Source organism: Psychrobacillus sp. NPDC096426 (assembly GCF_044762745.1).
Taxonomy (GTDB): domain Bacteria; phylum Bacillota; class Bacilli; order Bacillales_A; family Planococcaceae; genus Psychrobacillus.
On record NZ_JBIWEX010000002.1, the window covers coordinates 171,751 to 229,421 of the forward strand.

Annotated in this window: 59 protein-coding genes, 1 pseudogene, 1 riboswitch and 1 other annotated feature (2 of these 62 only partly in view); of the genes and pseudogenes, 22 read left to right on the top strand and 38 right to left on the bottom strand. The window is 36.5% G+C overall.

Features of this window, described 5'->3' with window-relative positions; genetic code table 11:
- Positions 1-286: the final stretch of a ribokinase gene (gene rbsK / locus ACIQYS_RS02900; protein WP_402974616.1), read on the top strand. 605 nt of this gene lie to the left of the window's left edge; only the last 286 of its 891 coding nucleotides appear in the window; its start codon lies beyond the left edge, outside the window; it ends in the stop codon at positions 284-286.
- 103 nt (positions 287-389) lie between these two features.
- Here the strand turns inward: rbsK and tatA are convergent, their stop codons facing one another.
- A complete protein-coding gene (tatA, locus tag ACIQYS_RS02905; protein WP_402974619.1) occupies positions 390-593 on the bottom strand; it encodes a twin-arginine translocase TatA/TatE family subunit in 204 nt (67 codons plus the stop codon).
- 312 nt (positions 594-905) lie between these two features.
- Between tatA and ACIQYS_RS02910 the strand changes: the two genes are divergently transcribed.
- The 5 genes and pseudogenes from ACIQYS_RS02910 (at position 906) to ACIQYS_RS02930 (ending at position 5,500) form a co-directional block, all read left to right on the top strand.
- Positions 906-1,163 carry a hypothetical protein gene (locus ACIQYS_RS02910; RefSeq protein ID WP_402974622.1) on the top strand — a complete coding sequence of 86 codons (258 nt, stop codon included), beginning with the start codon at positions 906-908 and terminating at the stop codon, positions 1,161-1,163.
- 67 nt (positions 1,164-1,230) lie between these two features.
- Entirely contained in the window at positions 1,231-2,001 is a 771-nt protein-coding gene (locus ACIQYS_RS02915; protein ID WP_402974625.1) for a gluconate 2-dehydrogenase subunit 3 family protein, read from the top strand.
- 74 nt (positions 2,002-2,075) lie between these two features.
- A complete protein-coding gene (locus ACIQYS_RS02920; RefSeq protein WP_402974628.1) occupies positions 2,076-3,788 on the top strand; it encodes a GMC family oxidoreductase in 1,713 nt (570 codons plus the stop codon).
- Positions 3,789-3,843: 55 nt separating this feature from the next.
- Positions 3,844-4,089: pseudogene (locus tag ACIQYS_RS02925) on the top strand (GMC oxidoreductase); the annotation flags it as partial.
- 229 nt (positions 4,090-4,318) lie between these two features.
- A complete protein-coding gene (locus tag ACIQYS_RS02930) occupies positions 4,319-5,500 on the top strand; it encodes an aminotransferase class I/II-fold pyridoxal phosphate-dependent enzyme (protein ID WP_402974633.1) in 1,182 nt (393 codons plus the stop codon).
- Between the two features lie 33 nt (positions 5,501-5,533).
- Here ACIQYS_RS02930 and ACIQYS_RS02935 read toward each other — a convergent pair whose 3' ends face one another.
- The 19 genes from ACIQYS_RS02935 to ACIQYS_RS03025 all read right to left on the bottom strand — a co-directional run bounded on the left by ACIQYS_RS02935 (position 5,534) and on the right by ACIQYS_RS03025 (position 23,084).
- On the bottom strand, positions 5,534-6,919 hold the full coding sequence (locus ACIQYS_RS02935; protein WP_402974636.1) for an MATE family efflux transporter: 1,386 nt from the start codon (positions 6,917-6,919) through the stop codon (positions 5,534-5,536).
- 164 nt (positions 6,920-7,083) lie between these two features.
- Positions 7,084-7,734, bottom strand: coding sequence for an amino acid ABC transporter permease (locus ACIQYS_RS02940; RefSeq protein WP_402974639.1), 651 nt, complete (start codon positions 7,732-7,734; stop codon positions 7,084-7,086).
- Positions 7,735-7,746: 12 nt separating this feature from the next.
- Positions 7,747-8,400 carry an amino acid ABC transporter permease gene (locus ACIQYS_RS02945; RefSeq protein ID WP_402974877.1) on the bottom strand — a complete coding sequence of 218 codons (654 nt, stop codon included), beginning with the start codon at positions 8,398-8,400 and terminating at the stop codon, positions 7,747-7,749.
- 88 nt (positions 8,401-8,488) lie between these two features.
- Positions 8,489-9,298, bottom strand: coding sequence for a transporter substrate-binding domain-containing protein (locus ACIQYS_RS02950; RefSeq protein ID WP_402974641.1), 810 nt, complete (start codon positions 9,296-9,298; stop codon positions 8,489-8,491).
- 21 nt (positions 9,299-9,319) lie between these two features.
- Entirely contained in the window at positions 9,320-10,048 is a 729-nt protein-coding gene (locus tag ACIQYS_RS02955) for an amino acid ABC transporter ATP-binding protein (protein WP_402974644.1), read from the bottom strand.
- A gap of 716 nt (positions 10,049-10,764) precedes the next feature.
- Positions 10,765-11,139, bottom strand: a complete 375-nt coding sequence (locus ACIQYS_RS02960) for a hypothetical protein (protein ID WP_402974647.1) — start codon at positions 11,137-11,139, stop codon at positions 10,765-10,767.
- A gap of 56 nt (positions 11,140-11,195) precedes the next feature.
- Positions 11,196-12,074, bottom strand: coding sequence for a DMT family transporter (locus ACIQYS_RS02965; protein WP_402974650.1), 879 nt, complete (start codon positions 12,072-12,074; stop codon positions 11,196-11,198).
- Between the two features lie 40 nt (positions 12,075-12,114).
- Positions 12,115-12,765, bottom strand: a complete 651-nt coding sequence (locus ACIQYS_RS02970; protein WP_402974653.1) for a response regulator transcription factor — start codon at positions 12,763-12,765, stop codon at positions 12,115-12,117.
- Position 12,766: 1 nt separating this feature from the next.
- Positions 12,767-15,079 (bottom strand): sensor histidine kinase, encoded by a 2,313-nt coding sequence (locus tag ACIQYS_RS02975; protein WP_402974656.1) that lies wholly within the window; start codon positions 15,077-15,079, stop codon positions 12,767-12,769.
- 29 nt (positions 15,080-15,108) lie between these two features.
- Positions 15,109-15,630 (bottom strand): tubby C-terminal domain-like protein, encoded by a 522-nt coding sequence (locus ACIQYS_RS02980; protein ID WP_402974659.1) that lies wholly within the window; start codon positions 15,628-15,630, stop codon positions 15,109-15,111.
- A gap of 60 nt (positions 15,631-15,690) precedes the next feature.
- On the bottom strand, positions 15,691-15,864 hold the full coding sequence (locus ACIQYS_RS02985; RefSeq protein ID WP_402974662.1) for a hypothetical protein: 174 nt from the start codon (positions 15,862-15,864) through the stop codon (positions 15,691-15,693).
- Between the two features lie 251 nt (positions 15,865-16,115).
- Positions 16,116-17,012, bottom strand: coding sequence for a DMT family transporter (locus ACIQYS_RS02990; RefSeq protein ID WP_402974665.1), 897 nt, complete (start codon positions 17,010-17,012; stop codon positions 16,116-16,118).
- A gap of 89 nt (positions 17,013-17,101) precedes the next feature.
- Entirely contained in the window at positions 17,102-18,544 is a 1,443-nt protein-coding gene (locus ACIQYS_RS02995; RefSeq protein ID WP_402974879.1) for a magnesium transporter CorA family protein, read from the bottom strand.
- 120 nt (positions 18,545-18,664) lie between these two features.
- Positions 18,665-18,853: a hypothetical protein gene (locus tag ACIQYS_RS03000; protein ID WP_402974668.1), complete on the bottom strand. Its 189-nt coding sequence runs from the start codon at positions 18,851-18,853 to the stop codon at positions 18,665-18,667.
- A gap of 47 nt (positions 18,854-18,900) precedes the next feature.
- Complete coding sequence (locus tag ACIQYS_RS03005; RefSeq protein ID WP_402974671.1) at positions 18,901-19,377, bottom strand: YndM family protein; 477 nt, start codon at positions 19,375-19,377, stop codon at positions 18,901-18,903.
- 19 nt (positions 19,378-19,396) lie between these two features.
- On the bottom strand, positions 19,397-19,573 hold the full coding sequence (locus tag ACIQYS_RS03010; protein ID WP_402974898.1) for a hypothetical protein: 177 nt from the start codon (positions 19,571-19,573) through the stop codon (positions 19,397-19,399).
- Between the two features lie 260 nt (positions 19,574-19,833).
- The gene (locus ACIQYS_RS03015; RefSeq protein ID WP_402974674.1) at positions 19,834-20,874 is read right to left on the bottom strand and encodes an ATP synthase beta subunit C-terminal domain-containing protein; all 1,041 of its coding nucleotides are present in this window, start codon (positions 20,872-20,874) and stop codon (positions 19,834-19,836) included.
- Positions 20,875-21,558: 684 nt separating this feature from the next.
- The gene (locus ACIQYS_RS03020; protein WP_402974677.1) at positions 21,559-21,738 is read right to left on the bottom strand and encodes an adenylyl-sulfate kinase; all 180 of its coding nucleotides are present in this window, start codon (positions 21,736-21,738) and stop codon (positions 21,559-21,561) included.
- 152 nt (positions 21,739-21,890) lie between these two features.
- A complete protein-coding gene (locus ACIQYS_RS03025) occupies positions 21,891-23,084 on the bottom strand; it encodes a nucleoside transporter C-terminal domain-containing protein (protein ID WP_402974683.1) in 1,194 nt (397 codons plus the stop codon).
- Between the two features lie 131 nt (positions 23,085-23,215).
- A riboswitch (purine riboswitch) is annotated at positions 23,216-23,317 on the bottom strand.
- A gap of 475 nt (positions 23,318-23,792) precedes the next feature.
- Here ACIQYS_RS03025 and ACIQYS_RS03030 point away from each other — a divergent pair.
- The 6 genes from ACIQYS_RS03030 to ACIQYS_RS03055 all read left to right on the top strand — a co-directional run bounded on the left by ACIQYS_RS03030 (position 23,793) and on the right by ACIQYS_RS03055 (position 29,619).
- The gene (locus ACIQYS_RS03030; protein ID WP_402974689.1) at positions 23,793-24,821 is read left to right on the top strand and encodes a PTS sugar transporter subunit IIC; all 1,029 of its coding nucleotides are present in this window, start codon (positions 23,793-23,795) and stop codon (positions 24,819-24,821) included.
- A gap of 109 nt (positions 24,822-24,930) precedes the next feature.
- Positions 24,931-25,206 (top strand) — a binding site (T-box leader).
- Between the two features lie 146 nt (positions 25,207-25,352).
- On the top strand, positions 25,353-26,213 hold the full coding sequence (locus tag ACIQYS_RS03035) for an SAM hydrolase/SAM-dependent halogenase family protein (protein ID WP_402974692.1): 861 nt from the start codon (positions 25,353-25,355) through the stop codon (positions 26,211-26,213).
- A gap of 48 nt (positions 26,214-26,261) precedes the next feature.
- Positions 26,262-26,819, top strand: a complete 558-nt coding sequence (locus ACIQYS_RS03040; RefSeq protein ID WP_402974695.1) for an ECF-type riboflavin transporter substrate-binding protein — start codon at positions 26,262-26,264, stop codon at positions 26,817-26,819.
- A gap of 18 nt (positions 26,820-26,837) precedes the next feature.
- Entirely contained in the window at positions 26,838-28,553 is a 1,716-nt protein-coding gene (locus ACIQYS_RS03045) for an ABC transporter ATP-binding protein (protein WP_402974698.1), read from the top strand.
- Positions 28,543-29,373, top strand: a complete 831-nt coding sequence (locus ACIQYS_RS03050; RefSeq protein ID WP_402974701.1) for an energy-coupling factor transporter transmembrane component T family protein — start codon at positions 28,543-28,545, stop codon at positions 29,371-29,373. Before ACIQYS_RS03045 ends, ACIQYS_RS03050 begins: the two co-directional genes overlap by 11 nt.
- Positions 29,374-29,469: 96 nt before the next feature.
- On the top strand, positions 29,470-29,619 hold the full coding sequence (locus ACIQYS_RS03055; protein WP_177184459.1) for a hypothetical protein: 150 nt from the start codon (positions 29,470-29,472) through the stop codon (positions 29,617-29,619).
- 68 nt (positions 29,620-29,687) lie between these two features.
- Here the strand turns inward: ACIQYS_RS03055 and ACIQYS_RS03060 are convergent, their stop codons facing one another.
- The 3 genes from ACIQYS_RS03060 to ACIQYS_RS03070 all read right to left on the bottom strand — a co-directional run bounded on the left by ACIQYS_RS03060 (position 29,688) and on the right by ACIQYS_RS03070 (position 32,475).
- A complete protein-coding gene (locus ACIQYS_RS03060; RefSeq protein WP_402974705.1) occupies positions 29,688-30,332 on the bottom strand; it encodes an FMN-dependent NADH-azoreductase in 645 nt (214 codons plus the stop codon).
- A gap of 142 nt (positions 30,333-30,474) precedes the next feature.
- On the bottom strand, positions 30,475-31,272 hold the full coding sequence (locus ACIQYS_RS03065) for an alpha/beta hydrolase family protein (RefSeq protein WP_402974708.1): 798 nt from the start codon (positions 31,270-31,272) through the stop codon (positions 30,475-30,477).
- Positions 31,273-31,572: 300 nt separating this feature from the next.
- The gene (locus tag ACIQYS_RS03070) at positions 31,573-32,475 is read right to left on the bottom strand and encodes a TetR/AcrR family transcriptional regulator (protein WP_402974711.1); all 903 of its coding nucleotides are present in this window, start codon (positions 32,473-32,475) and stop codon (positions 31,573-31,575) included.
- Positions 32,476-32,669: 194 nt separating this feature from the next.
- Here ACIQYS_RS03070 and ACIQYS_RS03075 point away from each other — a divergent pair, with 194 nt between their 5' ends.
- Positions 32,670-34,172 (top strand): DHA2 family efflux MFS transporter permease subunit, encoded by a 1,503-nt coding sequence (locus ACIQYS_RS03075; protein ID WP_402974714.1) that lies wholly within the window; start codon positions 32,670-32,672, stop codon positions 34,170-34,172.
- A gap of 193 nt (positions 34,173-34,365) precedes the next feature.
- A complete protein-coding gene (locus tag ACIQYS_RS03080; RefSeq protein WP_402974717.1) occupies positions 34,366-35,145 on the top strand; it encodes an ABC transporter substrate-binding protein in 780 nt (259 codons plus the stop codon).
- A 275-nt stretch (positions 35,146-35,420) separates the two neighbouring features.
- Here the strand turns inward: ACIQYS_RS03080 and ACIQYS_RS03085 are convergent, their stop codons facing one another.
- Entirely contained in the window at positions 35,421-35,687 is a 267-nt protein-coding gene (locus tag ACIQYS_RS03085; RefSeq protein ID WP_402974884.1) for a YqhV family protein, read from the bottom strand.
- Between the two features lie 139 nt (positions 35,688-35,826).
- Between ACIQYS_RS03085 and ACIQYS_RS03090 the strand changes: the two genes are divergently transcribed.
- Positions 35,827-36,123 (top strand): YiaA/YiaB family inner membrane protein, encoded by a 297-nt coding sequence (locus ACIQYS_RS03090; RefSeq protein WP_402974889.1) that lies wholly within the window; start codon positions 35,827-35,829, stop codon positions 36,121-36,123.
- Between the two features lie 56 nt (positions 36,124-36,179).
- On the opposite strand, the gene ACIQYS_RS03095 is transcribed toward ACIQYS_RS03090, so the two are convergent.
- Together ACIQYS_RS03095 and ACIQYS_RS03100 are read right to left on the bottom strand one after the other, a co-directional pair.
- Positions 36,180-37,358, bottom strand: a complete 1,179-nt coding sequence (locus tag ACIQYS_RS03095) for an MFS transporter (protein ID WP_402974720.1) — start codon at positions 37,356-37,358, stop codon at positions 36,180-36,182.
- A gap of 17 nt (positions 37,359-37,375) precedes the next feature.
- Positions 37,376-37,798 (bottom strand): MarR family winged helix-turn-helix transcriptional regulator, encoded by a 423-nt coding sequence (locus tag ACIQYS_RS03100; RefSeq protein ID WP_402974724.1) that lies wholly within the window; start codon positions 37,796-37,798, stop codon positions 37,376-37,378.
- A 175-nt stretch (positions 37,799-37,973) separates the two neighbouring features.
- Here ACIQYS_RS03100 and ACIQYS_RS03105 point away from each other — a divergent pair, with 175 nt between their 5' ends.
- The gene (locus ACIQYS_RS03105) at positions 37,974-39,182 is read left to right on the top strand and encodes a YhgE/Pip domain-containing protein (protein ID WP_402974727.1); all 1,209 of its coding nucleotides are present in this window, start codon (positions 37,974-37,976) and stop codon (positions 39,180-39,182) included.
- Between the two features lie 46 nt (positions 39,183-39,228).
- On the opposite strand, the gene ACIQYS_RS03110 is transcribed toward ACIQYS_RS03105, so the two are convergent.
- Entirely contained in the window at positions 39,229-40,488 is a 1,260-nt protein-coding gene (locus ACIQYS_RS03110; RefSeq protein ID WP_402974730.1) for an MFS transporter, read from the bottom strand.
- A 151-nt stretch (positions 40,489-40,639) separates the two neighbouring features.
- Complete coding sequence (locus ACIQYS_RS03115) at positions 40,640-40,987, bottom strand: winged helix-turn-helix transcriptional regulator (protein WP_402974733.1); 348 nt, start codon at positions 40,985-40,987, stop codon at positions 40,640-40,642.
- A gap of 121 nt (positions 40,988-41,108) precedes the next feature.
- On the opposite strand from ACIQYS_RS03115, the gene ACIQYS_RS03120 reads away from it, so the two are divergent.
- Positions 41,109-42,167, top strand: a complete 1,059-nt coding sequence (locus tag ACIQYS_RS03120; protein WP_402974736.1) for an LLM class flavin-dependent oxidoreductase — start codon at positions 41,109-41,111, stop codon at positions 42,165-42,167.
- 599 nt (positions 42,168-42,766) lie between these two features.
- Here ACIQYS_RS03120 and ACIQYS_RS03125 read toward each other — a convergent pair.
- A complete protein-coding gene (locus tag ACIQYS_RS03125; RefSeq protein WP_402974740.1) occupies positions 42,767-45,853 on the bottom strand; it encodes an efflux RND transporter permease subunit in 3,087 nt (1,028 codons plus the stop codon).
- Between the two features lie 100 nt (positions 45,854-45,953).
- Between ACIQYS_RS03125 and ACIQYS_RS03130 the strand changes: the two genes are divergently transcribed.
- Entirely contained in the window at positions 45,954-46,787 is an 834-nt protein-coding gene (locus ACIQYS_RS03130) for a TetR/AcrR family transcriptional regulator (RefSeq protein ID WP_402974744.1), read from the top strand.
- Between the two features lie 54 nt (positions 46,788-46,841).
- Here ACIQYS_RS03130 and ACIQYS_RS03135 read toward each other — a convergent pair whose 3' ends face one another.
- The 6 genes from ACIQYS_RS03135 to ACIQYS_RS03160 all read right to left on the bottom strand — a co-directional run bounded on the left by ACIQYS_RS03135 (position 46,842) and on the right by ACIQYS_RS03160 (position 52,599).
- On the bottom strand, positions 46,842-48,449 hold the full coding sequence (locus ACIQYS_RS03135; RefSeq protein ID WP_402974749.1) for a thiamine pyrophosphate-binding protein: 1,608 nt from the start codon (positions 48,447-48,449) through the stop codon (positions 46,842-46,844).
- A 263-nt stretch (positions 48,450-48,712) separates the two neighbouring features.
- Positions 48,713-49,345, bottom strand: a complete 633-nt coding sequence (locus tag ACIQYS_RS03140; RefSeq protein WP_402974752.1) for a class I SAM-dependent methyltransferase — start codon at positions 49,343-49,345, stop codon at positions 48,713-48,715.
- 326 nt (positions 49,346-49,671) lie between these two features.
- A complete protein-coding gene (locus tag ACIQYS_RS03145; protein WP_402974755.1) occupies positions 49,672-50,610 on the bottom strand; it encodes a hypothetical protein in 939 nt (312 codons plus the stop codon).
- Positions 50,611-50,837: 227 nt separating this feature from the next.
- Entirely contained in the window at positions 50,838-51,215 is a 378-nt protein-coding gene (locus ACIQYS_RS03150) for a PH domain-containing protein (protein WP_402974758.1), read from the bottom strand.
- A 204-nt stretch (positions 51,216-51,419) separates the two neighbouring features.
- Positions 51,420-51,890, bottom strand: coding sequence for a DinB family protein (locus ACIQYS_RS03155; RefSeq protein ID WP_402974761.1), 471 nt, complete (start codon positions 51,888-51,890; stop codon positions 51,420-51,422).
- Between the two features lie 142 nt (positions 51,891-52,032).
- The gene (locus ACIQYS_RS03160; protein ID WP_402974764.1) at positions 52,033-52,599 is read right to left on the bottom strand and encodes a DNA-3-methyladenine glycosylase I; all 567 of its coding nucleotides are present in this window, start codon (positions 52,597-52,599) and stop codon (positions 52,033-52,035) included.
- Between the two features lie 273 nt (positions 52,600-52,872).
- On the opposite strand from ACIQYS_RS03160, the gene ACIQYS_RS03165 reads away from it, so the two are divergent.
- The 3 genes from ACIQYS_RS03165 to ACIQYS_RS03175 all read left to right on the top strand — a co-directional run bounded on the left by ACIQYS_RS03165 (position 52,873) and on the right by ACIQYS_RS03175 (position 55,345).
- Positions 52,873-53,433, top strand: a complete 561-nt coding sequence (locus ACIQYS_RS03165; protein ID WP_402974767.1) for a TetR/AcrR family transcriptional regulator — start codon at positions 52,873-52,875, stop codon at positions 53,431-53,433.
- 61 nt (positions 53,434-53,494) lie between these two features.
- Positions 53,495-54,856 carry a DHA2 family efflux MFS transporter permease subunit gene (locus tag ACIQYS_RS03170; RefSeq protein WP_402974892.1) on the top strand — a complete coding sequence of 454 codons (1,362 nt, stop codon included), beginning with the start codon at positions 53,495-53,497 and terminating at the stop codon, positions 54,854-54,856.
- A 51-nt stretch (positions 54,857-54,907) separates the two neighbouring features.
- Complete coding sequence (locus ACIQYS_RS03175) at positions 54,908-55,345, top strand: universal stress protein (RefSeq protein ID WP_402974770.1); 438 nt, start codon at positions 54,908-54,910, stop codon at positions 55,343-55,345.
- Positions 55,346-55,421: 76 nt separating this feature from the next.
- Here the strand turns inward: ACIQYS_RS03175 and ACIQYS_RS03180 are convergent, their stop codons facing one another.
- On the bottom strand, positions 55,422-55,850 hold the full coding sequence (locus ACIQYS_RS03180; protein ID WP_402974773.1) for a MarR family winged helix-turn-helix transcriptional regulator: 429 nt from the start codon (positions 55,848-55,850) through the stop codon (positions 55,422-55,424).
- Between the two features lie 141 nt (positions 55,851-55,991).
- Here ACIQYS_RS03180 and ACIQYS_RS03185 point away from each other — a divergent pair, with 141 nt between their 5' ends.
- Positions 55,992-56,486 (top strand): CarD family transcriptional regulator, encoded by a 495-nt coding sequence (locus tag ACIQYS_RS03185; RefSeq protein ID WP_402974776.1) that lies wholly within the window; start codon positions 55,992-55,994, stop codon positions 56,484-56,486.
- A gap of 275 nt (positions 56,487-56,761) precedes the next feature.
- On the opposite strand, the gene rraA is transcribed toward ACIQYS_RS03185, so the two are convergent.
- Both rraA and metG read right to left on the bottom strand, forming a co-directional pair.
- On the bottom strand, positions 56,762-57,244 hold the full coding sequence (gene rraA, locus ACIQYS_RS03190) for a ribonuclease E activity regulator RraA (protein WP_402974780.1): 483 nt from the start codon (positions 57,242-57,244) through the stop codon (positions 56,762-56,764).
- A gap of 175 nt (positions 57,245-57,419) precedes the next feature.
- Positions 57,420-57,671: the 3' portion of a methionine--tRNA ligase gene (gene metG / locus ACIQYS_RS03195; protein ID WP_402974783.1), read on the bottom strand. It continues 1,398 nt past the right edge of the window; the window shows 252 of its 1,650 coding nt (coding positions 1,399-1,650); the start codon falls outside the window, past its right edge; it ends in the stop codon at positions 57,420-57,422.

Consider the following 57,671-nt stretch of genomic DNA (forward strand, 5'->3'; position numbering starts at 1 on the left):
GTGCTCTTCACTACTTCAAAAAGGTGTAGGAGCAGTAGTAGTTACTTTGGGTGCAAAGGGGTCCTACTACATGAATAGTCAGGAACATGGGAAAGTCAAAGCAAGACCTGTGGACGTAAAAGATACAACCGGAGCCGGCGATGCATTTAATGGCGCGTTAGCTGTAGCTTTATGTCATGAAAACTCTTTACGAGAGAGCATTCTATATGCGTCAAAAGTTGCTGGATACGCTGTTACCCAATTGGGAGCACAGCCGACTATTCCTTCATCATTTCAAGTAAAATGATATGATAATTTAGGTTTTGTGGGAATGAAATAATTGAAAAAAACCATCCGATTATTGAACTCAAAAAAGCCAACTATTTTCCAAAAATAGTTGGCTTTTCGTATTAAATTTTCTTTTTAGCTTCAGTTTCTTTGTCCTCTAATTTAAACTCTTCTGCTACATCGTCCACGATATCTTTAGTTGAGTTTTTGAATTCTTTTAACGTTTGTCCAACCGCTCTACCTAATTGAGGTAGTTTTTTCGGCCCGAAAACGATTAAAGCAATGACTAAAATAATGATTAAACCTGGTATACCGATATTTGGCATGGTGTTACCTCCCAATAACTATATATAGATCAAGTGGCTTGTCACAATAGATGTTTTTCAAAAAAAATTTTGGTGATCTTGTATCAATTAAACATTATACTCCTTCGTCACTATTTGTAAATACATACATCATAGATAAATTACTAGGGTGAAAATTTTCGGAATTATAACACTTTATAAATTCAACGAAAATGTGACCAAAGTCGGAAGATTTGTAGTAGAATAAATATGGTTGTTTTGAATCACTGTTTTTAAATAATACATTCTAGTTAATAGTTTTTTTAATTAGAGTACTAGGAAAGGAGATTCCGTGTGTCTCAATATAATTTAGAAGAACTAAAAATGTTAAACCAAGTTTTTTTTGCGTTATTTATAGTCGCAGATTTTGCTCTATTTCTTTTTTTCCAAAATAACACATTTCCATGGTTTGCATTATTAGGAGCAGGTATTGGTCTAGCTATTATCGTTCTTTGTTGGACAGAAAAAAAATACACTTATTTTATTTCTACTTTGTTAGTTTGTACTGCTGTATTTTCAGTAATTTATAATTGGCAAACTCTTTTCCATTAAAAACGAATATTTACCTAGTAAAATTCTCGGAATCGATATTTTATTTATTTTAATTGGAGGTTTTATTATGACAGAGCAGGAAAAAAATAATCCGCTTTTAGATAAACGTTCTTCTAGACGTACGTTTATTAAAAATTCAGGATTAACAGTTGGTGGGGTTGTTCTAGGCGGTGCACTTGGATCACTTTTAGGAAAAGATTCTTCTGAAGTTGTAACCCAAGGACAAGTAGAAGGACAGCAGTATGAAGCACAGCAATATGATCACGCTTTAGAGTATTTCCAGAAACGAGCGGACTTCATATTGCTTGGACAGATAACAGAGCGAATTTTTCCAGAAGATGAAAATGGGCCAGGTGCGATTGGTTTAGGAGTTCCTTATTATATTGATCACCAATTAGCAGGTAAGTGGGGAATCAATGCGAAAGATTATAGAATGGGACCATTTTTCGAGGGTGAGAAAGTTCAAGGTTATCAAACACAATTAAAGTATCATCAAATTTTTGACTTAGGACTAGTGGCAATTGAGAGTTATAGTCAAGAGACATTTAATGAGAGTTTTGTAAAATTAGAAGGTGAACAGCAGGATGAGGTCATAACAGCTCTTGAAAATGATCAAGTAAACATACCTGGTATTAAATCAAGTTTCTTCTTTGAAATTTTACTCAAGGCGACAATGGAAGGTGCGTATTCAGATCCACTTTATGGTGGAAACAAAGATATGCAAGGTTGGAAGATGAAAGAGTATCCTGGGGTTCAAATGAGTTATTCAGCTGACCAAGTAGCATCTCAAAAATTCATTGAAATTCCACCAGTAAGTCTTCATGACAGACAAAGCTAAAAAATATATACAAAAATAAAGCTGTATGAAAAAATCACATAAAACATGAACAGCGGGGAAAGAGGTTATTCATTATGGTAACGAAACTACCTAAAACAGATGTTGTAACGGTAGGTGTTGGCTGGACAGGCGGAATTATAGCTGCTGAGGCCAGTAAAGCAGGTTTAAAAGTTGTTGGATTAGAACGTGGTGGAAATCGTGGAACGGAAAACTTTGGTGCGAAACATGATGAACTGCGCTATGCAATACGCGGGGAATTGATGCAAGATCTAACGAGAGAAACGTTAACATTTAGAAATAATAGTGGTCAGCGTGCATTACCAATGCGTCAATATGGTTCTTTCATGTTAGGAAATGGCGTTGGAGGAGCAGGTACACATTGGAACGGAATGACTGACCGTTACAACCCATATGACTTTGAAATTAGATCAAAAACGATTGAAAGATATGGCGAAGGTAAAATCGCGGAAGGACTTCTCGTTCAAGACTGGGGAATTACTTACGACGAAATGGAACCATATTATACAATGTTTGATAAAATGGCTGGTATTTCTGCTGACGAGACACCTCTTCGTGGACATCGTTCAGAACCATTCCCAAATCCGGCATTGAAACATGGTCCTGAGCTTGATTTATTTAAAGAAACAACGAAAAAAATGGGACTGGATCCTTTCACTATGCCAGCTGCTAACAACTCACGACCTTATGAAAATCCGGATGGTCAGCATTTAGCTCAATGTCAAATGAACGGATTCTGTGAGCGTTTCGGTTGTGAATACGGTGCAAAAGCAAGTCCAAACGTTACGGTTATCCCAACAGCATTGAAAACTGGTAATTTTGAACTTCGCCCATATTCTGAGGTTATCGAAGTTTTACATAAAGATGGAAAAGCAACAGGGGTTATTTATGTCGATACACGTACAGGTGAGAGATTTGAACAACCTGCAGATATTGTTGCAATAACAAGTTATACATTTAATAATAATCGTTTGTTACTCAATTCAAAACTTGGTACTCCATATGATCCTAAAACACAAAAAGGTACAATTGGTAAGAACTACTGTTACCAAATCATCGTAGGAACAGACGGGTTCTTTGATGATCGTAAGTTCAACACTGCAATTGGTTCTGGTGGACTCGGTGCAACATTAGATAACTTTAATGCCGATAACTTTGACCATTCAGATTTTGATTTTATACATGGTGGATCGATCATCATGAGCCAAAATGCGAAAAGACCAATTGATAACAACCAAGTTCCACCAGGTACACCAAGATGGGGTAAAGAATTTAAACAACAATCGTTAAAATACTATAACCGCCACGTAAACGTTCACACGTATGGCGCAATTATGCCTAATGTCAATAACTATTTGGATTTAGACCCAACATATAAAGATATACACGGTAATCCACTTGTTCGCATGACGTTTGACTTCTCGGAATCGGACCGTAAACGTGGTAAATTCCTGAACGATAAAACGAAGGAAATCATGTTAGAAATGGGAGCAACACATGTCTCTGATCATACTCCAACTGATCATTATGATATAACAAGATATCAAGCAACACATAATACAGGTGGTGTTATCATGGGAGCAGATCCTGAAACATCTGCTGTCAATTCTTACCTACAAATGTGGGAAGCGGAAAATGTTTTCGTTGTTGGTGGATCAGCGTATGCTCACCAAAGTGGTTACAATGCGACTCATACTTTAGGAGCACTTGCTTACCGTGCATCTGAAGGAATCATCAAATATAGTAAAGGTGGAGGCACGCTTGTATAAGCATGTGTGGAAATACAACATTTAATAGACTCGGACTCGAATCCGAAGAACAAGACGTCAATTAACGAAGTTCTTAGCTAATAAATGTGAAGCTATCCTAAAAGAAATGGGTGCAGATCCTGAAACATCAGCAGTAAACAACTACTCCCAAATGTGGGATGTAGAAAATCTGTTTGTTGTAAGGGCATCTTCTTTCCCACAAAACGCTGGATACAACCCAACAGGTACAGTAGGCGCATTATCTTACCGTGCGGCTGAAGGTATTCTTAAGTACATGGAAAAAGGCGGATCACTTATTTAACATTACTAAGTAAGACGCGTAATTAATATAACAATGAACATCTTTTCATAGAATTAGCCAACAACAAAAGCTACTAGTTCTCTCACTTGAGAGTGCTAGTAGTTTTTTATTTATTAGTCACAAATTGGTCTACATATCCAGTGCACGATATTCATTTTTTCACAACCCGAACATAACTTGTGATAGAATGAAAGATAAAATTATTTACATATGCGAGGAGTGCTTTTAATTGAATATAGAACCATCTAGAAAAATGTCCATATTTGAACCTGCCATTTTCGGTGATTTAAAAGCAGCCGCAGCAGCAAAACAAGCAGCTGGTTATAAAGTGTATGATTTAAGTTTAGGTAGTCCGGACTTACCTCCTGATGAAAAAGTTAGAAAAGTTCTATCTGAACAAAGTTTCTCTGAACATTCATATGGCTACATGCTTAGTGGAACAAAACGTTTTAACGAAGCGGTGGCGAATTATTATAAACGACGTGTTAACGTTAATTTAGATCCACAAACGGAAATTTTACAGACAATGGGTTCCCAAGAAGGACTTGTTCATCTTCCGATAGCATTTTGCAACGAAGGGGACATTGTGCTCACAACCAACCCTGGATATGTTGCGTATGACGCTGGTATTAAGCTTGCAGGTGCTGTTCCTTATTATATGAACCTAACTGAAGAGAATGGCTATTTACCAGATTTAGATGCAATCCCAGAGGATATCGCATACAATGCGAAACTATTGATATTGAATCTTCCAGGGAACCCTGTTCCAGCAATGCCTAATGAAGCTTTCTTTGAAAAAGTAGTAGCTTTTGCAAAGAAATACAATGTGATTATTTTGCATGATGCTGCATATTCTGAATTCTATTTTTCTGGTAATGCACCAAGTAGTTTCTTAACTACACCTGGAGCAATGGAAGTTGGTATGGAGATTAATTCATTATCTAAAAGCTTCAGCTTAGCTGGTACACGTATTGCATATCTCGTCGGAAATGCGGAAATGATTAGTATTATGAAGCAATTAAAATCTAATCTAGACTTTGGTATTTTCGGTCCCATCCAAGAAGCAGGAATTACGGCATTGAATAATGCAGAGGAAATTACGGATCGTCTACGCAAACTATTTGCAGAGCGACATAAAGTGTTAATGCAAGGCATAATAGATTTAGGTTGGACCGTAGCACCTTCTAATGGTGGCATGTTCGTATGGGCTAAATATCCGTACGATATGGATGATAAAGAATTTGCCTTTGAAGTCATTCGTCAAACTGGTGTCGTTACAGTGCCTGGTACGGTATTCGGATCAGAAGGCGCTGGCTTCGTACGAATGGCACTTGTACAAGATGTTGAAACGCTGAAAAATGCGGTTGAACAATTAAAAAATTTAAACCTAGAGACTTGCGCAACTATGTAACTTTAAAAAACGAAAAGACCAAGGAAAGCATGCTTAGCTTTCACTTGGTCTTTCTTTGTTTTCAACAGGGCGTACGAGGGCAAACTTCTCCCATTTTCTGCTTTTCCATCTAAAATACATAATGATCGCTCTTGTCCATTCATCTGCAGTTATCGCTAACCAAATACCTGGAAGACCTAAATCTAAGACAAAAACTAAAAAGTAACCTAATGGTAAACTCATCATGACCATGGACAATGCGCCCATCGCAACTGGAAATTTTGCGTCCCCAGCCGCTCGCAATGAATTAATAATAACAATATTCATCGTACGACCAGTCTCTAGTAAAATACTCAAGATCAATACAGATGCACCGATTTGAATAACATGTTCGTTATTCGTAAACAAACTCATCAGTGGAACTCGGAATATCATAACAATTGCAACCATTACTAGCGTGAACAATAATGCCCATTTCACACTTGTCCATACGGACTTATATGCCTCGTCTTTTTCATTCGCTCCCACAAGTCTTCCGACAATAATCGCGGTCCCCATTCCAATTGCTATCGCAAACAAATAAGTAAACATCGATATATTCACCGCATATTGCCTCGCTGCTAAGGACTCTGCTCCTAAATATGTTACATAATAAAGGAATACAATTTGGCATCCTTGATACAAAATCTGTTCAAAAGCAGATGGTAGTCCTATTTGTAAAATCTTACTAATGTACTCTTTGGATATTGTGAAGTAATACTGTACTTTCACACGGTATTCCATTACTTGATACAACAACCAGAAAAAAACAAGTAATGCAATCAATCTACTTAGGACAGAAGAAATAGCGGCCCCTTGCACACCTAATTCAGGAAAACCGAATTTCCCAAAGATCAACAAATAGTTTCCAACTACATGAATAATATTCATCCCTAGTGATACTAGCATCGTCTGCTTCGTATAACCATGTACTCGAATAACTGCTGCTAATGCATTAATCACTGCCTGAAGGAAAATGGCTCCTCCGACAATGGATAAGTATTGATGTGCATGAACAAGTACGTCTCCTTGTAAGTTCATGGCCGTCATCATACTTTTAGAAAATAGTATAAACCCTACACTTAAAACAATCCCAACACCTAAATTTAACGTTACCGCCAAGCCAGAAATTTTCGAGGCTTCGATAAATCGCTTGGAACCTAAATACTGAGAAACAACGATTGCTGCCCCATTACCTACTACTTCTAATATTAATATCGCAATATGAATGTACTGATTGGCTGCCCCAACCCCAGACACCGCATCATCGGATAGGCTACTTAGCATGAATGTATCGGCAATCCCCATTAACATAAATAAAAATACTTCTAAAAAAATGGGCCAAGTTAAATGAAATAGACTTAACTTGGCCCCCAGATCTTTCTTCTTACTCACTGCCATTTTCTAATTCCTTCTTTACCTGTTCATTTTTTCATAAGAAGAATCTTACCATATACTATGAGTCCAGCGCTAGTTAAGAATTTGTAATGGCTTCACACAAAGAAAAAAGCAGAGTGTGGGAACTGTTGAAGTTCCCCTCTACTTTTCTAGCTTTAGAAGATATTTTATACATTTTTTAACTCTAATCTTTTCGCTATTAAAGATAGTGCGTAGTTAACAACGAAGTACATAAGTGCGATTAAAATGAAAATCGGAATCACATAGCTCTGTTGTTGGGCTTGAATGATTTTGGCATTATGCAGTAGCTCTGGGAGTGCAATAACAACTGCAAGCGATGTATCTTTGAGTAGCGATATAAATTGACTAACAAGATTCGGTACCATTCTTCGAAGAGCTTGCGGCAAAATAATCAGTCTTAACGCTTGCACGTAAGATAAACCAGACGAACGAGCCGCTTCCATTTGTCCTTTTGGAATTGAGTTTAGTCCACCGCGAACAATTTCCGCAAGCATAGCTGATTCAAACACAGTTAATGCCATAATGGCAGAAGCAGTAATACTCATATTAATACCTATCTCTGGTAGTGCGAAATAAACGAACAGTATGATTAATAAAAGTGGTAAGTTTCGAATTCCTTCGACCAATACTACTAATACTTTTGACAGGACAGGAATCTTAGCAAATCGTAATGTACCAACTAATCCCCCTATGATAAAGCTAAGAACAATGGAAATTAACGCTACTTTTAGCGTTACATAAAATCCTTCTAATAGAAATAGTAAATTATCGGTAGAAAATGCACCTAAAAAATCCATTATGACACCTCCTTATTGGCTTCTTGCAAGACGTTTTTCAAGGTATCCTACACCAGTACTTAATGGAATTGTAAGCAATAGATAAAATAGAGCTACAAATATGTATACATCAAATACTACATATGTCTTAGCTGAGATAAGATCTGCAAAATACATAAGATCCTTACCAGCTATAAGCGCTAATATAGATGAGTTTTTTACTAAGTTGATAAACTGGTTACCAATTGGAGGAATGACAATTTTAACAGCTTGAGGTAATATGATTATTCTCATCGTTTGAATATAGTTTAAACCTGACGATCTTCCAGCCTCCATTTGCCCTTTAGGAACTGATAAAATACCAGAGCGGATTGCCTCTGCAATAAACGCAGAAGTATAAATAGAGAGTGCTATAGTCCCTGCTATTAGTCCCGAAAGTTTAAGCCCGAGAACAGGAGTACCAATATAAAAGAAAAAAGCAATAACAACTAGCGGAATATTACGGAAGAACTCTACATATGCGGTACCAAACCATCGTAGCGGTGCTATTGGTGTAATTCTCATAACAGCAATAATTGCACCTACGATGAAACTTGCAACTAGAGCAATTAAACTGGCAATAATCGTAATTTTTAATCCTTCGAAAAACATATCGAAATAATTGACTAATATAGAGAAATCCAACATCTCTCTCACCTCACTTAACATAATCAGGATGAACAATAGTGCTCATCCTGAATAAAAACATTTAGAAACCAATAAAGTCAATCGTAATTTAGAATCCTTCGAACCATTTATCGTATACTTTATCAAACTCGCCATTTGAATGGATTGTTTTAAGCGCCTTGTTAAGCTTATCTAATAACTCTGTATTTCCTTTTTTAACAGCAATTCCGTATGGCTCATCTGTAAATGTTCCTCCAACTAATTCGAAAGAATCGTCTTCAGAAGCCATTCCCATAAGAATAGAGTTGTCTGTTGTTAAAGCCTCACCTTTTCCAGCTTTTAGTGCAGTAAATGCCTCTGCATAGTTTTCAAATTCTAAAACTGGAGCATTTGGAGCAGCTGCACGGATATTATCCGTAGATGTAGATCCTTTTACTGCAAGTACCGTTGTATCTTTTGTTAAATCATCAATACTTTGTACTGGACTTCCTTTTTTTACAAGAAGAGATTGACCTGCTTCAAAATAAACTTCAGTAAAGTCTACTTCTTTTTTACGATCTTCTGTTATTGTCATCGTTGCGATAATTGCATCAATGTCGCCTTTGTTCAATAATGGAATTCTTGTTTTGGATGTTACTTCTACAAATTCAGCCTTATTTTCATCGCCAAGAATTTCTTTTGCCAATAGCTTTGCAATATCGATATCGAACCCTTCTACTTCACCTGAAGTTGGGTTTTTTAAACCAAATAATTTTGTATCAAATTTTACACCGAAAACAATTTTGTCACTATCTCCACCGGTTGAATCTCCACTAGTTGCACCCTTGCTACCCTCATCATCAGTACCACAAGCTGCTAAAAAAAATACTGACATAAGTGCTAATACTGCAAATTTAAAAAACTTTTTTGTCTTAAACATTCATACATCCCCTTTATTTGTTTAGTGATTTAAAATACGGCTGAGAAATACTTTCGCCCGCTCTTCCTTCGGGTTTTCGAAAAACTCTACCGGCATTTCCTCTTCTAAAATTTTCCCTTGATCCATAAATACAATTCGGTCGCCTACTTCTTTTGCGAATCCCATTTCATGCGTCACGACGACCATTGTCATCCCCTCTTTTGCGAGCGCTTTCATTACATCTAATACTTCTCCCACCATTTCTGGGTCAAGCGCAGATGTCGGCTCATCAAAAAGCATAATTTCAGGTTTCATCGCAAGTCCCCTTGCTATCGCAACACGTTGCTGTTGACCTCCCGATAATTGAGAAGGGAACGAAGAAGCTTTATCAGGAATCCCTACTTTTTCTAAATAATACATTGCGGTTTTTTTGGCTTCTTCTGCTGATTGTTTTAGCACATTTATTGGGGCAAGCGTAATATTTTCTAGGACCGTTTTGTGAGGATATAAATTGAAATGTTGAAATACCATTCCAATATTTCGTCGAAGTTTATTAATATCCGTTTTCTTTTCATTTACTTGAATATTATTCACTTTTAGGATTCCATCTGTAGTTGTTTCAAGTCCGTTGATACATCTTAATAACGTACTCTTTCCAGAACCAGATGGCCCAATTACCACGACAACCTCTCCATTTTGAATAGTAAGATTAATATCTTTTAGAACATGAAAATCTCCATAAAACTTGTTTACTTTCTCAAAAGAAATCATGTAATTCTCCTTTCTAACCAGTCACACCTTTTAAAAAATTGATTATTTTCTGAATAATATAATTATATATGTATCATATTGGAAAGTCTACCTATTTTAATATTAACCTATTAAAAATGTGCAATAACGATTTTGGTCTGCGCGTTATTAATCATAAAATACTAACATTATTAATGGATAGTTTCCGTAATATAGTAAGAATGCGCATTAAAAAGCTCTATTAGGTGACCGCAATGATTTCCGCTAATTAATAGTTACATTGAATAGAGCATCTCCGCTAGACCTGTTTGTCGCTTTCGAGATGTGTTTTGTCGTGTTCGGAAGGTAGTTTGTCGCGTTCACAGCATGTTATATCTCGTTCAACCACTTATTGGATTTTTTTAAGATACTACATAAGATTGAAGTTAAAACTGTGACTCTGACTAGCCAGCAATTTAAGTGGATTGGAGCGGAAGGGCGGCGACTCCAGCGGGATGAAGTGAGACAGATGAAACTTCACAGCGCACGCGCAAGCGTCGGTGAAGGTTCATCGCTCACCCCGCGGAAAGCGTCCGCCCTGTAGCGAAAATCATTGTGGACACTTTATTCAACTTGCTAAGACGCATTATCTCTATACTATGCTTAATATAAAATCTATACGCAGTAGATCGAATAATTTTCTAAAAAAGTAAAAAACGTTTGACTAAACCTCATAGTCAAACGTTTCCCGTTACTCCTTAGTTATGCTCATCCGTAATGCCTAAATGCTTATAGATATATTCTTTCAACTTTTCTACTGTAAATGATATTTCATAGATCAGAAGGCTATCTTTCACATGCGCTAATTTATTACCATCCGTTGATTCCGACTGAATGTGTAGGATATTATCTATATACAGCACCCCTTCATTCGTTATGCGTTCTTTATCATCCTCTTTTTCACTATTAACTAACCCTTCATGTTCAAGCTCTTCCACAGCTTTTGCATAATTTTCTTGTAGGCTATCCTGCAAGACATGCTCTAATTCCATAATTGCTTGTTCATTGTCTTCTAAAAAATTATAAATATAATAGGCAAGTAATACTTGTTCTTTTAGCGTTAGTTTTTCCACTCGTTTTCCTCCTCTATTTCTCGTTGTATAACCATTATTCCTTTTCACCCTTGTTTTCAAACTTCCATTTTTGGATTTGTCTGTTGTTTGATCAAGGTATAAATAATGCCCCCAAAAATAAATAGAATACCAATCGATTGTAAAGTCGAAGGACGGAAATCTAAAATAAGCGTATCGAGTAGAATAGCAACGACTGGATCAACAAAAACTAATGCAGATATGACAACTGTCGATAATTTGCGAAGACTATCAAAAAATAAGTAATAAACAAACCCCGTGTGTATCAAGCCTGTTCCTAATATGTACAGCCAATTCGAACCATTTAACCCGTAAAACTCAGCAAAGTTCATAAATGGAAATAGGAGGGCAATTCCAATCATCGTTTGCAAAAATGTCATAGCATAAGCACTTAGTTCATTAATTCCTTTTCCAAGTAACATCGTCATCGCATAGCACAACGCTGACAACAAAGCCCATACAAAACCTGAGCCCATAAAATCCGTTAATGAATTGAAATTTTCAATACCGATAATAAATATACTTCCAAGAAAACAAATGATAATTGCTAGTAAGGATATAATTGTCATCTTCTCTTTTAAGAATAAACTGCCTAATATTAAAACGAATATAGGTGCTAAATTATATATAGAAATGGCGACTGTAATCGACATCTCCTCAAATGCTTTAAATAAAAACACCCAGTTTAACACGAGAAAAATACCGCAGATGAGCGTTTGAATGACTTCACGTTTCTTCCAAGTTTCCGCTTTATGTTGGCCAGAGATGAACCAACAAAGTCCCAAGAAAAGCGTTGCGCAAATACATCGTACGAAAACTAATTCTACCGCTGGTATACCAGTCTTCCCTGTAAAAAAACCGATTGAACCGAAAATCGCCATCGATAGGGTCATTTTGAACATTGCTGCTCCGTTCATCACGTGCACCTCCTTACTATTTGGTTATGATTTATTGCTTTTAATCCATCGGTAATAGTTGGTGCTCATGTGCTTTCAAAACAGCTTCCATTCTTGATTCTACACCTAGTTTGGTGAAGATTTTTGTTAAATTATGCTCCACGGTACGCTGACTCATAATTAAGTTTCTAGCTATGATCTTATTCGTATAACCTTTTTCTATTTCCCTTAAAATAGCTTGTTCTTTTTCTGTTAAACGAATATTCACTAAAGGGGCTTCTTTATCGATTGCAGCGTTTGGGACTTCGATTCTTTTCAGTTGACGGAGTAAGCATAGTGGGAGAACGACCTCTTCTCTTAACGCACATCGAATAGCTGTAATAATTTGATCCCCTGTTGCCGTTTTACTTAAAAAACCGGAAACATTAGCTTCTATTAACAAATTGTAATGTGTATCTATGTCAAAACCGGTATAAATTAAAATGATTGACTCTGGCTCTTTTTCTCTAATCATTTTCATCAGTTCTAAACCATTGAGTTCCGGCATATATAAATCGATTAAATATACATCGTAAGTCGTTCGCTCCAAGTGTTCCATAACCTCTAGACTATTTGTCAGTACAGTAACATTCATATCCTTTTGTTGGTTAATAATAACCTTGGTCCCTTCACTAACTGACGGATGATCGTCCACAATTAGCACTTCAAACATTTCACAACATCTCCGTTCCCACTTCAATTCTGACTTTCGTTCCTTGGCCTTTAGATGAAGTTATTTCTATACGACCATCGATACTTCTAATTCGTTCTTTTATCCCTACTAGTCCCATAGAGCTAAATGAATAACCTTCATTTGTGAGGTCAAACCCTACCCCATCGTCTTTATACTTTAATATGATTGTCTGATCGATTTGATAAAAGTCGATACTTACTTCTTTTGCGTTTGAGTGTTTCATTGCATTAGTAAGTAACTCTTGAAAAATGCGATAGAAGATAAGCTCTTCATCCTTGCTCTGATGAATATTCTCACCTATTGATACATAAAGAAGAAAGTTACAACGCAATTTTGTTTGCCGGATCAACCTATGTAAAGATTCCCTTAGCCCTTGTTCACTTAGTAATGGAGGTCGAAGTTCCATACATGTTTCCCTAATGAGATGCACATTATCTAGCATCTGTTCTTTCATCTCGTTCAATTTATCTTTTATCACTTGATCGTTAACCATTTTATCAATACTATCCATTTCTCTTAACAGCTGCAATTGCTCTTGTAATATAGAATCATGCAAATCATTGGATAAATTTGCCCGCTCTTTTTCTGAAAGTGCAAATAATAATTTGGACATCCATTTCGGATACTCATCGGTTTCTTGCAATTTTAGTTTGTCAATTTGTTCGACTAATCCTTCTATTAGTTTCATATTTTCCACGACAACATTTGCATAGTAAGCCATCATCTCAATCCAAATTTTCTCATCACTTTTCAACTTTGTTCCTGACTTTTTCTCATCACATATAATAAGTTTTTTAATCCCAATGTCACTACCCACGACTACAGCAAAACCTCTTGAAAAAGTGAAAATTTCTCCTACCGATTCATACTCCCATTCCACTTCTTCCAATTCCGTTAGATTTATAAAAGTGTCTGATGATAAATAGTGAACTTTCCAAGCCTTCGTCGACTCTTGTTGCTGTATTTCTACAAAAGTTGCGCTTTGTACGTTCAACGTGTTTTCCATCTCTTTTAAGATCCGATCAACAACCATTTGTGCTTTGTTTTCGTCTTTTGTTTTTTGGAAAAAAGTATACATATTCGTTTGTAAATTGCCTTTAGTTGAAAACATATACTTTCTATTTTTATAATCTATCCGTTCTTTCACGTACAAAAAGAGAATGCTACCGACAAAAAGCATGATAAATATAAAGATAACTTCTTCCAGCGGTATGCTTTTTCCTAAGGATAAACCAATGATTCCGCAAATGATGAGCGAGAATGGAAAAGCGAGTACAGTATAATACTTAAACCGGCTCAAAATATAGTCAATATCGAACAGCCTTTCAGCGACTTGCAAATAAATAAAGCTAATAGGAATGAAAACTAAAAACATAACAGCTAATTCAGCATTCACAATTGATTTAGAAAAAAGTACTGCCGGAATTGCATACAAAAAAGTAAATGGACTAAAAGCTAAAATAAAGATAAATATAAGAAGCTTAACTGCTTGGCTACCAGGTTGTTCTTTATATTTAGAGTAGTTTTTGATAAATAAAGCCAGAATAAATATAAGTAAGAAGCTAAATATACCTAACTCTAACATCGTTCCAATAGTAATGAATGATGGAACTAATAGAGTAATTATATTTGCCACAAAAATGAATAATGGAAGGCAAAATAATTTTCGAAGGGTTGATCGACTGATGAACGTAACTTGAAACTTTTCCAAAAAAACTTTTAAAAACTGGATATAAAGAACAAGACATCCTACAAGCGTTACCCCATTGACTATACGAGCTACTATATCTGCACGACTCGAAGCACCTGCGCTCCCATAAGCTAAGGCAATACATAATAAAAACTGGATTAATATAAACGCAGAAAGTTCTTCCTTTTGTTTTCGGTATATATAGATGGCAACATATACAGTTAATACTAAATATAGAAGTGGAAAGAGTAAATGCGAGAAAAGCTGACTTGGCACGGATGCAAAAGAAACAGAGAAGTTCTTCTGTTCACCGTTTTCACCTAAAAAAGTCAAACTTTTTGCTGTTCTAACAATCTGTTGTTTCAAAATTTGATTGTTCTGTTCCGGTTTCTCACCATCTATCTTCTGTAAAACATCGCCAATTTCAATATCTTGGTTATACGCCCATCCGTTGTCATATATTTGATTTACTATCCAATTGCCGTTATCATTTTTAACACCAAAACCAATAAGTGGCGATTGCATCGTAATATAAGTTGCATAAATCATGAATATAAGGACTGTTCCTATAGGAATTAGTATTTTTTTATCTAAATGTCTCATGTCTCAACCGTCTTTCTCCTATTGTATTGTTAACCTCCAATAAACAATACGCACTGGCTGATACCAATAAAAAATGCGGCATGTTGAATTGGTGAATCTTCAGCTATTTCCAGCTGGATTAAAAATTCCCCTTCTACATCTGCTTTCCACCTTGCAATTTCTTTGTCTTTCCATATAAATCGTGACCAGCCTTCCATTTCTTTCTGTATGTTGATTTGCATGTTACCGCTTTTAATGATTAAATCTGGGATCAGTTCTTTCCATTTATCGTAAGACACCATATATTTTTCCTTATGCAAATAGTCGTAGGCTTCATAATAAACCCTGCCTTTTCTCGTAATCTTTTTGCATGAAAACACGAGTTGGTCTTCCAGATTGTATACGTCGTATTGTAAAAAATAACGATAATCCATTAGCTTGTCTACCATTTTTTTGATGGTATTAGAATAATGCCTTTGAAACTTAAAGGTAGCGATGCTTTCTTCATTATATGCATAAGTAATTGGTGTTGTTTCAAGGGAAATTGGTTGTGCATATGTAAATTTGTACATGTTCAGTTCTCCTTTTTCTTTAACCATAACACAAATAGAACCTCCTTTAGATAGTGAATTCTAAAGGAGGTTTTCCCTTTGATAATTTAATATGTCTTCCATAGATTTTTCAAATGGAATAAGCGGTGACCATCCTGTTTGCAATAATAATGATGGTGTAGTGACATCTAATTTTTCTTTCCTATTTTCCAATGACTGTATATCGATGTCCACTTTGGATAAAGTTTGTAGCACATCTATAATTTCCTGCTTACGAGGAAAAGTTAGTACCTAATTAGAATATTTGTAGATGGTCTCGAAACACAAACGAGATCATCTTTTTATTTTTTGCATATAGGAAGTCAGCCCTAATGACCAAACAGGAAATAAAAGACTTATTAATAGAAGGCGGCTTTTTAAACTAATAAAAGAGGCTTTTTTTGAGTAGTTAATAATCCACTCGAAAGAAGCCTCTTTTTTGCTATTCATGTTTTCGTCTGTTTAACTCAACTATCTCTAGATTTTTTATATCGGCTCATTTGCTGCGTTAGAAACATGAATACGCCAAGCAAAACAAGCAATCCACCAACAATTTGCCAACCAACAAGACGCTCACCTAAAAAGATAGCCGCAAGTATAGTTGCTCCTACAGGCTCCCCTAAAATACTCATCGAGATCGTGGTGGCATTTACATAGTTTAACAACCAGTTATTAATCACATGAGAAATGGTTGGTACGATTGCAAGTAAAACAAAGATTCCCCATTCTTTCGCATCATATCCACCCATCTCTACATTTGTTATGAAGTTATAAACAATTAAAGCAATCGCTGCAAACCCAAAAACACAAAAACTATAAATCCAATGAGACACTTTTTTCACTGCATTTTGTCCGATTAACAAGTATCCAACAACGGCAATAACACTCAAAAAGGAAAGAATATCCCCAATTATAGCATTCCTACTTAAACCAAAATCACCCCAGCCGACCATTACAGCTCCTATAACAGCAATTCCCATCGTCGTCAAAGCTGCAGTTGTCGTTCTTTCTTTATACAAAAATACTCCGCCTATTAATGCAACTATTGGTTGCAATGCTAGGATAATTGTCGAACTTGCAACCGTTGTTAACTTCAATGAACCAAACCAAAGCGCAAAATGAAGCGCTAAAAATAAACCAGCAAAAAATAATAAAAACCATTCTTTTTTTGCTATCTTTTGAAACTCTTCTCTTTTAAACCAAACAACTGGAACTAATAATAAGCTTGCCAAGATCATCCGATACATACTTAAAATAGTTGCAGGTGCAGTAGACCATTTCACAAAAATTGCGGCAAACGATATCGCAACTATGGAAATGATTAATGGTAATACAATAGACTTTGAAGCATTTCCTTCTTTCACTTCTTTACCCCGTTCTTTTAACTTTCGTTATTTATATACTTTTTACACATTTAAATATACTGTATACGGGCAAGAATAGGAAACAGAAGTTACTTAATGTGATGCCGCTTCCATTTTTGATATCGATTCCAAACTCCTTTTCCTCCTGCAGATACAAGTAAAGTGGTCGATAATGTTATCCCTGTCAACGCAGTAACGAGCGTAACCCACTCAAAGAAGGAATAGTTGAACACTTTGGACCAATTAATTTCTCCTTCCCAATCTTCTATTACTAAATTCATCCCATAAATCCCGGAGACGACCGTATATACAGTTAAAATATACAACAGCATATTATGACGCTTAGCTGCTTGTTTTTCTTGCGCACGATATAAATCATCCACTGTTCGTTTTACTTCTGCAAAAAGCGGCTTTAAATAAAACACTTCACGCAACATATTAGTAAACTCTTTTCCTTCCGTACGAACCGAAACTTCTTCAAAATAGTAACGCGAGTCAAATTTAGAAATAAGTTCGATTAACTCTTCCACATATTGTTTGTCTTTAGCCCAACTCACCTCACTATGTTCAAAAGACAATCGCAATAACATAATTTTATAATAAAAATGGAGCAACAAATTATAATAATGAATACTCATAAACTTAGCTATATCTTTCTTTAATGTTTCTATGCCTTTTACCGAAATAGTAGTTTGTGTATGCATAGAAGTAATCGTATATGTATTCGGTGCCCATCTGTCGTGTACCCGCTTTTCTAAATAGCGTTTGATATATGCTGGATTAGTACTGGATATAAAGTCGTTCCCCTCAGAATCTTTTCCATCTAATTGTCCCATTCGAAATAATTGATCATTCGTGATAGCTTGACCCCCATTAGCTATTAAAAATGCAGATGAAAGCATGCGTTCATCTTCAAAAAAAGGTAAACTTCCATAATACCCTTCCATCTTTTTATTTTCTATTATAAATGGTTTTAAAAAAGGACATAAGTAATCTACAATAAGCTCGCTCGTTGTAGTAAATGTTTTATCTAGATGATGAATGTTTGTACCTTTTTCTTCTTCCAGTTTAGGCTCTAAAACACGAAAATGACTCATAAAGTCTAACACATTCGTTAAACTTTCCTGTTCTTTTGTCATTTCTGTTCGAACCGTTATAAGCCCAATACCAAAAGGGCATAATATAATATCCACACTATTTATGTTAAAATCAAATTTATTTTCATTTCCTTCTAAAGTAAATGATTTCTTTATTTCTTTGGAATACCGCAGAAAACCTCTTTTGTTCACAGAATCTGGAAATAGCTTATCTTCAACAAACGGCAAAAAAAATTGATCTAATTCTTCATGGTTTATTTGAATGCCTTCCCCGTAATAAAGACCTTGAAGCTCATCATTGTCTAAATCGAAAAAACGAAAATGATGTTTTTTCAAATGTACCATTAGTTCCGCCCGCTCCTTCTCACGAAATGAAAAGGGGAATAAATAATTCATGAAAGCATCCGTGATGTCTAAATGTTGAATATTTTTCATTTCCACCGTATAGATGACCCCCATATACTTATAGTTAGTTCTCTATACCACTAAGACTCTGGCTATAAACAAAAAGCAGCCCTACCTAATATTTACCATAGGTGGGACTGCTTTTTTAAATTATTTAATATTATTTTGGTTGTTTTGGTTATTACGATTGCTATTGCGGTTATTTTGGTTGTTGTTTTTATTTTTTTCGTTACGTTGTGGATTATTTAAATTTTCAAAGTTGAAATCTTCTCCGAACTCTAAATCATTGTTTGGATTGTTTTGGTTTTTGTTGTTATTGCGGTTATTATTGTTTCCCACAGTTACTCACCTCCTTGACCATATTAGAATGGTCTATTGAGAGAAGATTATTCTTTTTTAAGTAAAGTTTTTTTCTCTTCGCTTACTCCTCTTTTTCTTTCGTTTCCTACTTTATCTATATCCATTTCTTCCGCAAACTCAGTTTGTAAATCTGTGCGCTGATAATTTCCTGTTTTTTTTTGCAGTACAAAAATATGGCTATCCATATATTGATGCAAAAATAATTCGCCCATCATTATTGCTAAAGCAGATATAAATGAAGCAGTTGCTAATGCAATCGGTTTATCAAATATATTGGCACCTAACAGACATACTACGACCAGTGCAAGGAAAAAATCAACGATCGCCCCCAAGATATTTCCAATTTGCGGTAAAACAAACATGTCACCAATAACCCCTACAACAGTCAATACTCCGCTCGTGATAAGTATATCTGTGAAGTTTATACGATAAAAGAACCCTAAAATAATCCATAACACCACCGTTATCATGACAAACTTCATTAATAAGGTTTTGATATGCAATTATTGCCCACTACTCCTCTCAGCGTTTCTTTTGGTCGAACACAGTACCGTTAACGCCTTTCATGCCTTCGCGTTTTAATTTTTCAGCAAACCACTCATTTAGTTCGTTATAAGTCATACCTGAATTGGCATTAAGCCTCTTCACTTCCTCAATGTCTGTCCCGACAACTGTTAACTTTGCATGCTTATTTTCCATGAAGATCACTCCCCTTTCAATTGTTGATAGTATGTGAATAAGTCCATCCCATTTTGGTACAAACTAACCCTACTTCTATAGCATCTCCACCATAAACATAATCATCCTGCACAATTTCACTTGTACCGATGATATACCTCCAGGTGGATCTGCCTCATTTATCATAATTTTTCTTGTAGTTTCCCCCAGCGAGTTATACTTAACCTGTATTTCAAAAATAAAAAAGTGAGAGAAAAATTTATTCCTCTCACTTTTACTTATTATTCTAGACTTCCTTTGTATTTTAGCTCTTCAACAGACAAATGATCCATTTTTCCGTCTAAAATAGATTCTACATCCATAAGTGTTTGAGACATAGAAACTGCTCTTCCCTCTTGGCCAGTGAATGGTTCTGCCACAAAGAATGGTTGTGTAAAATAGGCTTCTAAACGCTCTCCTCTTTTGTATGTTCCCAATTCTGTCTCTGGAATTTTATTAATCCCATGAACAGTAACAATAGAGCGTAATTCGCGATAGCGGCGAAGAAGCTTCTGCGCACGTTGTCTTACGTTGAAATGACGTTCATCTAAATCTACACCTTCAATAATAGAGGATGTTGAATAGATTGGGTGGATAGCTGGATAAAGATGACGTGTTGCAAGATCTGTATCCAATTGCCAAACAGTTTCCAAAGGACCATAAGGCATATCTTCATCAACCACTTCGCCAGAAAGGTCTAATAATATTGTCGTGATGTTATGAATACTTTCTGTTACTAATTTTTCTTGTAAATCTAAAAGCTCTCCAGATACTATATAACTCTTATCCGTAATAAAAATAATATTCCCTTGTAACTCTGCTAATTTCGAAAATGTTTCATCAATGGAGACCGTAACAAAGTCTGCTAACTCTGTTGTACCATCTAACTCACTATGCTCTGTAGTTGGCAATAAAAAAACAGTTGTATAATCACTTTCTTTAAAGCGATGCATCAGCTCAGCAAGAATGACAAGTTGCCCCATTCCTGGTCGAGCAACTAAGCCAGTAGTACCCCCTTTTACTAATGGTGCAAAGAAATCCAACGTTTTAATTTGCGTTTCAATCATATTCAATTTCTCCCCTCGTATGATTAATTCATCCACTGTACAGTTTGCAAGCGTCGCCAACCCAACAAGCGTCTTTACTTCTGCTTTTCCCAAATCAATCTTCCCTGTACATAAATTTGAGACCGTAGCAGGTCGAATCCCAATCGATTTTGCAGCAGTCGTAAGATTGGGTACTTTTCTTCTTAATAAGGCCACATTCAAACGAATTTCATCCATTATTTCCCCTCCTTGTTACTTTTAATAGTAATTTATTTTACTTTTAAAAGCAACAACTTTTTTCTTTTGAGAGTAATTTATTTTACTTTGAAAATTACTTTTACTATTTCCTAGAAGGAAAATGCGATGCCAGAAAGCCTTCAAAATATCTTGAGCTTCTGGAAAGTACTAATCAGATTTGTATATGCGGCTCTGCGGCTATTATTTCCCCTGTTATGGGGAAATTTCTATCGTGGCTTTCTGTATAGTGGTTCCGGGTAACATAGTGGATGCCTGCTAGCAGCTTTTTCAGTTCTTTTATCTTCATGCACTTACATATTCCTACATATAATAATTTGCCGATTAATTTCTTGTCAGGTATTATTTTTTTCTATCTAAAAATCCCGCCAGCTTTCGATAAAGTAGTGGGATATGAAATATGGATATTCGCCAGATACAGATTTCACACAGTTGCTCACTTTCGTGCTAGATTGTCCATCTATTTGAGAAGATTGTCCAGGTCTTATATAAGATTGTCCATCTTTGTGGAGTGATTGTCCAAGTTCTATAAGATTGTCCAACTTTCTTGCTAGATTGTCCATCTACGCGAGGAGATTGTCCAGGTTTTACATAAGGTTGTCCAACTTTGTGGAGCGATCGTCCAAGTTCTAAACACTCCTTTTCATTTCATTAAAATTGCCTCCCTTAAAAGGTTTTTCTATACAGCAAGTAGACTTGATGCCCTTCAGAAGTAAGCTCTTGTGTAATGGTTTCCGTAATCGTCGTTTTACCAGCACCACTTAATCCATCAATACCGATAATGTATGGTCGTTCAAGCTTTGGTAATTGTTCAATCGCTTCTATTACTTTTTGAGTGACCGTCATAAGTTACTGTCCATCCCTTTCTTTTATTAACTTGTAATGCTATCTATTCACTTCCCCACAATTCTTTTATCTAATTCGTTACTAGTTGTTTATTTCCTCCAATAACAAAAAAGGCAACTCGAATATTCTCGAGTCACCTCTATTACGTTTTATTACCAAACAAATAAACCTACAATCATTGCGCTTAACAATGAAACAGCAATACCACTTACAAGAAGTTTCCAAACATTTTTACCAATAATCGCAGACTTCCCTTCTGATAAAACGGAATTATATGTTCCGTAAATCATACCAACTGTACTAAAATTGGCGAATGATGTTAAGAAGGTCGTCGCAACAGCAATCGTATGTGGAGGCAAAGTATCTAATTGATTCTTTAAATCCATCATCGCTACGAATTCGTTCGTAGCCAATTTAATGCCCATCAATTGTGCTACATACATGGCATCTTGTGGCGGCAAGCCAAGTAAAAAAGCAAACGGACTAAACAGTATTGAAAAGATTTTTTGAATCGTAAGACCATTTACAAAAACACCCAAGATCCCATTAAGAGCAGCTGTGAGCGCTACATAACCAATGACCATAGCTAAAATAACGATAACCATATTCATGCCGACTAACATGCTGTTGGAAATAGTCGAGAAAAAGTCCTTTTTCTCCGATTTAGGTGGTACATAAATGATGTCTTCCTCTTTTGTCACATGGACTGGATTTAAAATACTAACTAAAATCAGTGCATTTAAACAATTTAACGGAATGGCACTGAATACATATTCTGCTGGAACCATTGATAAATAAGCACCAAGAATGGATCCACTTATACTACTCATACTCATTATTCCAAAGGTAAGTAGTCGATTATCCTTAAGGACAGATAACTGATCACGAATGACAGCTAATGCCTCCGTATTACCTAGGAACATCATTTGAATGGAGAAAAAGCTCTCCAATTTAGGAAGGCGGGATACTTTGGAAATAAGCCAACCACCTTTATCAATAATCCACGTTAAAATCCCAAAATAAGATAAAATATCGAAAAAAGTAACGATAAAAATAATTGGAAGCAATGCACTGAAGAAGAAGTCAACCGTTTCATTTGCCATAACAGTTGGAAATACAAAGGCGATACCTTCGCTTGCACATGCGATTAACCACGTAAAGAAAGTCGCAATTTTATTAATAACCCAGCTACCAATAGTTGTTCCTAACATAAACCATGTAATGAGCAATTCAACAATGATCAGAGAAACAATCGGCTTCCATTTTACCGCTTTCTTATTCGGTGAACATAAAAATACGACACCCATCACGACAAAAACGCCTAAAATATTAAGCAAAAAGTACATCAATGCAACTCCTTTATATGACTTCAACCAACAAAAAAATCCCTTACTTTTCATCGTTTCTAAAATAGAGAAAGAATGAAAAATAAAGGATTTAGAAAAAGAACTGTGCGGTCTAGCCCGTTCCTCATACTAAATTTAATCATACTTCCTGTAGTCTAGTTTTTTACGGTTACTAGGTAGAAACGATCAGCCCATATTTCTGATCTTATACAAGAGTTATTTCTAAATTGGTATGTAGAATACTACGCTTCACCGTTTAAATAATCAATATGCTAACACTTATTCGGAATAGCAAAATTAAGAGGAATATTCACAAACGTCTATTACTTGTATACGAACTAGTATGAACAATGGGCGAACATTGTATTCATTTCTATTTTTCTCTAAAATAATAGAGATGAAATAGGAGGTTTCGTGATGAAAAAGGGTTATTTAGCGAATGGATTATTTGGTTTAGTGGGAATGTAGATTTTGCAAACTCACTGCAAGCTCGGATGCTAAAATAGTTATTGACTAGTCAGAAAAATTATATTAATATTATAACAATTTACTAATAGAAAGGGACATACACCTAGAGTATCTATCATCATGCATTTTTGAGACAAATAGGACTTAGCATTATCCGAAACACGCTCATCCTAGAGAGGGCTTTTTATTTTTTGAAAATTCGCGATATATTTCATGCAATATATTTGGAGGTATTTAGAAATGAAACAAACGACGAAACAATATATAATCGAACGGATGTATAAGGCCTCACAAGGACTTGCAAATGCAGTTCTTGTCACATTAGGTATTGGCCTTCTTATAGAAACGTTCGGAACATTTACTGGTTGGGAAGGATTTACAACAATCGGTAAAGCTGCACAACTAATGTTAGCACCTGCTATTGGTGCTGGTATTGCTTATCAACTTGGTGGAAATACTTTAGTTATTTTCAGTGCGATGGCCTCTAGTACAATCGGTGCAAATGCACTTCACATGAATGCAGAAGGAGCCTGGATTCTTACTACAGGACAACCGATAAGTGCTGTGTTAGCTACCATCATTGCCGTCTGGGTTGGAAAACGCATTGCTGGTAAGACAAAGTTAGATATGCTAGCTATTCCATTTGCCGCTATACTTGTCGGAGGAGTTGCAGGTGTTGGATTAGCAGCAGTTACTACCCCACTTCTAGAACAGTTAAGTAGATTTATCGCAAACTCTGTTTCAGGCTCTCCTGTTATGGGGTCAATAACTATCGCACTTGTTTGGAGTATTTTCCTTATGTCTCCTGCATCTTCCGCAGCGATTGCCATTGCTTTACAGCTTGATCCAGTTTCGAGTGCGGCTGCACTTATCGGGTGTACAGCTCAATTTGCTGGATTTACAGCTATGTCTTTAAAACAAAATGATTTAGGTGCAAATATTGCACAGTCATTTTTAACACCAAAAGTACAAGTGCCAAATATCGTTAAAAACCCACTTCTCGTTATAGGGCCATTTCTATCTTCCGTCATTTGTGCACCAATTGCGATATTAATGTTCCACTTTGAAGTACCCTACACATTAGCGGGACTTGGTCTTAATTCTTTTATCGCACCGTTAAATATTCTTGCAAACCAAGGTGTAATTGTTTTATTAATGTATATTGTATTAGGTGTCATTTTACCAGCAATCATATCACTTACCGTTTATCATTTGCTAAAAGCTAGAGGTTTAGCTAAAACTGGTGATTTACGTATGGAAATACAATAATCTTTCATTTTTGACACAAGGTTCCGCATTAATAGTTATGCAGCGGGTGAAAACATAAAATAAAAGTACTTGACAATCTTTTGAATTGAGTGTAAATTCGTTATTATAAGTTAAAGCGATGAAGAGAAAAAGTAAAATGGTAAGATTTCTTCAAGAGAGCTTCGGTAGCTGAAAAGAAGCAGAAATACCCCGTTTGAACAATGGCCTCTGAGCTCTACATTGAACACGCAAATGATTTGCGCTTGAGATGTAAGCGGGATTTGGTACCCGTTATCAATACCACAGTCTAGAATCTATCTTAAAAGGATTCTGTACTTGTTGAGGTTACTTATGTGAATAAGTGACGAATAAAGGTGGTAACACGAGTATTAATCTCGTCCTTTTCAATCTATACGATTGATGGGGACGGGATTTTTTTATTCTCTAGGAAATTATAAAATCTACCCCTCGGGGCAGACATAGGTGCTTACGCTTTTGTTATTCCCTTTATTCACAAGTTTAAACAAATAATACAATAGGAGCGTGTCTAACATGACAGAAGGATTATTAGTTTTACAATCAGATTTTGGAATTAGCGATGGTGCTGTAAGCGCAATGCATGGGGTTGCAAACTCTGTGCAACGTGGCTTGCCTATTTTCGACTTAACCCATCAAATTCCACAATATAATATTTGGGAAGCTTCTTACCGGTTACTACAAACGATTAATTACTGGCCTGAGCAAACAGTGTTTGTATCAATTGTGGATCCAGGTGTTGGTTCTGATCGGAAAAGTGTAGTAGCTGTAACGGTAAAGGGACAATACATCGTAACCCCTGACAATGGAACATTAACCCACGTGAATAAACTTATCGGTATTAAAGAAGTGCGTGAGATTGATGAGACGATAAATAGACTTCCAAACTCTGGCGAATCACATACTTTCCACGGTCGTGATATTTATGCTTATACAGGCGCTCGCCTTGCATCAGGTTCTATTCAGTTCGAAGAGGTTGGACCATCTCTTCCTTTGTCATCCATTACCGAATTTCCGTTAAAAGATTCGAAGTTTGAAAATGAAGAACTTACTGGTATTGTCGACATTATCGATCGTCCATTTGGAAACCTATGGACAAATATAAGTCGAGTACAGTTTAAACAATTGAACGCAGATTACGGAGAGTCTTTCCAAGTGTCAATATTCACAAATGGACACAAAATTTATGAAAATACACTGACATACGGTCGCTCGTTTGCAGCTACTAAGGTTGGTGAGCCCCTTTTATATGTAAATTCTTTAGACAATATTGCCATTGCCATCAACCAACAATCTTTTGCAGAAACTAATGGTATTGGTACTGGGATGAACTGGGAGGTAAATATTCGAAAAACTTCTCCAGTAGTATTTAATTAATCTGTAATAATTGATAATATAAAAATAAAAAGTATGGGAGAATGATGAATGAAGAAGTCTATTTTTTCAACGAAAACAATCGTTGCAATCGGTATTGGTGCAGCAGTGTTTCTTATTTTAGCTAAATTTGTAGCGATTCCTACTGGGATCCCAAATACGACGATTCAAACTGCTTATGCATTTTTAGCACTTATTGCTATTCTTTTTGGACCAATTGCAGGTTTGTTTGTCGGATTAATCGGGCATGCATTGAATGATTTGACTTCATACGGCTCTGTTTGGTGGAGCTGGGTAATTGCTTCGGCTTTTGTTGGACTTGGTATTGGTTTGTTTTACAAACTCTTTTCTGTCGAAGATGGAGAATTTGGCCTTCGAAAAATTATTACGTTTAACGTCGTTCAAATAATTGTTCAAGTAATTGCTTGGGTCATAATTGCACCAGGACTTGATGTATTAATCTACGCGGAGGCAGCGAATAAAGTATTCACACAAGGCATCGTCGCAGGTCTTTGGAATATAGGAACTGTTGCTGTACTCGGTACCATTTTGTTAACCGCTTACGCAAAAACAAGAACGAAAAAAGGAAGCTTAAGTTACGAGGATTAAGTAAGTTAGGAGATTTACATGAAAAAGCCAGTTATCGAGTTTCAAGATTTTAGCTTTCAATATGATAGCCAGTCGAAACCTACGCTCCATAATATAAACTTAACTATTCATGAAGGGGAAAAAGTATGCATTGTTGGCCCTTCAGGTTCAGGAAAGAGCACGCTCGTTCATTGTTTGAACGGGCTTGTTCCTTTTGCATATAAGGGCGAAATTTCAGGTAGCCTTAAGATCGGTGGAAAAGAAACACGTACACTCGACCTCTTTTCTATTTCTCAAACGGTCGGCACTGTTCTACAAGATACTGATGGACAGTTTATCGGGCTTACAGTTGCAGAAGATATTGCCTTCGCATTAGAAAATAATGCCGTTACGCTAAAAGATATGAAGGAAAACGTCCAAAAAGCAGCAAGTCTTGTCCATATGTCCTCTCATTTGCACGCACGGATTCATGAATTGTCTGGTGGCCAAAAACAACGTGTTGCGCTAGCTGGTGTCCTTGTTAATAATATCGAGGTTGTATTATTCGATGAACCACTCGCGAATCTAGATCCTGCTTCTGGGAAAGAGACAATGGTACTCATCGACAAGCTTCAAAAAGAGTCGAATAAAACGATCATTATTGTAGAACATCGATTGGAGGATGTACTCTCTCAGTCGTTAGATCGTATTATTTTAATGAATCACGGGCAAATCATCGCGGACATTACACCAAATGAAGTACTTGCGGGTTCCCTATTGACCGAAAACTGGATACGCGAGCCACTCTATATTAAGGCATTAAAGTATGCAGGCTGCAAATTGTCGCCAGATATGACGTTAACTAAGGTAGAAGAGTTAGTAGAAGAAGCCTTTGGGAAAAAGTTAGCAAATTGGCACGCAATTGACCGTTCTTCCATCCAAAGGGGAAATGAAGAAGAAACTGTATTATCTTTAGAAAATATTAGTTTTCATTACCCGAATAAGGAAAATATCATAAAAAACGTTTCATTTAAACTACATAAAGGGGAAATGATTAGCCTCGTCGGGGCAAATGGTGCGGGTAAATCAACCCTCTCCTCTCTTATTTGTGGATTTGAAAAGCCAAATAAAGGAACAATTTATTTTGGAAACACGGATGCAAAAAATGATTCCATTAAGGAACGGGCGGAACGAGTAGGATTTGTACTACAAAATCCCAATCATATGTTTTCCAAGCAAATGGTATTTGAAGAGGTGGCATTTGGACTTGTTCTAAAAAATATTTCGGATTCAGACATTAAAACACGTGTAGAAGATACATTGAAAGTTTGCGGATTGTATCCATTTAGAAATTGGCCTATTTCAGCTCTTAGCTATGGACAGAAAAAACGATTATCGATAGCGACCATCTTAGTGATGCAGCCTGAGATCATGTTATTGGATGAACCAACTGCCGGGCAAGACTATAAACATACAACAGAATTAATGATGTTTTTAGAGGGACTTACTAAAAATGGCATGTCTATTATTCTTATTACGCATGATATGCATTTAATGACGGAGTATACGGATCGTGCAATTGTATTATCTAGCGGACAAATTCTAGCTGACGATTCTCCAGCTCATATTTTATCAAAACCGGAGCTTATTAAAGAAGCAAATTTAAAAGAGTCTTCTTTATACGAGTTAGCAAAACACTTGAACGTTTTGGAACCTTCACGTTTTGTTGAACAATTTATTCAATACGATCGGGAGGTACGCACTAATGAGCAATGAGCTGTTGAGTTATATTGAACGGGACTCGATCGTTCATCGTTTAACAGGGGCAACAAAGTTAATTTGCTTTCTCCTCTGGTCGTCTGCTGTGATGCTTACGTATGATACTCGTTTTTTACTGTGCATATTGTTTGTGAGTTTTGTCCTATTTTATGTGTCGAAAATAAAATTGAAAGAAATTAGCTTTGTATTAGCTTTCATTTTGTTTTTCTTATTGCTTAATAATATCGCCATTTATTTGTTCGCACCTCAACACGGAACAGTAATCTATGGGACCTCTCATCCTATTACTGGTTCAATTGGGCGTTATTCCATTACATTAGAGCAACTATTTTATCAATTTAATATTACACTGAAATATTTTGCGGTCATCCCACCGGCTCTGCTTTTCCTCGTAACGACACATCCGAGTGAATTTGCCGCATCTTTAAACCGTGTTGGTGTAAGCTATCGCCTAGCCTATTCGGTATCGATTGCCCTAAGATATATTCCAGATATTCAACGGGATTTTAAAACGATTGCACGTTCGAAGCAAGCACGTGGTGTGGATATGTCACGAAAAGAAAAGTTGGGAAAACGCATTAAAAATGCAAGCTCCATTATCTTTCCGCTAATCTTTTCTAGTCTGGATCGTATTGAAACTGTTAGTAATACAATGGACTTGCGTAGCTTCGGAAAGTTGAAAAAACGAACATGGTATAGCTACAAGGAATTTAGATTGAGAGACTTTATAGCTATTTTCGTTACATCTCTTTTTGTCGTATGCATGATCATGTTTCTGTTCATCAACGGTGGGCGCTTTTATAATCCGTTTGTTTAACTGGAAATTCCAAACCATTTCCCCCTATTTAAGTTTACTCTCAAAGTTACAAGGGTAAATAGATTATAAGAGTAAATAGACTGGGAGTGATTAATAATGGACGAAGAGAAACGCGTTGAAGTGCGTCGGGAAGAAAAAGCAGATTCGGGTTTAGTAGGCGCAACATTTATAAAATATGCCGCTTACCTAATTATCTTTTTCGGCATACTTTGGTTTTTAATCTCGTATGTTTTTCCAAAGTTTTAACGAATATAAAAATCCCACATTCAGCCTTTCCGGTAGAATGTGGGATTTTATAAATCTATTCTTATTAATTAAGCGTTAACCGTTTCTGCAGTTAATGATTTTGCAACTGCAGTTACTTTTTCAAGACCTTCAGCAATAATTTGTTCTGCCTTATCTGGCATTGCATTATGACCTTCGATGATTACTTCTTCTACAGACATTCCAAATACGCCGCCAAATACATTACGCATATAAGTAGCTGCCATTTCCATTGGTGCTGACTCAGGTGTAGAGTAAACTCCTCCACGTGCACTTAATAGAATTGCTTTTTTCTCTGTCATCAGGCTAACCATTTGACCCTCTGGAGTATATTTAAACGCATATCCTGCTTGGTACGTATAGTCTACGAATGTTTGTAATTTTGCTGGAATTGTTAGGTTCCATAATGGGAATGCAAAAACAACTACGTCTGCTGCGGATAAAGCATCCATTGCTTTTTGTTTAGCCGCTAGTAGGCGTTGCTCTACATCTGATAACTCTTCCCCGTTTTGTGTTTTTCCAAATGCATTGAACAAATCTTGTCCAAAGTATGGCATATCTTCTGCAAACACGTCAAAAGTTGTTACATTCAGGTCTTTTGCGTCTTTTACTGTTTCCATAAATGTTTCATACATTTTGCTTGATATTGCTTCCGTCGCTGGACGGTTATTTGCTTTTACTACTAAAATATTCATTGAATTCTTTCCTCCAAAACTATAATCTTGCTACGGTTACCTTTAGTAACCTAACATTTTCTATTCTAGCACATGGGTAAATTAGAAATCTATTTTATTGCTCACCGGAAAATTGTACAATGGCAAATTTAATCTAAACTATTTATAACGCTACTTCCCCAGAATGCACTTCGCTTTTTTCAAGCCACCTAATCGTTTCCTCAAACAATTTCTCTTCAAAAGAATAGCTAGCAAATGTATGATTAGCTTCTTTAATATAACGGATATTTACCGTACTTCCTCGTTTCAGAGATTCCGTATAGTAAACAGCGTTCTCTTTTGGAACATCTTCATCTTCCGCTGCATGAATAACCAGTAGCTGTCCTTCGTAAGAACGAATCGCTTCTAGTGGATGATGACTTTTCAAATCGTCCAAAAAATGCTGGCTCACGTAAAAACCGTTATAATCAAAAAGACCTAATATTCTCGCAGTTTGTAAAGCTGTGTCCCCCACAATAGCTACAATATCTTCATATGGTTTTGCAACCGGAGACCACAAGATTAGCTTACGAATTTGCTGATTCCCAGCTGCCGTTAAAGAAGCAACTGCTCCTCCTAGACTATGACCGATCAAAATAATATTATTTGCATCCACTTCTTTCAAATTCGAAACATAGTCAAGTACGACTTGTACCTCTTTTAACTGTTTGGTAACTGTGACATCTGCATAATCTCCATCACTCTCTCCACACCCACTAAAATCAAAACGAAAAACCGCATAGCCTTTTTCTGAAAAATTCCGTGCAGCCTTCACAAATAAGCGGTGTTCTCCTACCTTGCTCCCAACAAACCCATGTAATAGAACAATAAGCGGTACTTTTTTATTTTGAATTCCATCCGGGAGATGAAGTACTCCAGAAAGACGTACTTGATCGCAAAGAATTGAAAAAGATTCAGTCATATTATCCTGCTCCCCTTTTTCGATATTTAACTATTCAAACCTGTTTACTAGGTATTATAAATGACTAATGTAATTAGGTCAATTCACAACATAAGGTAATTTCTATTTAGCACCTTAATGTATAGAATTTGAAAACTTTTCTTATAAAAACACCTAGTAAAAGGATTGCTCGGATTCTCTTCTTATTGATTAATCGATTATCTTAATATAATTTCACTTTATTTACCATGAAAAAGAGCTATCCTACAAGTCGTAAATTGCCGAATTATGGGATAGCTCTTTGATAGTTTTAAAACAATGTTACGAAATCGGATAATATTTCATATTTGCTAAAGTTTGCTCATACTCCATATATTCTTTTAAGTTATTTAACTCCTCGCTATTCTTTAACGTGGATATGGCACTTTCGATTAAGAACTTTCTTGGCTCTTTTTTATTCATAATCTCTTCTTGGATAAAATACAACAAATTTAAATAGGTTGCCATCTTCTGCTCTTGCGCCTCAAGTGTCTTCTCAATTACTTTTTTCAAGTTCAACGTTGCAATTGAAAATTCATTGTTAAAAAAGTCATTATAATCTGATTGATGTAATAATGTATTAATATTTTCGGATGCGAATAGGTGAACCCCTTTCGCACTAATATCCTCTAGCATTGTAATGATGCGGTCCATAGAGTAATTGACAATTTGCTCGACTGAAATTTTTCCCTTCAAGACACGATTTGTAAGCAGAATATTTTGAATGATTCCGGTAAAAATAACGGCACAATCTATTAAATAGATTTTCTTATCTGGAGAAAAAATATCTAAAAAACGTTCGTATACCCAATGCAAAAACAAAAATCTAGAGTGCTTGATGAACTTAATAAGCTCGGGATCATTTGACACAAGTACATCTTCTATTAACTGATTTAATCTATTTTTTTTATTAAATTCCGCCATTAAGCCGATTTGCTCTTTGAATATATTCATATCTTTTATATCTTCCCCGATAAGTAGCTTGTCTCTTTCCATTTGCATGTTTTCTTGGATAAGATTGAACACAGCCTTAAACAATTCACTTTTGGAAGAAAAATAATTATAAAAAGATCCTTTCGAAATACCGCTATTGTTTAAAATATCTTGAATTGATGTGGCATGGTAGCCTTGTTCAATAAATAATTCATGTGCTTTATCTATAACATGTCTTTTTTTCTTATTCACCGCATTTACTCCTTTAGATGTTCGATATCCTCATATTTACAATTATAACACAACCTGATTGTACCGTTAGTATATTTTTATACTACAAGTATATTTTTCTTGCTAATTGGATTTCAATGGAGTATTATAAATTTTGTTAAACGAACTGTTCAAAATTGAACTGACAGTCTAAAAGAATAAAAGGAGAATACTATATGTCTGAAAAACAAACGAAACCTTCTTATGGTTTGTTAGCAATATTGATGACCGGAGCATTCGTTGCTCTATTAAGTAATACGTTATTGAATGTAGCTTTACCTGCAATTATGAACGAATTTGAAGTTAGTCCTTCTACCGTACAATGGTTGTCGACTGGTTATATGTTAGTGAATGGGATTGTAATTCCTACTACTGCATTTTTAATAAAAAAATTTACGGCAAGACGCTTGTTCTTAACTGCCATGGGATTATTCACAATTGGTACTATAATCGGGGGATTTGCACCAAACTTCCCAGTTTTATTGGCTGCACGTATGATTCAAGGTTCGGGAGCAGCATTAATCATGCCGCTATTAATGACCGTATTGTTTACAACATTCCCTCCTGAAAAACGTGGTTCTGCAATGGGAATGTTCGGGATTGTTATGATTTTCGCACCTGCCATTGGTCCAACATTATCTGGTTGGATTATTCAACACTACGATTGGTCAGTGTTATTTTTAATGATGATTCCTGTTTTGATTTTAGTGTGGGTTTTAGGATTCTTCAAATTACGCGATAAAAAGGAAAAAAATAATGATAAAATCGATGTCCTATCAGTTATTTTATCTGCTTTAAGCTTCGGTGGTATTTTATATGGATTTAGTTCGGCTGGAAATAATGGCTGGTCTGCTCCTAGTGTCTACTTAACTATTATTATTGGGGTAATCTCATTAGTTACACTAATCGTCCGACAACTCAAGATGAATGAACCGATGTTAGATTTTAGAGTATATAAGTATCCAATGTTTGCTCTATCTTCTGCCATTTCAGTTACATTAAGTATTGCCATGTTCTCTGCTATGCTGCTAATGCCAATTTACCTTCAAAATATTCGTGGAATTTCCGCGATGGATTCTGGTTTACTGATGTTACCAGGTGCTTTAATAATGGGAATCATGATGCCAATTACCGGTAAAATATTCGACAAATTCGGACCTAAAGTATTGGCGTATATAGGCTTAGCAATTGTCATTGTTACAACATACTTATTTAGCCAGCTAACGGATTCAACAGGATATACACATCTAATTGTACTCTATTCGGTTCGTATGTTAGGTATTTCAATGGTAATGATGCCAGTTATGACAAATGGTCTAAATCAAATACCAGCTAAATTAACGCCACACGGCACAGCTATGAATAATACGATTCAACAAGTGTCTGGTGCTATTGGCGGTAGCTTACTTGTAACAATTATGTCTAATCGCACATTAACGCATGTGAAAGAAATGATGGCGGAAGCGATGGCCAATTCAACAACTACGCCAACAGGAGAAGCTTTACAACAATTGCAACAACATGTAACAATGGAGGCTACAATTTCCGGGATCAATGATGCATTTTTAGTTTCTACCGGTATTGCGGTTGTCGCATTCATTCTATCACTGTTCCTCAAGCGAACTACTGGAGGAAAAGCTGCGACAAAACAAGTAGAAAAGGAAATGCTCGCTGAGTAGTTTTTATGTCCCTGTCGGTGTTAGGGACAATAATGAATACACAAAATATATTTATGTAAGACAAACCACCTCTCTATTAGACTAGTAGAGAGGTGGTTTATTTTTCCCTTACAGAGGAACGTTTAAAGGAGAACCTACCTCTTCCATCGAATGTTATAGCATGGCGGGTATATACGAATAAGGAGGAATTTCGATGACAAAACTAATAACGGACCATATTGGGAGACAAGTAAACGTATCCATTACACCAAAACGCATCGTTTCTATTTGTCCGGCGATTACGGAAACGCTCTTTACACTTGGTCTTAAAAATGAAATAGTTGGCCGCACTAAATATTGTATTTTTCCTGAAGGGATTGTCGAAAACGTACCTATTATCGGAGGAACAAAAGAAGTAAACGTAGAAAAAATACGAGCACTACAGCCCGATCTTATTCTAGCTGAAAAAGAAGAAAATACAGAAGAGATCGTACAAGTATTAGAAGAAATTGCGCCTGTTTTCGTTTTAGAAGTTCAGTCTATTAAAGAGGCCTATCGATTTATCCAGACACTGGGGTTTCTGACAAATAAGGAGCAGGTAGCAGAGCAACTCATTGACTCTGTTAAAGCAGTATTCCCTTCTCCATACATACAGAGTAAAAATGCTGCTTATGCAATTTGGAGAAAGCCATATATGGTCGTTGGGGGAACTACTTATATTAATGATGTACTACATACACTCGGTTTTCATAATCCTTTTGCAAAAGAAGAATCGAGATATCCTGCGGTAACAAAAGAGAGCCTTGCAGATACAAATCTTGATGTCCTTTTTCTCGCTTCTGAGCCATTTCCTTTTAAAGAAAAACATATAGCAGAATTTCAAGCCTTTCTGCCAAACACCAAAATCGTATTAGTAGAAGGTGAGATGTTCTGGTATGGATCTAGAATGGAAATAGCAGGATCATACCTGAAAGAATTAGTCGAGCTTATCTAGAAAGGTGACAGAACCTGGACAACGACGATTATTTATTAAAACAAATCTTTTTGATATAAACGATTTCGATAACCTTGAGCAAGCCGAAGCTTTTACTTTTTCCATTTGTGCTGCTCAATTTGGAAAGGTACAACTAATGAAGGATACTACTCGATTTTGACGATTACCAGACAAAATGCGAAAAAACCACCAATCGTTTGAAAGGTGGCTTGAGTTTAGAAAACTGCTATTTATTAAGCTAAAATATTCTTAAATAGGGCGATCAAATAATATGCTCAATTCGATTTTAAGCTATAAAGAATGAGTAAAATTCCGCTAAAGAGGCAAATCATTCTTGTTAAAGAAATCTTTTCAGCTAGTCCAAATAGAGCGATTCCTGTCGTAATGATTAAAATACATGGACCTACTAAAGCTAATAAGGTATTGATATAAAAAGCTTTTTCTAAATCATTAAATTTTAACATGAACATCGCAGCTGCTATATCAATACTCCCTGAAAATACTCTCAATATGATAATTAAAAGAAGTGCTTTTTCAATCAGTATCCACGACCCTCTTCCCTATTATTTACCTTATCTAAATTGTATGCATGCTTATCCACTTTTATCAGTGCGGCTTTCAACAATTAGTGAATTGTCGTTTCATTGCATTCATATAATAGGAATAAACGAAAGAGGAGAGATTAAAACGAATCAAAAGAGATATAGGAAACGCAATACAATTGCATTTACTGTATTAGCTTACTTCACATTATTTGCAGGTGTTTTCATGTTCAGCATTGGACTTTATAATGCAGATAATTTAGAGCTTAATGAAAAAGGATATTATATAGCTGTCATGCTTTTGGTAGCCGTAGGGGCAATACTTACACAAAAAGTCACACGTGATAATGCCGAGGATAATGAGATTATTGCAGAACAAGAGCAAGAGCGGCAAATGAACAGTGTGAGAGTTCCTGCGAATTCCAAGGAATCTTAGCAACTATTAAAAAATCCTGTGTATACTTTTTACACAGGATTTTTTGTATGATTATTTTAAGATTGAAGAATCTCCTTGTCTCTTCTACCATGCAGCGCATAATAAATGAAGATTCCAATCACAATGAGCACAACTAAAGATAAATATAACCCTCTATAGCCGAGTACAGGAACTAAATAACCTAATAGGAAAGGTCCTAATCCAAGACCCAAATCTAGGAAAATAAAATACGTGGAGTTCGCCAGTCCCATTCGGTGTGGTGGTGTCACTTTGATAGCTAGCGCTTGGGTAGTAGATTGAAAATTACCGTAACCTAACCCGATAAACGCAGCTGCCAACAAGAAAATGAAACTAGTATGCGTTTGGCTAAGTAGTAACATCCCTATTGCAAATAGTATGATTGCTGGGTAAGCAACGCTATTCCCACCTCTATTATCCAACATCTTCCCAGTAAACGGTCGGGAAATTAATATGATTACTGCATAAACAAGGAAGTAAAAACTCCCTGCTTTTACTAGGTCAATTTCTGCGGCATATGTCGTGATAAACGATAAGATACCTGAATAAGCCAATGCCATTACAAACATAGCAATCGATACTGGCATCGCTTTTGATTCGAAATAGTTTGCGAACTTAAATCCTCTATTTTCTGAGTTTGCTACATACTCTATTAGTGGTGCTTTAACAGGGAGTGCAATGATTAAACTAATAATCCCCATTACTAACGAAAATATAAACATACTCGTATAACCAAAAGAACCAATTAAAGCAAGACCAATTAACGGTCCAATAGCAGTGGATAATACTGCACTTAAACTAAAATAGCTGATCCCTTCTCCACTTCTACTTGTTGGAATGACTTGTGATACGATTGTACCGGTTGCAGTAGTAGCGAGACCCACTCCAATTCCATGTAACAGGCGAATAAGGATTAACACATAAATATTAGTCGGGATAAAATAAAATAGCGTCACAATGCTAAATATAATAATCCCAGTTATAAGCATTTTCTTACTACCTATCTTTGCAATCTGTTTACCACCAAATAATCGTCCTATTAATGAACCGATTATGAAAATACTAGCAACCAATCCAGCAGTACTTGCCGAAGCATTATATGTTTCAGTCGTATATGTTGCCATCGTCACTAATAGCAAATACATCGATAACATCAAGACAAAGTTTACGACTGATATAGATATAAAATCTTTCGTCCATAATTTTTCTTTTTCCATCTATTCTCATCCTTTATTTACTTGTAGTTTAGTTTTCCGGAGATATCTTTTAAAACTCGAGCAACAATCAGCTGTTCCTCCTCGGATATACCTTCCAGTAAGCCCTTTTGGAAATGGTCAATTTTTTCTCGCACTTGACCATATACTTTCATCCCTTCTTCTGACAATTGAACAATTTTTACTCTTTTATCATTTCCAGCATGAATTTCTACATAACCAAGTTCGCTTAATTTTTGTACCAGTTTCGTCGTGGTTGGTTTCTCTACGTTTTGATAAAGAGAAATGTCACCAATTGTCTTTGCTCCTTCTCTAAAAATGAAATATATTATAGACCATTGGGCAGTAGTCAGATTAAATGCTGTCAGCAGTACATTCAATTGATTAACATATGGTCGGTACATTTTTATATATTCATTAAAAAGTAGCTTATACGATTCCATGAAATCACCTTCCATTTAATTAGTTAGTGAAACTAATTAATAGTATACAATATATCGGATAAAATTGTCTACCCCATTTACGAATAAATAAAATACACTTTTCATCACATACTAACATTTAACAACCATAAGGGAATCTCGCTACGAGCTTACTTCATCGAGGAGGAATGTAGCATTGAAAAGGCTATTAAAAATAAAAACTACTTGGACGCCAATCTGGATGATTGCATTCCTTATGTTATGCATGATCAGTATTTATTTACCTGTATTTGGCGGTCCCTCGCAAAGACTAACTAATTTCCCGCTAATTATTGTGAATGAAGACACAGGCACATCCTCTTTAGCTACAGCCAAAGAAATTGGAGATCATCTCATTCAAGCACAAAATGGACATACGTTTAACTGGAGAATTGTACCCAATAAGGAGACCGCAGTAAAAGAATTAAAAGACAACCAAGCATTTGGTGCCTTGATAATTCCTGCGAATTATTCCGATGGTATAACAAATTTACATCATGCCCTAATGACAGGAAAAACAGAAGGAAAGCCGATTATGCTAGAAATATTAATAAATGAGGGAGGAGGTTTGTCGACAACAGCGATAGCGACTAATGCGTTGGAATCTGTTGCTACTGTCGCTTCAAGCGATATTAGTAAGCATCTCAAAGAAGATTTACTAAAAAACAATATATTGCTTTCACCGAATATCGCCTTCCTAATGGATGCGCCTATTCAATATACAATGACAAATGTGCTAGGTCTTCCAGAGAACTCTAATAAGGGAATGACACCATTTATGCTTGTCCTTATCACCTCCATTTCCGGACTTATGGGAGTGAATATGATTAATGGTTATATGAAAAATATTACTGCAAAACTTAGAGATAAAGATTATCTGCTAACTGACACGAAAGTACTTGTAACTGAACTGCTATTAGGAGTTATTTTAGCTTTAATGGTTGCTTTCATTTTGCAATTAGCGATTTTCGGATTTTTTAGAAGCTCGCACTCGACAAGCATTTGGTGGATTTTTTTGTTTACACTTTTCTGCTGTATGACTTTATATTTCCAATTTAAAATAGTAGGATTGTTATTTGGAAAATGGGGGATGCTAGTGATGTTCCCCCTTAACATTATGGGAGTTTTCGCAAGTGGAGGAGCAGTACCAGTAACATCCTTACCGTTGATCCACCGTTTCTTCAGTACAGTTTTACCTACTCGCTATATGGTGGATGGTATGAGGGCACTGCTTTATTATAATGGCAAATTACAAGCAGGTCTTGGGACTGCCTTATTAGTCATCATCATTTTCTTTATCATTTTTCTTGGATCCTGTATAGCAGTTGCTTATCGCATACATCGAAAAGAACTGGCAAATATTTAATCATTCCAACACCTCTATTATCTACTGTAGAGGTGTCGAATGCATTTTAAGCAAGCTCCTCTCTCGGGTTGTGTTTCTTCATAAAAATAATGAAAAAACTTGCTAATGCACAGAAACCACCAGCTAGAAGGAATGCCCAATCATATGCACCAAACAAATTGTATAATACACCACCGCCGAATGCTGCAACACCTGCTCCTACCTGATGAGCAGCCACTATCCATCCATACATCATCGCACTCTTTTCAATACCGAATCTTCTCCGAGTTAAGCCAATTGTTGGAGGCACCGTTGCAATCCAATCAAGACCGTAGAAAACAGAAAAAATAATAAGCCACGTGATAGATCCTTGTGCAAGCGCGAATGGTAAAAACAGCAAAGACACCCCTCGTAGAAGATAATACCAAAATAATAACCAACGATTATCAAAACGATCCGAAAGCCAACCTGATAAGGTAGTACCTATCAGGTCAAAGATACCCATAAATGCAAGTAAGGAAGATGCAGTTATTAAAGGAATCCCAAAACTAATGCAATAGGAGATAAAGTGTGTCCCTATCAACCCGGTAGTGGATAGTCCACAAATGAAAAAACTACCTGCGAGTAACCAAAACTCTTTTACACGCAAACCTTCCCCTAAGCTTTGTAAAGCCATCTTAAACGGATTACGATTTGCATTTCCTACTATCGATACTTCCACTTCCTCTTCCTGTCCATACGCTAAAATTCCCTTCTCTTTCGGTGTATTTTTCATAAATAACCAAATGACAAGGAGCATAACAAGACTCAAAACGAATATAAGACCCGTCGCATAACGCCAAGAATACTTCTCAATTAATGCAGCTAAAACCGGTAATAACATAAGTTGCCCCGTTGCGGTACTCGCAGTCAAAATTCCAACCGCTAGGCCTCGTCGTTTTACAAACCATCGATTCGCCACTTGCGTACTTAAAACAGTTAGAAATAAGCCAGAACCTACCCCAATCATAACGCCCCAAATAATAATTAGCTGCCACTCGGTCTGCATAACAAAAGTTAACGCCAATCCGATAGCTAGCGTCATCATCGAATAGACCATCATCCGCTTCAATCCAAAAACTTCTACAAATGCCGCCATAAAAGGACCTGAAAATCCGTATAAAAATAAACAAACCGCAAATGCAAACGATATAACTGGACGGCCCCAGCCAAACTCTGCCTCAAACGGTTCAATAAATACACCGGATGATGATCGGACGATGCCTGCTACAATAATAGCAAAGAACGTTACAACTAAAATAACCCAACTATAATGAACACGTTTCATAATTCCGCACACTCTCTTTCTCTATTATTACAATTAATTTTATTATACATACAGATATCTTAATTTTCTTGCATTTTTCGATAAATTTATTTCCCAAGGAATAATTTTAGACAAAAAAAGAATCCAACCTGGCAGTGGACTCTTCGTTATTTTACACGCTGTTCTGTTTTCTTTTTTGTATTTTATGCAAAGTATGTGCTGTTCCCCATTCATGCATCGCAACTAAAATGGACTCTAAACTCTTTCCATATTCAGTAATCGAATACTCTACTTTAGGGGGCACTTGTGGGTATACTTTCCGAGCGATAATATCTTCTTCCTCTAGTTCTCGTAGCTGATTCGTTAACATTTTCTGCGTGATTCCGGGTACTCTTCGTTTCAGCTCACTGAATCTTAGTGTACCAGCTTGCAGTAAAGTTAATAATATAATTGGTTTCCATTTCCCCACTAATATACCTAAAGCATCTTCCACACGACATAATTCTGGCTGCATTTCCATATTTCTTACCTCCTTAGTATCTTTTTGTACACTATACCACTTTTAAGTGCGTACTTATATTAAGTAAGTTTGAAGTTTATACTAATTGTAAATATACAAGCATTTGAGGAGGCAAGGACACATGGAAAAATACCGTATCGATCAAAGTAAAGGGTTAGAATTTGGACTTTATACATTAGGTGATCATATCCCAAACCCGCATACAGGAAAAAGTGTTTCTGCTGGCCAGCGAATTCACGAAATCATTGAATTAGCAAAACTAGCGGAGCAAGCAGGCATTGATTTTTTTAGCGTTGGTGAAAGTCATCAAGAGTATTTCACGACACAAGCACATTCTATTGTGTTAGCAGCAATTGCACAGGCAACTAGTAAACTGAAAATCGCCAGTTCCTCTACAATAATTAGCACATCGGATCCTGTTCGTGTGTATGAGGATTTTGCAACGATTGACTTGATTTCCAAAGGACGTGCAGAAATCATTGCTGGTCGCGCTTCACGAGTAGGACTTTTCGAATTACTAGGCTATAATGTTCGCGATTATGAAGAATTGTTTGAAGAGAAGTTCGGACTATTACTGAAGATTAATGAAGAAGAAGTGATCAATTGGAGTGGTCAATTCCGTGCTCCATTAAAAGATGCGAGAGTTCTTCCACGTCCCCAAAACGGTTCGTTACCCATTTGGCGCGCGGTAGGAGGACCACCTGCAAGTGCGATTAAAGCTGGCTATGCTGGTGTGCCGATGATGCTTGCTACACTAGGGGGACCAGCTACTAGCTTTAAAATATCAATAGATGCTTATAGGGAAGCTGCTGAGCGCAGTGGTTTCGATCCAACGACTCTTCCAGTGGCAACAGCCGGGTTCTTCTATGCTGCTGAGACAACACAACAGGCGTTGAGTGAGGCTTATCCCCATGTGAACACCGGGATGGAGTTGATCAACGGACGAAGCTATCCAAAGCAGCACTTTGCACAAGGAACAGACACACGTGATGTCATGAATATCGGTAGCCCACAACAAATTATTGAAAAAATCCTCTATCAGCATGAGCTATTTGGCCATCAGCGTTACATTGCACAAATGGATTTTGGTGGCGTCCCATTTGAAAAATTAATGAAGAATATTGAATTGATCGGGATAGAAATTTTACCTGCAATTAAAAAATATACAGCAAAGAATTAGTACATACCCTGTGTATAAGACAATAATAAAAGCCAATGACTACAACGCCTCTTAGGGATAATGCGTCTTATGAATAGGATCTTCGGGTTTGTCGTGTACAGCGGCCTGTTTATCGCTTTCGAGATGTGTTTTGTCGTGTTCGGAAGGTAGTTTGTCGCGTTCACAGCATGTTATGTCTCATTCAACCATTTATTGGATTTTTTTCAAGAAATGCTACATAAGATTTAATTTAAAAGAGTGACGCTAGTTAACTAGCAAATTTTATGGATTGAACCGGAAGGCCGGCGACTCCAGCGGAGTGTTGGTCACGAAGGCGGTGCCACACGATGTGGCGCACATAGCCTTCGTTCCTCTGTTGAGACAGATGAAACTTCACAGCGCACGCGTAGCGTCGGTGAAGGTTCATCGCTCACCCCGCGGAAAGCGTCCGCCCTGTAGCGAAAATCATTGCGGACACTTTATTCAACTTGCTAAGACGCATTATCCTCAATTTGCAGATTATCTTTTTGGTAATTGCAAGTTACCAATATGTCTTATTTTATTAATTCTTAAACAAAAAATCCCTCCAAGATGACGAATCACCTTGGAGGGATTTTCTATTAATTTTCTTCTACTTCTTTACGATTTTTCTTAAATAGTTTTGATAGAATCTCATAAACGATTGGTACAACGATCAATGTTAATAAAGTGGAACTTACCAACCCACCTATTACGGTAATCCCTAAGCCTTTCGAGATTAGGCCGCCTCCGCCACCTGATCCCAATGCTAATGGGATTAATGCACCGATTGTCGCAATCGCCGTCATAAGAATTGGACGTAAACGTGTGCCTCCCGCTTCTAGAACAGCTTCACGCATTGTCATTCCATCACGCTCCATATGCACAATACGATCTACAAGTACAATCGCATTCGTTACGACAATACCGATTAACATTAGTAGACCCATCATAACAGATACAGAGATCGTCTCACCTGCGATTAATAATCCAACAAATGAACCAATTACTGCAAATGGTAACGAGAATAGAATGGCAAATGGTGCAACACCTTCACGGAATGTGACAACAAGGATAAAGTACACGATTGCAATTGCAGCAAGCATCGCAACAATCAGTTGTGTAAATGTTTCCGTCATATCTGCAGCCGCACCTGCTGTTCCAACTGTAACACCTTTAGGCAAGTCTAATTTATCAATTGCCTTGTCTACTTCTGATGTCGCTTTTGAAATATCCGCCCCTAGAATGGTCCCTGAAACAGTTGCATAATATTCCCCTTTGCTGCGAGCAAGTGTATTTAATGTTGTACCTTTCTCTACCGTTACAAGCTCGGAAAGCTTCATCGTTGTACCTAGCGCTGTTGGTACTTCCGTTGCTAGAATATCATCGACCGATTTAGGTTGCGCAGCTTGTTCTTGCTGAACGATTACTTGTAACGTCTCTCCGTCTTTTTCAACCGTCGTTAAAACGTCTTGTGTTTTATTTGGGTTTAACATCATCACAATTTGACCTGTTGTTAAGCCATATTGTAGAAGTTCATCTTGCGCTACTTTGAACGTATACTCTACGTATGCATCTTCTGCACTGGAAGAAACGTCTTCTAAGCCGGCATTTTCATTCATAACGCCTTCTACCATTTTAACTGCTTCATTCAGTTTATCTAAATCTTCACTGTAAAATGTATAGCTAACTTCGTTTGTAGACATCGACATAGAAGTGAAGTTTTGGCTCTTCCATTCACCTGTTTGGCCAATGTTAAATACATACTCTTCAATCTCCGTGCGTGCTCCTGGGAAATCTTCCATTTCAGGGTCAAAGATTAGGTACATTAATGCACCGCCTGCTCCTCCACCCATCATCGCTGACATCTGATCGCTACTATCCGTTATAGATAGTTGAACGATATCAATATCATCACGTTTTAATAATTCTTCCTCAACTACCCCAACGTTTGCTAATGTATCTTCTTTCAACTCGCCAGCTTCTGGTGTATATGTTAAGTACATCACTTTTTCTTCTTCACTACCCATGAAACTAAAACCGATTAATGGCGTTAGTGCCACACTACCAACCAATAGAACAATAGCGATGAGAGAAGTAATAATTTTATGATTTAAACTCCAATTAAGAATACCTTTGTAGCCGTTCGACATTTTGCCTGCTTCTTTATGGCTACTTTCTGTTTTTTCGCTATATAATTTTTTCTTAAACAAGAAGTGCGATAAAGCAGGAACAATTGTAATCGCTACAATTAATGATGCAGCGAGCGCAAATGTCATCGTCAATGCGAATGGCATGAACAATTCACCGACCATACCACCAACGAAAATGAGTGGCGCAAATACCGCAACTGTTACTAATGTGGAAGACATGATTGGTTTGAACATTTCAATCGTTGCCTCACGTATTAGTGCTCGTCCTGTTAACTTCTCTGATTTTAAATGCATACGTCGATAAATATTTTCCACTACGACAATGGAGTCATCTATTACACGACCGATTGCAACCGTGATGGCACCTAACGTCATCATATTTAACGTAATATCCATCCAGTTTAATAGCAGTAAAGCCATGAAAATAGAAACTGGAATTGAAACAATGGAAATAATAGTAGATTTGAAATCACGTAGGAATAAAAGAATGATCAATACTGCGATTAAACCACCAAATAACGCTTTTTCAATCATCGTTCTAATCGAAGCTTCAATTGGCGCACCTTGATCCAGTGATATATCGATGACAATCCCATCGATAGTTGCCTTTTCCTCTTCTACTAAATCTTTCACAGCATTTACAACATCTACTGTGTTGGCTTGTTGTCCTTTGACAATTTGAATAGCAATCGCATTTTCACCATTTGTACGTGAAACGGATTGTACTTTACCTACTACTTCAATTGTTGCTATATCACTAAGCTTTACGAAAGGTGTTGGATTTGTTGCTGATGGCGTAACAGGAATTAGCATTTCTTTTAGTTCATCCGCTGTCATGAACTTACCATCTATCGCTACTGCTTGTTCGCCTTCTTCAAACTCATACAACCCTAATGAAACAGCTAAATCGCTCGCTTGAATCATTTGTTTTACATTATCTTCTGTTAAACCAAGTTCAGCCATTTTATCTTTGTTATACGTAAGCTGAACTTCTTCAATATGTTGACCTGTAATAGTAGCAGATGCAACCCCATCAATTTTTTGGATTTTTGGAAGTAATAGATCCTCTACTGTTGACGTTAAGTCAACGATATCCTCTGTAGAACTACTTACACTTAATGCAACAACCGGCATCATGTTCATGCTAATTGCAGTAATTGTTGGCGCTTGTGCACCTTCTGGTAAAGTCACTGCATCTAATGCAGATTGCAACGCACGCTTTGCTTCATCCATATCTATCCCATACTCGTACTCTACTTGAATATTTGCCATATTGGAGTATGAATTAGAATAGACGGATTTCACATTTTCTAAGTTCTCTACCGCTTTTTCTAGCGGCATCGATATATCTTCCATTACTTGTTCAGGAGTTGCCCCTGGATATACATCCATTACCATAAGGAATGGAATCGAAATATCCGGAATCGTCTCCGTTTTCATTTGTGTACCCGAATAAATACCGGATACTGTAATAATAATCGTAAGTAACCATACCGCCAACTTATTCTTTAATACAAAGTTAACTAAACCTTTCACTTTTACACCTACCCTAAATTGACTTATCTAGCTCCGTTAATTATACTAATGACTAATCGGTCAATTGTCAACGATATTACCTAGGAGCGATACAATTAAAATGAATAAAAAACAACTAATAATGGAAAAAGCCTTAGATCTTTTTGCTAAACAAGGATTTGAAACGACATCGGTTCAACAAATAACAGAGCATTGCGGTATTTCTAAAGGAGCATTTTACTTATCTTTCAAGTCAAAAGACGAATTGATTTTGTCATTGATCGACTATTTTATGACACAATTCATCTCCGATATTGACTACCAGGTCAAAAATGCAAATAATGATGAACTTTTATTTAAATTTTACCACACGACATTTCAATCTTTTGTTCAACATTCAGATTTCGCCAAAATTCTTATGAATGAACAAGCTCAAACATTTCATAAAAAAGAACTGATTGAAAAAATGCATATATACGATAGATTATTGGACAAAGTTACTTTAACCATGGTTGAACGATTATACGGGGAAGAAATCATCCATACAAAATATGATTTAGTTTATTGTATTAAAGGATTGATGAGTAATTATTCCAAGCTCCTACTATTTTATAATGCTCCACTCGACTTGAAATTGCTATCTGCATCACTTGTCGAAAAAACCAACTTACTTGCTAAACATGCAACGATTGCATTTATATCAGAAGATTTTATCCAATTGATCGAATTACCAGCTCAAAAGGAAGTAACAAAAGAACAGCTACTTGAAATGATTGCACAAAAGATTGAGGAAACCGAGGAGTCTATTGAGAAAGAATCACTAATCTTACTCAAGCAGCAACTTCTCCAACCAACCTTGAGTCCCGCTATTATTAAAGGGCTAATCGAAAATATACGAAATCATCCGCATTGTAAATGGATCTCTTATTTACTTCGCAGTTACTTTAATTTATGAAATAGTAAAAGGCAGAACGCATTTAGCATTCTGCCTTTTTTTATAAGTATATTTTCACTCAGTTTCCGGAAAAAATGCTTGAGCTGTATAGATATCGACCAATACCGGGCCAGTAGTTCGTATAGCATCCCCTAGAATCGATTCCAATTCACTATCCGTATCGGCACGAAATCCGGTCCATCCGCAAGCCTCAGCCACTTGGACAAAATTCGGGTTCGTTAGTTGGGTTCCTTCCTCCCTAGCTCCCACCGCTTGCATTTTGTCACTCTCCATCTGGAGTGCCCCATTATTAAATACAAGGACAGTAATATCAAGATGGTAGCGGGTTGCAGTTAGGAGGTCAGCCAATGTCATTTGGATACCTCCGTCTCCCACTACAGCGATAACTTGTTTTTCGGGCTGTTCAAGTTTTGCTGCGATGGCTGCTGGAAGACCGAAACCCATCGAACGCCAATAACCGGAAAATAGGACTGACTGCCGACTTTGGCGAAAATTACGGTTCATCCATACCGTTATATCTCCTGTATCTAATGTAAGTAACGCATCTTCTGCAACTGTTCGTTCAATTGCTCGAACGATGCGAGAAGGATGGATAGGAGAACCAGCGATCTGTCCTTCCTCCTCATTCTGGGTAGCCCATTTTTCTTTTGCTTCCTCAATTCTCGTCTTCCATTCAGAATTTTTTTTATAGTCTCCTAAACTTTGTAGCAACAGCGGTACCACTTGCTCTGCTTTACCATTAACCCCAAGCTCTGTTGGAATTCCTTTATGAGCGGTTGCGAAGTGGGTGTCAATTTGAACAATCCGAGCATCTTTAGGCACGTACCCCTCCGGCCACCAAGTAACTCCTACCAGGAGGACAACATCGGCTTCTTTGAAAACTTCTGCCGCAAAAGGATTTCCCCCTTCTCCAATTCCTTGAAGAAGGCACGGTGTAGATTCTTGAAACAATCCTTTACCACCCAAGCTAGTAAGAATACCCGCTCCCCAAGTTTCAGCAAGTTCTTCAATAACAGTAGCTGCTTTTTTTGCACCTGCTCCGGCAAGAATAATTGGCTTATTTGCTGTGTTCATCACGGTCACAACTTCTTTTAAATCTTCCGTTTGGAAAGAGGCTGTTCCTTCTATTACTGTAGGCAGAGCACGAGCCTTCACAGCTGTCTCTACCTGAAACAAGTCTTTTGGTATAGACAGATGTGTGACGGCACGCTGCTGAAGCGATGTTTGAGCAGCTTTTTGAAGCAGGTCCACTATAGCATCTTCACTTGCAAGATTTGCTGAATAGGTTGCAAATGGCTTGAACAGTTCCTGTTGATCCACATATTGCTGATAGTCTGTACCAATTTTACTTAGCGGGGCTTGTCCTGTTATCGCGAGTACAGGAACTTTATCCGAATAGGCATCCCCAAGTCCGTTCAGCAAATTGGTTGCTCCCGGTCCCATCGTAGCTGTACAGACCGCAAGTTTTCCCGTCAACTTAGCTTCTGCAGAAGCCATAAATGCTGCAACAGACTCATGCTTCACAGGAATAAACTGGATCGCCTCTTGTTTGGCAAGTGCATCCAATAACCCTATGATTGCATCTCCAACGACACCATAAATACGCTTGACCCCTAAAAGGGACAATTGATCCAAAATCGTCTCAGCTACAGTTTTACCCATAAATAAATTATCTCTCCTTTTAACCATCTATTTATTTGGAAGTTTTCCCTAAATAGAACAAGCTAAACATACTGATCAAGCCATAAGCTTTCTCTAGTGAAGGGTTATTGGAACTTACTTGGAATTCGACAATTCGGCATATTTTTTAACATTTTCATACAATTGTTCCAATGAGATAATCGCTGCGAATATGTTGGTAAGATAGTTTTTTATTATAAAGTAAAGACGTTTATCCACAATCGAATAAACGTCCGTTTGTTTATTTATATTTTAGGAGAAATGATAAATACGCCACCACAATGCGATAAAGGATAAAATTCTATATGACAATAAGGTTCAAGTAGGTTACTAAACTCTTCCTGAATAAAATAGAATTCTTCATCGTCCCAATGATTCATACTGTTTTGTCGACATACTTCTAATTGTTTTTCCGTTTCAAACGCGATATCACCAATATATACTTTTCCCGAAGTAGCGAGCAATGTCAGCAATTGTTTTATTAGCTGTACTTTCGTTTCGTCTGTGAAGTGATGTAATGTATACGTACTTACAATAGCATCATATTTTTTATTTGCAATTGTAGGTGGTAATCCATTTGAAAGATCCCATTGAATTAGATTGGCTTTTGGCATTTTAGATTGGGCGATTTCAATCATTTTAGATGAAAAGTCTAACCCATCAATTGAATGGCCCTTTTCATATAACTTTGTCGTTAACACACCTGTACCAAATCCAATATCTAAAATAGATGATTCCTTTTTTTGCATGACTTCATTAAAAATTGTACTTAGGATAGCTTTATATCCAGCAAACGGATATTGATTGTTTTCTTCACTGAGCTGTACGGTTTTATCATAACCATCAGCCCACAAATTAAATCCTTGTTGATTTAGCATGAACGCTCCTCCTATTAACCATTGGCTATCGAGCATTCACTACATTTAAGTAATTACTTAATAGCCATATCCTCTTTTGTGCTTACCGTTTGATTATGATTATTTAACTTGAACTTTTTCATCAAAATCCCACCTTTCCTTGTTAAATAGATTATATAGAAATTTCAGTATTATTTCAATTTGAGAGTATTTCTTGTGCCACATATATTTTATATTCCTATTCTAGACATATGAAAATTCATAACTTCTGTTTAATAAGGCATCTACTAGTTTATCAATCAGTTTCAATTATTTCATTTCTTTCCGATTAAGTTTAATATTCTTCATCATTGTTTTTCTACACATTTAGTTGGATCTATTTTCTTCTCTTCCCATGTACCTTGCTTTCTTTTTATTAATTGAGAGACCAACACATCAGTATCATTCGTTAATTGAACGAAAACGAACCGATAATCGTTTCCATCCGTGCCGATTATATCAATAAATTTCACATAATCTTCTCTTTTCGTTGGCAATCTAGTTTTAATGAGTTTGCACCATCCACCGTATTCCACATCGACAACATCCTCTCCTTGCTGACGCCAGCCATGATAAGCTGCACATAAAAAGTCTTCTCCTATCAAGTTGATGTTATCTATTTTGTATAGCCCGTCTTCTTTTCGAATGGAAATAGTACCGTAATGATATTCGAAAGCGGAAACACCTGTTGCCGTCCCAGTTATCGTTTCAAGTTCGATAAAAAATCGAATTGGTTGGTCGGCTTTTTGGTTGGGGAGTTTATATAATTTAATCAAGTTTGTATGACCAATGCCTTCGAAAGAAGCAAGATACGTTGTATAGGGCATTTTTTGTTTATAACTTTCCGTGAAGAAATTGTACGCAATTGGAAATGGTATCTTTGCCCATCCTACTGTGCCGCACCCTCCAATAAGCTGTTCTGTTAAGTTTTCAGCATCTCGTAAAATGCTAAAATAATGGAGGATTGCATTTTCCGGTGTATCTAATAAGGACTGTGGCAGACTTATTTCATTATAGGTTTTTCCATAATAGGGATTGAAAAAGTGATAATCAAATAGCCTATGATTCAGAATGGAACGACGAGATGGGCGGAAATATTTTTCAGCATCTATCTGTTGGAGTGTTTCTTTTTCCTTTTTGTTTTCATGTTGGTCCAACGTTTGTTTTTGTCTTACTGCTCCCATTACATAAATGGTAGTATTATTATCATCATGCTTTTGAGATCTGAAACGCTTCATAAACCTCATTATACGACTCCCCTTATCTTCTATTGCTTATAGCATATTCCATAGACAAAAAAAGATAAGTGTCCCTTGATTGACGCAGAGTAACTCGTCGCCACTACTTTGAATCACTTCGAATTTCATGTGACACAGATAACATAAAAGGCTGTTAAACCCATCTAGGTTTAACAGCCTTTATTTTCTACGCGGGAAGTGACAATCGTTCATCTTGATTAATTAATTCTACGACATTATTTCAAAACATACGATGCTAGTACACTTTGTACTTTATAAATGTTCAATGATTTATTGAATTTCTTTTGAATCGGTGCCGCACTTCCAGATAGCCAAATTTTCAATTCGGCATCCAAGTCTAAAGTACCCGCTGTTTCAATCGAAAAATGTACGACACTTTTGTATGGAATAGTGTGATAATCCACCTTCTTACCAGTCATCCCTTGCTTGTCAATGAGTAATAGTCGTTTATCTGTAAAAACAATTAAATCTCGAATAAGCTTATACGCATGTTCTACTTTTTCAGATGGAACTAGTAAATCCCTTAGTTCTTGCTCGACTTTATCCAGTTCTACCTCTGATGCATTTCCCATTAAACCATCTAAGAATCCCATTTTCATCTCTCCTTTTGTTCATTTATTTTTTATCCTATTTTGTTGGTCCATTCTAATCATTTTAATATGTAAGATTAATGCAGAAGAAGTGGTCAAATGGAGTGGAGAATTTCGTGCGTGCTCCTTTAAATAATGCACTTTAGTGTGTTCCCTGTGCCGCAAAATTCACACGCTATTTAGAATTATTTGCGGCGCAGGGAACTATTATTGCATCTCTTTTGTTGGCCCCATAACACCAGGAACAGTTAAGCCAGCTTGACGTAGTAATACTGTCATTTGACCACGATGATGCGTTTGATGGTCGATTAAGCCACGTAAATGTTTCCCACGCAATGTTGGTCCAACAAATCCATTCACTTCTTCTAGTAGCATATCATCCGTTAACTTAGCTGCCTCTACTTTAAATGCTTCTACCATCTTTTCATAAGCTTGCACAATCTCAGATACATCAGTTGGTACTGGTACATCGCGTCCAGGTGCTGGAATCTGAAGACCTGCAAAATGACCGTAAGCTCCTGCAGCACCTACTAAATGCCAAGCAAGCCAACCGAGCGTATTATGTCCTTCTTCTATCGCTTGGTCTAATTTATCATTTGTGATTGCTTTAATCACATTTAGTGTTCCCGCTGCTGAAATTGTCCAGTCTTCTACAAAATCCTCTACTTTACGATACACACATATCACTCCTAATTTATTTTTTTCTCATTTCTATCGTAGCTATTATCTAAATAGTTTGCAAATTGTAACGTTCCCTTTTTTACACATAATTTTAAACACTATCCTAAATTATTTTAACGTTACATGTGGAATGGGGACATTATGATTGGGAAGAGTGACAAAAACAATTCAATGTATGATCATTCACCATTCCTACCGCCTGCATATAGGAGTAACAAATGGTACTACCTACAAATTTAAAGCCATCTTTTTTTAACTGTTTGCTCATATTATCACTTACTTCGTTTGAAACGGGAACTTCTTTTCCTGTTTTCCAATGGTTAACCACTCGTTCATTGTTTACAAAACTCCATATATAATTCGAAAATGAACCATATTCTTTTTGAATCCTCAAAAACGCCTTTGCATTTGTTACGACGCTTTGGATTTTCAACTTATTGCGCACAATACCAGTGTCTTCCCTTAATAATTGCAACTTTTCCTCTGTATAATAAATAATTTTTTCTGCCTCAAAATGATCAAACGCTTTTCGGTAATTTTCTCTTTTTTGTAAAATTGTCCACCAACTAAGTCCAGCTTGTGCACCTTCTAGGCACAACATTTCAAATAATAACCTATCATCAAATACAGGAACTCCCCATTCTTTATCGTGATACTCTATATATAAGGGTTCTTTTGTTGCTACCCACGCACATCGCTCAGTCATTTGCGATCCTCCCATTTCTCTATTATTTATAAAATCTACATTACGTCAAAAAAACAATAAATGCTTATTAGGCTTCGATTATACCACACATATGTTCTATATCATTAAATTGATTCACCAATTGGCAAATTAATTAAGTACCGAATAACCTTGTTTTAATGTGTCCAAATTTTGAATTCGTAGTTTAAACAGTAAAAATAATACTTACATCAGACGATTTATTTTTGTTATATTAAAACAGACCGGTTGGTATGGAGAGGTGGTACTACGGAAATGGATACTAAATCGCAGATAATCTACATCGCGACAAATCTTTTTCAACAGAAAGGATATAAGGGCGTAGGAGTAAATGAAATATTAAATGCATGCAATATTACAAAAGGTGCGCTTTATCATCATTTTACGAATGGAAAAGAAGAACTACTCATCGCTTGTCTTCAGTCAATGGATCAAGCAATTACTACGGACATCGAAGTAATTTTCAAACAATATCAAACTACTGGGGAAGCCCTTTATGCGATGATTGAAAAATTAGTAAAAAACTTTGAACGAGAAGGTACGGTTAGTGGTTATACGTTTAGCAGCATTGTTAGTGAAATGGCATCCCTAAGTGAACCAGTTCGTAATACGCGTTCAGACCTTTACGCAAAAATTCAAGGAATTTATATTAAAAAGTTAGTAGAAGATGGTTTTTCACCAGAAAATGCTGCTTCCATTGCGCTTATGATAACGGCATTTATCGAAGGTGGGATAATGCTTTGTCTAACAGATAAAACAAGTGAACCACTGAAAGTTATTTTACATGTACTACCAAATTTATTGAAGGAGTTTTAAATTAGTGAATACACAAACCAACGCAATTCCAAATCAACAACAAATTAAAACCGGACCGATTATGGCTGCTCTTTTAGTTGCAGGATTTGTCGGACTTTTTAGTGAAACGGCATTAAATATTGCCTTTACAGAATTAAGTAAAATATTCAGTGCCGATCCCACAACCATTCAGTGGTTAGCGACAGGATATTTTCTAACATTAGGTATTTTAATACCAGTAACAGGTATCTTGATGCAAAAATTTACAACAAGACAAATGTTTATGACTGCTATATTGTTAGCTCTTATAGGTGCAATATTAGCAGCAGTAGCACCAACATTTAGTATTTTATTGGTGGCACGTATTATTCAAGCTGCAGGATTAGCCATTACTTTACCTTTAACGCAAAATGTTATTTTTACCATCTTCCCTCCAAATAAACGTGGTGGCGCTATGGGACTCATGGGATTAGTTATGTTAGCTGGACCTGCACTTGGCCCAACTGTAGCAGGACTTATTTTAGATACATTATCATGGCATTGGATTTTCTGGGTTACAGTACCTTTCTTACTGTTTTCTCTTATTTTCGGACAAATATATTTAACGAATGTGAACGAAGTACGTAAGGTTTCGATTGACGCACTATCTGTTATACTTTCGACGATTGCATTCGGTGGTATTGTATACGGATTTAGTGTATCTGGCGTTCACGGCTGGACAAGTGCAACGGTTTTAGGAACAATCATCATTGGATTGATAGCACTCATTATTTTTGCGATTCGTCAAACAAAAATGGAAACACCTACGATGAATCTAAGAGCATTTAAAACCCCACTATTTGTTCTTGGCGTCGTAATGAGTTTTATTACGTTTTTTAATATGATGTCAATGCTTGTCATTTTACCAATGTATATGCAAATGGCTTTATTAATGGCCGCTTTTGCAACAGGTCTTATCCTTCTACCAGGTAGCTTACTTAACTGTATATTAGCTCCAACGATTGGTAGTTTATTTGACAAATATGGTCCGAGAGCAGTTATTACACCTGGAACAATTTTAGTAGTTATTGGTTATGTATTATACTCACAATTTAGTACAGAAACAGCTATATGGATGATTGCGGTAACGCATATTATCATGATGTTAGGCATTGGAGCAGTTCTTGCTTCTGTACAAACAAATACGCTAAATTCTCTTCCTAAACAATACTATCCAGATGGAATTGCGATCACTCAAACAATCCAACAAGTAGCTGGCGCTATTGGTATTGCAGTATTGGTATCAGTTTTCTCAGCAACACGGGGAAGTTACTTAGCAACAACTGCGAATGACTTGCCACAAGCAGCAGCTGTGGGATCGTCACTAGTCTTCACAATCGGTTTAATATTAGCCATATTTAATGTTGTACTATCTTTCTTCCTGAAAAAACCCAATCATCAATAATAAAATCTTAAATGAAGGCACGAAAATCTACTAGAAGGAGAGATTAGACAAATGGCAAATCATTATAAAAGTATTGTAGTAGCTATAGATGGTTCAAAAGAAGCGGAATACGCATTTCGTAAATCAATCGATGTTGCAAAACGTAACCAAGATTCCATATTAAACATAGTAAACGTAATCGATACTCGTGCCTTCGAAGCTTATGAACGCTCGAGTGTGGAAAGCGCGCAGCAACGTTCAGAGGAACTTTTAAATGGCTACAAGACACAGGCGGAAGCTGCAAGTCTTGAGAACATAAAGATAGTAGTCGAACATGGTTCTCCAAGAACGATCATTACGAAAGAGCTTGCAAAATCAGTCGATGCTGACTTAATAATCTGTGGTGCTACAGGACTTAATAGTGTAGAACGATTTTTAATCGGATCCGTTTCAGAAGCTATTGTACGTTCTGCAACATGCGATGTACTAATTGTTCGTACTCCCGAATGAAGCAAATTTTGAAAGAGCGTGTATGAGGATAAATCTCATACACGCTCTTTCGCTTTATGTTCTAGGTTATTAGAAACTATAATCCCCAATCCAATTTTAGAAAATCTTTAAGAAGTTTTAACTGTTCGGGACCTATCTTTTCGGCAATTTCTTTCTCTAAATTCGCCTTTAATGATTCATTTTTTTCATAACATTCTTCCCCTAATTTGGTTAACCTAATGCACTTATCTTTCTTGTTATGTTCCGCATTACTAATTTCAACTAGTCCTTTAGCCTCCAAGCTTTTTATGAATTTATGTGTAGCTTGCCTGGAAATATCCACATGTTTGGTAACAAACGCAATAGTAGGCTGCTTTTTATAGATTCTTGACATGATGAACCACTCAGAATTCGACAAATAAATAGCACTGCTATCATTCCATAGTTTCTCCGTTATTTTTCTAAGTTGAAGATGTCGCTCGCTTAACACATCAATCAAATCCAAGTTTTCTATTTTTAAATCCAACCAATTCACTCCTATATATTTCTTTGACACCTACTATATAAAACCTCCCTTAAATTGTCAACTAAATTGACAATTAAGCGAAATTGACGTAAAATAAAATTGTAAACTAAATTGACAATTGTAGAGTAGGAGGCTAACACAATGTTTAAGGTTGGAGATACTATTATTTATTCGGCACATGGGTTATGTGAAGTTGACGATATATGTGAAAAAACCTATGGAGACAACACAAAGACTTATTATGTATTGCACCCACTTCAAAATTCGAAATTAATCATAAATATTCCTGTGGATAGTCATCAAGTAATAATGCAAAAAGTGATGGAAAGAGAAGAAGCTGAAGAGATTTTACAATCCTTCCTACAACCAGGTATCGAGTGGATAGAAAATGTAAGACAACGAACTAAACAATATAATAGCCTCGTAAACACAGGGGACCGTAAAAAAATTGCTAAAGTAGCTAATACGTTAATGAGAAAAAAACGTGAGGCCATTAGTAACAAAAAGAAACTGTATGATTATGATCGGGTTCTTTTAGCAAACATACAAAATATTATGTTCCAGGAATTAGCGGTATCATTAGATACTTCCTATGAAGAGATATCTAAAAAGGTTAAGCGCATGGTTAATCAGTAAGGAATATTAAATCACCTTATGACTGGCAATACAATAACAGAATGGAGAGTCATGGCATGATAGCACTTTATGTTACACCAGGTAGCACATACTGCAGAAAATGCAACATCAATTGAAAAAATGTTGGATAGTCAGACAAAACCTGATTTATTAATGTTGTTCATACAAAGATAATATACTATAGTAACTTTACAAAAGTAAAAAAATGAATATTCGTCGCAAGCCATACAAAAACGGGGTACCAATCTCCATAAGATGTACACCCCGAATTTTTTTTATATAAGAGGGTTCTTTGAAAGAATAACCCCGTCCTCGTCCGCATACACATACTCTCCTGGCTTCCAGCTGACTCCACCGAAGTGAAGTATGCTATTACGTTCGCCGGTACCATCTTTTTTACTTTTTAGCGGATGTGTTCCTAACGCAAGAATGCCAACATCCATTTTAGCAAGCTCCACAGAATCTCTAACATAACCATTAATAATAACGCCCGCTAACTTTCTCGATTGCGCAATACCCGCTAAACGATCGCCTAAAAGCGCGCATCGATTAGAACCACGCCCATCTACAACAATAACAGAACCTTCTTGTACGCTTTCAAGTGCTTCAACGACCAGCACATTATCCTCATACACATTTACAGTTTCAATTTTTCCAAAAAAACGTGTCTTTTTTCCGAAAGAACGAAAAGCAATATCGCTAATTTGTAGTTCATCTGAATAGTCGTCACATAAATCAGTAGTTTTAAAGTCTAACAAAGTGAATTCCTCCTATTCTTTTTCTATTCTATATAATTCCACATTCGTTCCTAGTATCCTTTTTTAAAGTGGAAGCTTTTGAATAAAGCTTGTTCAAAAAAACGTAAGAATACCTTATTTATTAACAAATAGAAAGAATCTATTTTGAGTAGTTTCTCTCAAAACGGATTCTTTTCTAGTGTATGGCACCCAAAATAGCATTTGCTTTTAGTATTTCTAGCTCCTGTTCAATTTTTTGGACATCAATACGTTCATATAATGGCTTGATTTGTGTAATTTGCAATGGCAATTTTTCAATTACATTCCATTTGTTTAAAGATATATTTAACATCTTTCCAATTTCTTTACAACCAAAAGGTAAAAAAGGATGTAATAGTTGCCCTAAATTTTGAATGATGTACACACAAGCGGCAAGTGTCTCTTCACA

Excerpts from the sequence above, each read along its gene's own strand:
- tatA (WP_402974619.1), bottom strand. The coding sequence starts at position 593 with ATGCCAAATATCGGTATACCAGGTTTAATCATTATTTTAGTCATTGCT.
- ACIQYS_RS02915 (WP_402974625.1), top strand. The coding sequence starts at position 1,231 with ATGACAGAGCAGGAAAAAAATAATCCGCTTTTAGATAAACGTTCTTCT.
- ACIQYS_RS02920 (WP_402974628.1), top strand. The coding sequence starts at position 2,076 with ATGGTAACGAAACTACCTAAAACAGATGTTGTAACGGTAGGTGTTGGC.
- ACIQYS_RS02935 (WP_402974636.1), bottom strand. The coding sequence starts at position 6,919 with ATGGCAGTGAGTAAGAAGAAAGATCTGGGGGCCAAGTTAAGTCTATTT.
- ACIQYS_RS02940 (WP_402974639.1), bottom strand. The coding sequence starts at position 7,734 with ATGGATTTTTTAGGTGCATTTTCTACCGATAATTTACTATTTCTATTA.
- ACIQYS_RS02945 (WP_402974877.1), bottom strand. The coding sequence starts at position 8,400 with ATGTTGGATTTCTCTATATTAGTCAATTATTTCGATATGTTTTTCGAA.
- ACIQYS_RS02950 (WP_402974641.1), bottom strand. The coding sequence starts at position 9,298 with ATGTTTAAGACAAAAAAGTTTTTTAAATTTGCAGTATTAGCACTTATG.
- ACIQYS_RS02955 (WP_402974644.1), bottom strand. The coding sequence starts at position 10,048 with ATGATTTCTTTTGAGAAAGTAAACAAGTTTTATGGAGATTTTCATGTT.
- ACIQYS_RS02965 (WP_402974650.1), bottom strand. The coding sequence starts at position 12,074 with ATGAACGGAGCAGCAATGTTCAAAATGACCCTATCGATGGCGATTTTC.
- ACIQYS_RS02970 (WP_402974653.1), bottom strand. The coding sequence starts at position 12,765 with ATGTTTGAAGTGCTAATTGTGGACGATCATCCGTCAGTTAGTGAAGGG.
- ACIQYS_RS02975 (WP_402974656.1), bottom strand. The coding sequence starts at position 15,079 with ATGAGACATTTAGATAAAAAAATACTAATTCCTATAGGAACAGTCCTT.
- ACIQYS_RS02980 (WP_402974659.1), bottom strand. The coding sequence starts at position 15,630 with ATGTACAAATTTACATATGCACAACCAATTTCCCTTGAAACAACACCA.
- ACIQYS_RS02995 (WP_402974879.1), bottom strand. The coding sequence starts at position 18,544 with ATGAAAAATATTCAACATTTAGACATCACGGATGCTTTCATGAATTAT.
- ACIQYS_RS03010 (WP_402974898.1), bottom strand. The coding sequence starts at position 19,573 with ATGGAAAATAAGCATGCAAAGTTAACAGTTGTCGGGACAGACATTGAG.
- ACIQYS_RS03015 (WP_402974674.1), bottom strand. The coding sequence starts at position 20,874 with ATGGATGAAATTCGTTTGAATGTGGCCTTATTAAGAAGAAAAGTACCC.
- ACIQYS_RS03020 (WP_402974677.1), bottom strand. The coding sequence starts at position 21,738 with ATGACGGTCACTCAAAAAGTAATAGAAGCGATTGAACAATTACCAAAG.
- ACIQYS_RS03025 (WP_402974683.1), bottom strand. The coding sequence starts at position 23,084 with ATGTACTTTTTGCTTAATATTTTAGGCGTTTTTGTCGTGATGGGTGTC.
- ACIQYS_RS03030 (WP_402974689.1), top strand. The coding sequence starts at position 23,793 with ATGAAACAAACGACGAAACAATATATAATCGAACGGATGTATAAGGCC.
- ACIQYS_RS03035 (WP_402974692.1), top strand. The coding sequence starts at position 25,353 with ATGACAGAAGGATTATTAGTTTTACAATCAGATTTTGGAATTAGCGAT.
- ACIQYS_RS03040 (WP_402974695.1), top strand. The coding sequence starts at position 26,262 with ATGAAGAAGTCTATTTTTTCAACGAAAACAATCGTTGCAATCGGTATT.
- ACIQYS_RS03045 (WP_402974698.1), top strand. The coding sequence starts at position 26,838 with ATGAAAAAGCCAGTTATCGAGTTTCAAGATTTTAGCTTTCAATATGAT.
- ACIQYS_RS03050 (WP_402974701.1), top strand. The coding sequence starts at position 28,543 with ATGAGCAATGAGCTGTTGAGTTATATTGAACGGGACTCGATCGTTCAT.
- ACIQYS_RS03055 (WP_177184459.1), top strand. The coding sequence starts at position 29,470 with ATGGACGAAGAGAAACGCGTTGAAGTGCGTCGGGAAGAAAAAGCAGAT.
- ACIQYS_RS03060 (WP_402974705.1), bottom strand. The coding sequence starts at position 30,332 with ATGAATATTTTAGTAGTAAAAGCAAATAACCGTCCAGCGACGGAAGCA.
- ACIQYS_RS03065 (WP_402974708.1), bottom strand. The coding sequence starts at position 31,272 with ATGACTGAATCTTTTTCAATTCTTTGCGATCAAGTACGTCTTTCTGGA.
- ACIQYS_RS03075 (WP_402974714.1), top strand. The coding sequence starts at position 32,670 with ATGTCTGAAAAACAAACGAAACCTTCTTATGGTTTGTTAGCAATATTG.
- ACIQYS_RS03080 (WP_402974717.1), top strand. The coding sequence starts at position 34,366 with ATGACAAAACTAATAACGGACCATATTGGGAGACAAGTAAACGTATCC.
- ACIQYS_RS03095 (WP_402974720.1), bottom strand. The coding sequence starts at position 37,358 with ATGGAAAAAGAAAAATTATGGACGAAAGATTTTATATCTATATCAGTC.
- ACIQYS_RS03100 (WP_402974724.1), bottom strand. The coding sequence starts at position 37,798 with ATGGAATCGTATAAGCTACTTTTTAATGAATATATAAAAATGTACCGA.
- ACIQYS_RS03110 (WP_402974730.1), bottom strand. The coding sequence starts at position 40,488 with ATGAAACGTGTTCATTATAGTTGGGTTATTTTAGTTGTAACGTTCTTT.
- ACIQYS_RS03115 (WP_402974733.1), bottom strand. The coding sequence starts at position 40,987 with ATGGAAATGCAGCCAGAATTATGTCGTGTGGAAGATGCTTTAGGTATA.
- ACIQYS_RS03120 (WP_402974736.1), top strand. The coding sequence starts at position 41,109 with ATGGAAAAATACCGTATCGATCAAAGTAAAGGGTTAGAATTTGGACTT.
- ACIQYS_RS03130 (WP_402974744.1), top strand. The coding sequence starts at position 45,954 with ATGAATAAAAAACAACTAATAATGGAAAAAGCCTTAGATCTTTTTGCT.
- ACIQYS_RS03135 (WP_402974749.1), bottom strand. The coding sequence starts at position 48,449 with ATGGGTAAAACTGTAGCTGAGACGATTTTGGATCAATTGTCCCTTTTA.
- ACIQYS_RS03140 (WP_402974752.1), bottom strand. The coding sequence starts at position 49,345 with ATGCTAAATCAACAAGGATTTAATTTGTGGGCTGATGGTTATGATAAA.
- ACIQYS_RS03145 (WP_402974755.1), bottom strand. The coding sequence starts at position 50,610 with ATGAGGTTTATGAAGCGTTTCAGATCTCAAAAGCATGATGATAATAAT.
- ACIQYS_RS03150 (WP_402974758.1), bottom strand. The coding sequence starts at position 51,215 with ATGGGATTCTTAGATGGTTTAATGGGAAATGCATCAGAGGTAGAACTG.
- ACIQYS_RS03160 (WP_402974764.1), bottom strand. The coding sequence starts at position 52,599 with ATGACTGAGCGATGTGCGTGGGTAGCAACAAAAGAACCCTTATATATA.
- ACIQYS_RS03165 (WP_402974767.1), top strand. The coding sequence starts at position 52,873 with ATGGATACTAAATCGCAGATAATCTACATCGCGACAAATCTTTTTCAA.
- ACIQYS_RS03170 (WP_402974892.1), top strand. The coding sequence starts at position 53,495 with ATGGCTGCTCTTTTAGTTGCAGGATTTGTCGGACTTTTTAGTGAAACG.
- ACIQYS_RS03175 (WP_402974770.1), top strand. The coding sequence starts at position 54,908 with ATGGCAAATCATTATAAAAGTATTGTAGTAGCTATAGATGGTTCAAAA.
- ACIQYS_RS03185 (WP_402974776.1), top strand. The coding sequence starts at position 55,992 with ATGTTTAAGGTTGGAGATACTATTATTTATTCGGCACATGGGTTATGT.